Below are 56,854 nucleotides of genomic sequence, written 5' to 3'. Positions count from 1 at the left end.
GGTAACAAAAAAACCTACGCCCGCACCGCGAGCGAGTTTGGCTATCTGCCGCTGGAGCATACGCTGGCGGTGGCGGAAGCCGTCGTGACGACTCAGCGTGACTGGGGTAATCGAACCGATCGTAAAAATGCCAAAACCAAATACACGCTGGAACGTGTGGGGGTCGAGACGTTTAAAGCGGAAGTGGAACGTCGTGCGGGGATCAAGTTTGAACCGATCCGTCCGTATGAGTTCACCGGACGCGGCGATCGCATCGGCTGGATTAAAGGTATTGACGACAAATGGCACCTGACGCTGTTTATCGAAAATGGTCGTATTCTCGATTATCCGGGGCGTCCGCTGAAAACGGGGCTGCTGGAGATCGCGAAGATCCACAAAGGCGATTTCCGCATTACGGCGAACCAGAATCTGATCATCGCCGGTGTACCGGAAAGTGAGAAAGCGAAGATCGAGAAGATCGCCAAAGAGAGCGGGTTGATGAATGCCGTCACGCCGCAGCGTGAAAACTCAATGGCCTGCGTGTCGTTCCCAACGTGTCCGTTGGCGATGGCCGAAGCTGAGCGATTCCTGCCATCGTTTATCGATAACATCGATAATTTAATGGCGAAACATGGCGTCAGCGATGAGCATATCGTGATGCGTGTGACGGGTTGCCCGAACGGCTGTGGCCGCGCGATGCTGGCGGAAGTTGGTCTGGTGGGTAAAGCGCCGGGTCGCTATAACCTGCATCTCGGCGGCAACCGCATTGGGACACGTATCCCTCGGATGTATAAAGAAAACATCACCGAGCCGGAAATCCTGGCGTCGCTTGATGAACTGATAGGGCGCTGGGCGAAAGAGCGCGAAGCGGGTGAAGGCTTCGGCGACTTTACGGTGCGTGCGGGCATCATTCGCCCGGTGCTCGATCCGGCGCGTGATTTGTGGGATTAACGCATCTCCTGACTATTCCCTCTCCTTTTGGGAGAGGGGTAGGGTGAGGGGAAAAGTGCAGAGGTAATTATGTCCAGACTCGATCTAAACGCCCTGAACGAACTACCGAAGGTAGAGCGCATTCTGGCGCTGGCGGAAACTAACGCCCAACTGGAAAAACTGGACGCTGAAGGCCGCGTTGCCTGGGCGCTGGAAAATCTGCCCGGTGAATATGTGCTCTCTTCCAGTTTCGGTATTCAGGCAGCGGTGAGCCTGCATCTGGTGAACCAGATTCGCCCGGATATTCCGGTGATCCTCACCGATACTGGTTATCTGTTCCCGGAAACCTACCGCTTTATTGATGAGTTAACGGACAAACTCAAACTGAACCTGAAGGTCTACAGGGCAAAAGAAAGCGCCGCCTGGCAGGAAGCGCGCTACGGTAAACTGTGGGAACAGGGTGTTGATGGCATTGAAAAATACAATGAGATCAACAAAGTCGAACCCATGAACCGGGCGCTGAAAGAGCTGAATGCGCAAACCTGGTTTGCAGGATTACGCCGTGAACAATCTGGCAGCCGCGCCAATTTACCGGTGCTGGCTATCCAGCGTGGCGTATTTAAAGTGCTGCCGATTATAGACTGGGATAACCGAACTATTTATCAGTATCTGCAAAAACATGGCCTGAAATATCACCCATTATGGGACGAAGGATATTTATCGGTCGGTGATACTCATACAACCCGTAAATGGGAACCCGGCATGGCGGAAGAAGAAACGCGTTTCTTTGGCTTAAAAAGGGAATGTGGATTACACGAAGGGTAAATGTTATCCGGATAAATTAAACGCCTCTGTCAGAAATGATGGGGGCGTTTTTATTTTGCGAGCAGCATTCCGGCATTTAAACGTGAACGTCGCAGGGAGAATCAACAGGTATAGAATGGTGTCGGGTGCTTGAGGCTGTCTGGCGTTAAGCATTCGCGAGGTTCCAGATGGACAAAAGCCCCAGGCGATATTTCTATCAACCTGAGGCCAGCGTTCGAACCTAAGCAATTCGGATGTTAGTCTCTTCTTTGCAGGGAGGCAAGACATGCTGACAAAATATGCCCTTGTGGCAATCATAGTACTGTGTTTTACAGTACTGGGATTCACGCTGATGGTAGGCGACTCGTTGTGTGAGTTGAGTATCAGAGAACGTGGTATGGAGTTTAAGGCAGTTCTCGCTTACGAATCGAAGAAGTAGCCACCACGCGGGGGTAAAACCCCGCGTATTGGATTGTGATGGTTTGGTCTCCTGCACCCTTTTTTTACTCTGTTTCAGGTGGCATTGATTTCCTGCAGGCACAGGAATAATCAGTTAAAACCCATCAGGACGCCTTCGCCAGCTCCTTCACCAGCGGTAGCATTATCCGCATTACATCACGGCAGCGGCGTTCTATTCTTCCAGGAAGTGCCTTATCAATATGCTGTTGATTATCCAGTCTTACATCATGCCAGCTGGTTCCCTCAGGGAATGCGGCTGTTTTTGCGCGTTGCTGATAACCGTCTTTATTTCCCAGATTCCAGTTTGTCGCTTCCACCGAAAGTACGGCAATACCGGCTTTGTCGAAAACTTCGGCGTCATTACAACACCCGGTGCCTTTCGGATAATTTTTATTCAAACCCGGATTGGTCGTAGCGGCAATTCCATGACTGCGGGCAATTGCCAGCGCCCTGTCGCGCGTTAATTTCCTTACTGCTTCAGGGGTTTTTACGCCACTGTTGAAATACAATTTATCGCCGACAATTAAGTTATCGAGATTAATCACCAGCAGCGTATTTTTCCTTTCGGTATCACTCATCCGCTTGAGCAAATTCTCAGCACCTAATTTCCCTTCCTCTTCGCCACTGGTCGCCACAAAACGAATACCATATTCGGTTGGCGTATTTTTCAGGCGTTCTGCCAGCTCCAGCATGACACCTAAACCTGCGGCGTTATCATCCATTCCTTGTAATGTCAGCCCGCCGAGATTGGCATCGGCGTCAGCATCGCTCTGCGGGGCGTAGGTATCCAGATGCGCCATAATAATGATCTGCTGCGGCGCTTTGCCTTCATGGGCGGCAATCACCGTACTTCCCGTCACGTTATGCCAGTTCTTGCGATTATCGCGGGCGGTATAAATATATCGGCTATTAAATGTCCGAATATCACTGCGATAACCCATTTGCTGAAACTGTTGGCGAATATAATCGGCAGATAACATTTCTGCGGGTGTTCCGGTCATGCGTCCCGGAAAGAAAGTGGCAATATGTCGCGCCTGTGTATTGGCAAAATCACCAGGTTTAGGTGACGAGGCGTGTACGGGGAGAATAAAGCATACGCCGAGCGCCAGGGCAGCGGTACGGTGGCGCAATGCGGAAAACATAGTGAGTCCTTAAATACCATGCAAATTTTTTTACCGCCATAGTATGAAACTGCCGCTGCGCTAAAACAATTTCAAATCTTCCTAAATGCCCGAAATCCGGAGCCTTAAGCACTTTTTGATATTAGCTTTGCCAAATCGTTATTCCGTTAAGGAACTACTCATTCTAATTGGTAATTTCATTCGTTCTCTTTCGCTCCCTATAGTCGAAACATCTGATGGCAAGAAAATAGCGGTATTGCAAAGGAACGGTTATGGATCAAAAACGACTTACTCACCTGCGGCAACTGGAGGCGGAAAGTATCCACATTATTCGCGAGGTGGCGGCAGAATTTTCAAATCCGGTGATGCTCTACTCTATCGGTAAAGATTCCAGCGTCATGCTGCATCTGGCGCGCAAGGCGTTTTATCCAGGTACGCTGCCTTTCCCATTGCTGCATGTTGATACTGGCTGGAAATTCCGCGAGATGTATGAGTTCCGCGATCGCACAGCTAAAGCCTATGGCTGCGAACTGTTGGTACATAAAAATCCAGAAGGCGTGGCGATGGGGATTAATCCATTCGTGCACGGCAGCGCCAAACATACCGACATCATGAAAACTGAAGGTCTGAAGCAGGCACTGAACAAATACGGTTTTGATGCCGCCTTCGGTGGTGCACGCCGTGACGAAGAAAAATCCCGCGCTAAAGAGCGTATCTACTCTTTCCGTGACCGCTTTCATCGTTGGGATCCAAAAAATCAGCGCCCGGAGCTGTGGCACAACTACAACGGGCAGATTAACAAAGGCGAAAGTATCCGCGTCTTCCCGCTTTCCAACTGGACCGAACAGGATATCTGGCAGTACATCTGGCTGGAAAATATCGACATTGTTCCGCTGTATCTCGCCGCTGAACGTCCGGTTCTGGAACGCGACGGTATGTTGATGATGATTGATGACAACCGTATCGACCTGCAACCCGGCGAAGTGATTAAAAAACGGATGGTGCGTTTCCGCACGCTGGGCTGCTGGCCGCTGACCGGCGCGGTGGAGTCAAATGCGCAAACACTGCCGGAGATCATCGAAGAGATGCTGGTTTCCACCACCAGTGAACGTCAGGGCCGCGTGATTGACCGCGACCAGGCAGGGTCTATGGAGCTGAAAAAACGTCAGGGGTATTTTTAAGATGAACACCGCACTTGCACAACAAATCGCCAATGAAGGTGGCGTCGAAGCCTGGATGATCGCGCAACAGCATAAAAGCCTGCTGCGTTTTCTGACCTGCGGCAGCGTCGATGACGGCAAAAGTACCCTGATTGGTCGCCTGCTGCACGATACTCGCCAAATCTATGAAGATCAGCTTTCATCACTGCATAACGACAGTAAGCGTCACGGCACCCAGGGCGAAAAACTGGATCTGGCATTGCTGGTGGATGGTCTGCAAGCTGAGCGCGAGCAGGGCATCACCATTGACGTGGCTTACCGCTATTTCTCCACCGAGAAGCGTAAATTTATTATCGCCGACACTCCTGGGCACGAACAGTACACCCGCAATATGGCGACCGGCGCGTCAACATGTGAGCTGGCGATCTTGCTGATCGACGCCCGTAAAGGCGTACTCGATCAAACCCGCCGGCACAGTTTTATCTCTACGCTGTTGGGGATCAAACATCTGGTCGTGGCGATCAACAAAATGGATCTGGTGGATTACCGCGAAGAGACGTTCACCCGCATTCGTGAAGACTACCTGACTTTCGCGGAACAATTACCGGGCAATCTGGATATCCGCTTTGTGCCACTCTCCGCGCTGGAAGGCGATAACGTGGCTTCGCAAAGTGAAAGTATGCCGTGGTACAGCGGTCCGACACTGCTCGAAATGCTGGAAACCGTAGAGATCCAACGAGTGGTGGATGCCCAGCCAATGCGCTTCCCGGTGCAGTACGTTAACCGCCCGAATCTTGATTTTCGTGGCTACGCCGGAACGCTGGCCTCTGGCAGCGTGAAAGTCGGGCAACGTGTCAAAGTGCTCCCCTCTGGCGTGGAGTCAAACATTGCGCGGATCGTTACTTTTGATGGCGATCGCGAAGATGCCTTTGCCGGAGAAGCGATCACTCTGGTGCTGACGGATGAGATCGACATCAGCCGTGGCGATCTGCTGCTGGCGGCAGACGAAGCGTTACCGGCAGTGCAGAGCGCGTCGGTGGATGTGGTATGGATGGCGGAACAACCGCTTTCCCCAGGCCAAAGTTACGACATCAAAATTGCCGGGAAGAAGACGCGAGCCCGTGTTGATGGCATTCGCTATCAGGTTGATATTAATAACCTTACCCAACGCGAAGTTGAAAACCTGCCGCTGAACGGCATCGGCCTGGTGGATCTCACCTTCGATGAGCCGTTGGTGTTAGATCGTTATCAGCAAAACCCGGTTACCGGCGGGCTGATTTTTATCGATCGCCTGAGCAACGTGACTGTGGGCGCCGGTATGGTGCATGAGCCGAAAAACGAGGCTGCCGTTGCGCCGTCGGAATTTAGCGCATTTGAGCTGGAACTGAATGCGTTGGTACGTCGCCACTTCCCGCACTGGGGCGCGCGCGATTTGCTGGGAGGTAAATAATGGCGCTGCATGACGAAAACGTCGTCTGGCATAGCCATCCAGTAACTGTGCAACAACGCGAGCAACACCACGGTCATCGTGGTGTTGTGCTGTGGTTCACCGGTCTCTCTGGTTCCGGTAAATCAACGGTTGCGGGGGCGCTGGAGGAGGCGTTACATAAACTTGGTGTCAGTACGTATTTGCTGGACGGCGACAACGTTCGCCACGGTTTATGCAGCGATCTCGGTTTTAGCGATGCCGATCGTAAAGAAAATATCCGCCGCGTCGGTGAAGTAGCAAATTTAATGGTTGAAGCCGGACTGGTGGTGCTGACTGCATTTATTTCCCCACACCGCGCCGAACGCCAGATGGTTCGTGAACGTGTAGGAGAAGGGCGATTTATCGAAGTGTTTGTCGATACGCCGCTGGCGATTTGCGAAGCTCGCGATCCAAAAGGCTTGTATAAAAAAGCGCGCGCCGGTGAACTGCGTAACTTTACCGGAATAGACTCCGTTTACGAAGCGCCTGAATTGGCAGAAATTCATCTCAATGGTGAACAATTAGTAACAAATTTGGTTCAGCAATTATTAGATCTACTGAGACAGAACGATATTATCAGATCCTGAGACACCACCGGGTTTCCATGCCCGGTTCGTCAAAGTAACAGGATCAGATATGCGTAATAGCCATAACATTACACTAACAAATAGTGAAAGCCTTACTGAGGATGAAGAAACCACATGGTCGCTGCCAGGTGCTGTGGTCGGTTTTGTCTCCTGGCTGTGTGCGCTGGCGATACCGATGTTGATTTATGGCTCTAACACGCTGTTCTTCTTTATCTATACCTGGCCTTTCTTTCTGGCGCTGATGCCCGTCGCGGTGGTGGTGGGTATTGCGCTGCATTCATTGATGGACGGAAAGCTACGCTACAGTATTGTTTTCACCCTGGTGACTGTCGGCATTATGTTTGGTGCTCTGTTTATGTGGTTGCTGGGCTAATTTGTTCTTTCCCGTCTACTCTGTTCATAATTCAAACCGTAACCAATAATGAGATTATGTTCTGCACGCCCTGGGTATACGTAACAATGGACAAATGTGGTACATTTGCCCGCGTTGTCGCGGTATCCCCAACAGAGGATGTAGAGTCGTCTTCGGATGCATGGGATGAAGATGCCGTTTTTCAGGGGGCAGGATGGGTAAACTAACGCTGCTGTTGCTGGCTATTCTGGTCTGGCTACAGTATTCGCTGTGGTTCGGTAAGAACGGTATACATGACTATACCCGCGTCAATAATGATGTGGCGGCACAGCAAGCTACAAACGCAAAACTTAAAGCGCGAAACGATCAGCTTTTTGCCGAAATTGACGATCTCAATGGCGGTCAGGAGGCGCTCGAAGAGCGAGCGCGTAATGAACTCAGCATGACCAGGCCGGGCGAAACTTTTTATCGTCTGGTGCCTGACGCGTCGAAACGCGCACAGTCTGCGGGGCAAAACAATCGATAAATCAGCCCAGGAATTAACATGGCAACCACTCATTTGGATGTTTGCGCCGTGGTTCCGGCGGCCGGATTTGGCCGCCGAATGCAAACGGAATGTCCTAAGCAATATCTCTCAATCGGTAATCAAACCATTCTTGAACACTCGGTACATGCGCTGCTGGCGCATCCCCGGGTGTCGCGTGTCGTCATTGCTATAAGCCCTGGCGATAGTCGTTTTGCACAACTTCCTCTGGCAAATCATCCGCAAATCACCGTTGTTGACGGTGGTGAAGAGCGTGCTAATTCCGTGCTGGCGGGTCTGAAAGCCGCAGGTGACGCGCAGTGGGTGTTGGTGCATGACGCCGCACGCCCTTGTCTGCATCAGGATGACCTTGCGCGTCTGTTAACTCTGAGCGAAACCAGCCGCACGGGGGGGATTCTCGCTGCGCCGGTGCGCGATACCATGAAACGCGCCGAACCGGGCAAACATGCGATTGCTCATACCGTTGATCGCAACGGTTTATGGCACGCGCTGACGCCGCAATTTTTCCCTCGTGAGCTGTTACATGACTGCCTGACGCGTGCTTTAAATGAAGGCGCTACCATTACCGATGAAGCCTCGGCGCTGGAATACTGCGGTTTTCATCCACAGCTGGTCGAAGGCCGTGCGGATAACATTAAAGTCACGCGCCCGGAAGATTTGGCGCTTGCCGAATTTTACCTCACCCGAACCATCCATCAGGAGAATACATAATGCGAATTGGACACGGTTTTGACGTACATGCCTTTGGCGGCGAAGGCCCAATTATCATTGGTGGTGTGCGCATCCCTTACGAAAAAGGGCTGCTGGCGCATTCTGATGGCGACGTGGCGCTCCATGCGCTTACCGATGCATTGCTTGGTGCAGCGGCGCTGGGGGATATCGGCAAACTGTTCCCGGATACCGATCCGGCATTTAAAGGAGCAGACAGCCGCGAGCTGCTGCGTGAAGCCTGGCGACGCATTCAGGCGAAGGGGTATACCCTCGGAAACGTCGATGTCACTATCATCGCTCAGGCACCGAAAATGCTGCCGCACATTCCACAAATGCGCGTGTTTATTGCTGAAGATCTCGGCTGCCATATGGATGATGTTAACGTGAAAGCCACTACTACGGAAAAACTCGGATTTACCGGCCGTGGGGAAGGGATTGCCTGTGAAGCGGTGGCGCTACTCATTAAGGCAACAAAATGATTGAGTTTGATAATCTCACTTACCTCCACGGTAAACCGCAAGGCACCGGGCTGCTGAAAGCCAACCCGGAAGATTTTGTGGTGGTGGAAGATTTAGGCTTTGAGCCTGATGGTGAAGGTGAGCATATTCTGGTGCGCATTCTTAAAAACGGCTGCAATACCCGTTTTGTGGCTGACGCGCTGGCGAAATTCCTGAAAATCCATGCGCGTGAAGTCAGCTTCGCCGGGCAGAAAGACAAACATGCAGTGACGGAACAGTGGTTATGCGCTCGCGTTCCGGGCAAAGAGATGCCCGATCTGAGCGCCTTTCAACTGGAAGGTTGCCAGGTGCTGGAGTATGCGCGCCACAAGCGTAAACTGCGTTTAGGCGCGCTGAAAGGCAACGCCTTTACCCTGGTGCTGCGAGAAGTGAGCAATCGCGATGACGTTGAACAGCGACTGATCGATATTTGCGTGAAAGGTGTACCGAACTACTTTGGCGCGCAGCGTTTCGGTATTGGCGGTAGTAACCTGCAGGGCGCGCTGCGCTGGGCGCAAACCAATACTCCGGTACGCGATCGCAATAAACGCAGTTTTTGGTTGTCGGCAGCACGTAGCGCGATGTTTAATCAGATTGTTGCTGAGCGCCTCAAAAAAGCAGAAGTTAATCAAGTTGTTGACGGCGATGCGCTACAATTAGCCGGGCGCGGCAGTTGGTTTGTTGCAACTAACGAAGAACTGGCGGAATTACAGCGTCGCGTCAACGATAAAGAGCTGATGATTACCGCAGCTTTGCCCGGTAGCGGCGAGTGGGGAACCCAACGTGAGGCGCTGGCATTCGAACAAGCGGCGATAGCCGACGAAACTGAATTGCAAGCATTACTGGTGCGCGAAAAAGTTGAAGCCGCGCGCAGAGCGATGCTGTTATATCCGCAACAATTAAGCTGGAACTGGTGGGATGACGTCACCGTAGAAATCCGTTTCTGGCTTCCGGCGGGAAGTTTTGCGACCAGCGTTGTCAGGGAACTTATCAACACAACAGGTGATTATGCGCATATTGCTGAGTAATGATGACGGGGTACATGCACCCGGTATACAAACGCTGGCGAAAGCCTTGCGTGAGTTTGCTGATGTTCAGGTGGTCGCCCCGGATCGTAACCGCAGCGGCGCTTCAAATTCCCTGACGCTGGAATCCTCCCTGCGTACGTTTACCTTTGAAAATGGTGATATCGCTGTGCAAATGGGAACCCCGACTGACTGCGTCTATCTTGGCGTGAACGCACTGATGCGTCCACGTCCGGATATTGTAGTTTCGGGCATTAACGCCGGGCCCAATCTGGGGGATGATGTTATCTATTCCGGTACGGTAGCCGCTGCGATGGAAGGCCGTCATTTAGGTTTTCCGGCGCTGGCTGTTTCGCTTGACGGTCATAAACATTATGACACTGCTGCGGCGGTAACTTGTTCCATTTTGCGCGCACTGTGTAAAGAGCCGCTGCGCACCGGGCGCATTCTCAATATTAATGTTCCAGATTTACCACTGGATCAAATCAAAGGTATTTGCGTGACGCGCTGCGGTACGCGACATCCGGCAGATCAGGTGATCCCGCAGCAAGATCCACGCGGCAATACGCTGTACTGGATTGGCCCACCGGGCGGTAAGTGCGATGCTGGTCCGGGAACCGATTTTGCTGCGGTAGATGAGGGATATGTCTCCATCACGCCGCTGCATGTGGATTTAACGGCGCATAGCGCGCAAGATGTGGTTTCAGACTGGTTAAACAGCGTGGGAGTTGGCACGCAATGGTAAGCAGACGCGTACAAGCACTTCTGGATCAGTTACGTGCGCAAGGTATTCAGGATGAGCAGGTGCTGAATGCACTCGCCGCCGTGCCGCGTGAAAAATTCATTGATGAAGCGTTTGAACAAAAGGCCTGGGACAATATCGCGTTGCCGATAGGTCAGGGGCAGACAATTTCGCAGCCGTATATGGTGGCGCGAATGACCGAATTACTTGAACTGACGCCGCAGTCGCGGGTGCTGGAAATCGGCACCGGTTCGGGATATCAAACGGCAATCCTGGCGCATCTTGTCCAGCATGTATGTTCGGTCGAACGGATTAAAAGCTTGCAGTGGCAGGCGCGTCGTCGCCTGAAAAATCTTGATTTACATAATGTTTCAACCCGTCACGGCGATGGATGGCAAGGTTGGCAAGCACGTGCGCCGTTTGACGCTATCATTGTAACGGCAGCACCGCCTGAAATTCCTACTGCGCTAATGACGCAACTGGATGAAGGCGGGATTCTCGTCTTGCCGGTCGGGGAAGAGCACCAGTATTTGAAACGGGTGCGTCGCCGTGGGGGCGAATTTATTATCGATACCGTAGAGGCCGTGCGCTTTGTCCCTTTAGTGAAGGGGGAGCTGGCTTAAAGTGCGAGAGAATACCTGGAATTTTCCTGGTTATTTTGCAGCAAGTCAGCGTATCGTGAACATCTTTTCCAGTGTTCAGTAGGGTGCCTTGCACGGTAATTATGTCACTGGTTATTAATCAATTTTTCCTGGGGGATAAATGAGCGCGGGAAGCCCAAAATTCACCGTTCGCCGTATTGCGGCTTTGTCACTGGTTTCGCTATGGCTGGCTGGCTGTTCTGACACATCGAATCCACCGGCACCAGTTAGTTCCGTTAATGGCAATGCGCCGGCAAATACCAATTCAGGTATGCTGATTACGCCGCCGCCGAAAATGGGAACGACATCTACAGCGCAGCAACCGCAAATTCAGCCGGTACAGCAGCCACAAATTCAATCTACGCAACAACCACAAATCCAGCCGGTACAGCCTGTCGCTCAGCAACCGGTGCAAATGGAAAATGGGCGTATCGTCTACAACCGTCAGTACGGGAATATTCCGAAAGGCAGTTATAGCGGTAGTACCTATACCGTGAAAAAAGGCGACACACTTTTCTATATTGCCTGGATCACTGGCAACGATTTCCGCGATCTCGCCCAACGCAATAATATTCAGGCACCATACGCGTTGAACGTCGGTCAGACCTTACAGGTTGGCAACGCCTCCGGTACGCCAATTACTGGCGGAAATGCTATTACCCAGGCGGATGCAGCAGAGCAAGGAGTTGTGATCAAGCCTGCACAAAATTCCACCGTTGCTGTTGCGTCGAAACCGACAATTACGTATTCTGAGTCTTCGGGTGAACAGAGTGCTAACAAAATGTTGCCGAACAACAAGCCAACTGCGACCACGGTCACAGCGCCTGTAACGGTGCCAACAGCAAGCACAACCGAGCCGACTGTCAGCAGTACATCGACCAGTACGCCTATCTCCACCTGGCGCTGGCCAACTGAGGGCAAAGTGATTGAAACCTTTGGCGCTTCTGAGGGGGGCAACAAGGGGATTGATATCGCAGGTAGCAAAGGACAGGCAATTACCGCGACCGCAGATGGCCGCGTTGTTTATGCCGGTAATGCGCTGCGCGGTTACGGTAATCTGATTATCATCAAACATAATGATGATTACCTGAGTGCCTACGCCCATAACGACACAATGCTGGTCCGGGAACAACAAGAAGTGAAGGCGGGGCAAAAAATAGCAACCATGGGTAGCACCGGAACCAGTTCAACACGATTGCATTTTGAAATTCGTTACAAGGGGAAATCCGTAAACCCGCTGCGTTATTTACCGCAGCGATAATTCGGCGGAACCAGGCTGTTGCTTGAGCGTTCCGTCAAGGGATCACGGGTAGGAGCCACCTTCTGAGTCAGAATACGCTGAAAGTTCATGATTTAAATGAAGATGCGGAATTTGATGAGAACGGAGTTGAGGTTTTTGACGAAAAGGCCTTAGTAGAAGAGGAACCCAGTGATAACGATTTGGCCGAAGAGGAACTGTTATCGCAGGGTGCCACACAGCGTGTGTTGGACGCGACTCAGCTTTACCTTGGTGAGATTGGTTATTCGCCACTGTTAACGGCCGAAGAAGAAGTTTATTTTGCGCGTCGCGCACTGCGTGGAGATGTTGCCTCCCGCCGCCGGATGATTGAGAGTAACTTACGTCTGGTGGTAAAAATTGCCCGCCGTTATGGCAATCGTGGTCTGGCTTTGCTGGATCTTATCGAAGAGGGCAACCTGGGGCTGATCCGCGCGGTTGAGAAGTTTGACCCGGAACGTGGTTTCCGCTTCTCAACATACGCAACATGGTGGATTCGTCAGACGATCGAACGGGCGATTATGAACCAAACCCGTACTATTCGTTTGCCGATTCACATCGTAAAGGAGCTGAACGTTTACCTGCGAACCGCACGTGAGTTGTCCCATAAGCTGGACCATGAACCAAGTGCGGAAGAGATCGCAGAGCAACTGGATAAGCCAGTTGATGACGTCAGCCGTATGCTTCGTCTTAACGAGCGCATTACCTCGGTAGACACCCCGCTGGGTGGTGATTCCGAAAAAGCGTTGCTGGACATCCTGGCCGATGAAAAAGAGAACGGTCCGGAAGATACCACGCAAGATGACGATATGAAGCAGAGCATCGTCAAATGGCTGTTCGAGCTGAACGCCAAACAGCGTGAAGTGCTGGCACGTCGATTCGGTTTGCTGGGGTACGAAGCGGCAACACTGGAAGATGTAGGTCGTGAAATTGGCCTCACTCGTGAACGTGTTCGCCAGATTCAGGTTGAAGGCCTGCGCCGTCTGCGTGAGATTTTGCAGACTCAGGGGCTGAATATCGAGGCGCTGTTCCGCGAATAAGCAAGCATCTGTCAGAAAGGCCAGTCTCAAGTGAGGCTGGCCTTTTTCTTTTGTATGATCCGTCCTGAATAGCGTTGATGGTGACGCCGACTTCTGACAGTAAACTGGTGTGCGAAACCCGATGTCTTTATGAAGAAATTCATGACCGATATTGGTAATAGCGGATCTGAACCAGAGCTGATCCTTATCCTGACGGGATTAATTATTTAATTTTATAAAAAGATAACCGTCCGCTTTTCGGCGATCCGGTATCAATATAAATCTGGTTAGCGAATGTCTGAATGTTATCAAACATCATATGTCCAAATATAAAATAATCAGCACCGTTTATTTTTTGTAACTCGCCATTAAGAGACTTCTGCACGCGATCAACAGGCCAGAGTAATTCGCTTTCCGCGATTTCTTTGCCAAAGTGATATTCATTACCCGGATAATCTGCATGTGCGATGACATATTTTATAATATCGTTACTCAATTCGATAATATGCGGGAGATGATGAAATCTCAGCAACAGATCTATTGCTTCTTTTTGCTCTGAATCATTTAAATCAAAAAAACAGTCGCCGCCGCTGGCTAACCACATATTGCCATCACCGGTTGCGAATGCATCAAGCGCCATCGCTTCGTGGTTGCCTTTCACGGAGGTAAACCAGGGCTGGTTTAACAGGCGTAGCACGTTAAGACTTTCCGACCCACGATCAATATTATCGCCTGTGGAAATAAGTAAGTCTGTTTCGTGACAAAAAGATAATTCATGCAAACGGGATTTTAATAATTGATAGTCACCATGAATATCACCAACAGCCCATATATGGCGGTAGTGATGAGCATCAATTTTTTGATAGCGTGTTGATGGCATGATTTTACCCTGTAAAATAATCTCTACTATTATACAGGGTATTTTTATTAGATTCGCCAGTTGTCATTAATATTCCCGATAGTAAAAGACTATCGGGAATTATTTTTACACCAGACTCTTCAACCGATAAATCCACTCCAGCGCCTGACGCGGAGTCAGAGAATCTGGATCAAGATTTTCCAGTGCTTCGACCGCTGGCGAGGTTTCTTCCGGCACAGAAAGTAGCGACATTTGCGTACCATCTACCTGTGTAGCGGCAGCATTCGGCGAAATGCTTTCCAGCTCACGCAGTTTCTGTCGCGCACGTTTGATCACCTCTTTCGGTACACCTGCCAGCGCAGCAACCGCCAGACCGTAACTCTTACTCGCCGCGCCGTCCTGTACGCTGTGCATAAAGGCGATAGTGTCTCCGTGCTCCAGCGCATCGAGATGCACGTTGGCGACGCCTTCCATTTTCTCCGGCAGTTGAGTCAGCTCGAAGTAATGGGTAGCAAACAGCGTCAACGCTTTAATTTTATTCGCCAGATTTTCCGCACATGCCCACGCCAGCGATAGGCCATCGTAAGTGGACGTCCCGCGCCCAATCTCATCCATCAACACCAGACTGTACTCGGTGGCGTTATGCAGAATATTAGCGGTTTCGGTCATCTCCACCATAAAGGTTGAACGTCCGGAAGCCAGATCATCCGCTGCGCCAACACGGGTGAAGATGCGATCGATCGGTCCAATCTCGACTTTTTGTGCCGGTACGTAACTGCCAATATACGCCATCAGCGCAATCAACGCGGTCTGGCGCATATAGGTACTTTTACCACCCATGTTCGGACCGGTGATGATCAACATGCGACGCTGAGGCGACAGATTTAGCGGGTTAGCGATAAACGGCTCATTCAGCACCTGTTCAACCACCGGATGGCGACCTTCGGTAATGCGAATGCCGGGTTTATCGATAAAGGTCGGGCAGGTGTAGTTCAGGGTATATGCGCGTTCCGCCAGATTTACCAGTACGTCCAGTTCTGCCAGCGCGCTCGCACTCTGTTGTAACGCTTCCAGATGCGGCAACAGCAGGTCGAACAGCTCTTCATAAAGCTGTTTTTCCAGCGTCAGTGCTTTACCTTTTGAAGTCAGTACTTTGTCTTCGTACTCTTTCAGCTCCGGAATAATGTAACGTTCGGCGTTTTTCAGCGTCTGGCGGCGCATATAGTTGATTGGCGCCAGATGGCTTTGCCCACGGCTGATTTGAATGTAGTAGCCGTGCACCGCATTAAAGCCGACTTTCAGCGTGTCCAGACCGGTACGTTCACGCTCGCGGATTTCCAGACGCTCCAGATAATCGGTCGCACCGTCAGCCAGCGCACGCCACTCATCCAGTTCTTCGTTATAGCCTGGAGCGATGACGCCACCGTCGCGTACCAGCACTGGCGGTGTCTCGATAATTGCCCGCTCCAGCAGGTCACGCAGCTCGGCAAACTCGCCCATTTTCTCACGCAGTGCCTGTACTGGTGCACTATCGATATTTTCTAACTGTGCGCGCAGTTCCGGCAGTTGCTGGAAGGCATGGCGCATACGAGCCAGATCGCGCGGGCGAGCAGTGCGTAACGCCAGGCGTGCCAGAATACGTTCCAGATCGCCGACCTGCCGTAGTACCGGCTGTAACTCGGCGGTGAAATCCTGCAATGCGCCAATAGTTTGCTGACGCTCAAGCAACACACGGGTGTCGCGCACCGGCATATGCAGCCAGCGTTTCAGCATACGGCTACCCATCGGTGTGACGGTGCAATCGAGCACGGAAGCCAATGTATTTTCCGCACCGCCCGCCAGATTCTGGGTAATTTCCAGGTTACGACGTGTCGCAGCATCCATAATGATGCTGTCCTGCTCACGTTCCATAGTGATAGAACGAATATGCGGCAGGGTCGTGCGTTGGGTATCTTTCGCATACTGTAACAGGCAACCGGCAGCACAAAGCCCGCGAGGCGCGTTCTCGACGCCAAAACCGACAAGATCGCGGGTGCCGAATTGCAGGTTCAACTGCTGGCGCGCGGTGTCGATTTCAAACTCCCACAGCGGACGACGGCGCAGGCCGCGACGACCTTCAATTAACGACATCTCGGCGAAATCTTCTGCATAAAGCAGTTCCGCCGGATTGGTGCGTTGCAGTTCTGCCGCCATCGTTTCGCGGTCAGCCGGTTCGCTCAGACGAAAACGACCGGAACTGATATCCAGCGTCGCGTAACCGAAACCTTTACTATCCTGCCAGATAGCCGCCAGCAGATTGTCCTGACGCTCCTGTAGCAGAGCTTCATCGCTGATCGTGCCCGGCGTGACGATACGGACAACTTTGCGCTCAACCGGCCCTTTGCTGGTAGCCGGATCGCCGATTTGTTCACAAATCGCAACCGACTCACCTTGATTCACTAGTTTGGCGAGATAGTTTTCCACTGCATGGTAGGGAATACCCGCCATCGGGATCGGCTCGCCCGCAGATGCGCCGCGTTTAGTCAGTGAAATATCCAGCAGCTGCGACGCTCGTTTTGCGTCGTCATAAAACAGCTCGTAAAAGTCACCCATCCGGTAGAACAGCAGGATCTCAGGATGCTGGGCTTTCAGCTTGAGATACTGCTGCATCATTGGAGTATGGGCGTCGAAATTTTCTATTACACTCATGGAGTTAGATCCGGTTCCCTGATGTTAAATGTAGTGTGATGGTTTTTATTTTCGTTGTAATCACATAAGGCGCACATGATACCGGAGTTAATCATTTCAGGGGAAGACGCGAAAGGTGAGTTCTTGATGTCGGTTCCGGTAAAAATGCTGTTTTGCAGCGTTTGCTTGTTGACTGTGAAGAAGGGGCGCAACATTGCCTGGTTGAAGAAATCTCCTCCTTCAGAGCCATAGTCCCCTTTAAATTTAAGTTGTAATATAAATGCACCTTAAGAGTATGGAGGCAGCATGTCCGGCAAGCGTATCTCTCGTGAAAAACTGACGATTAAAAGAATGATCGATCTTTATCAAGCGCAATGCCCGCAGGCGTCAGCGGAGCCGGGGCATTACGATGCGCTGTTTGCTTACGCGCAAAAGCGGCTGGATAAATGTGTGTTTGGCGAAGAGAAACCGGCCTGTAAGCAGTGCCCGGTGCACTGTTATCAGCCTGCGAAGCGTGAGGAGATGAAGCAGATTATGCGTTGGGCAGGGCCGCGAATGCTGTGGCGTCATCCGATCTTAACCGTGCGTCATCTGATTGATGATAAGCGTCCGGTGCCGGAATTGCCGGAAAAATATCGTCCGAAGAAACCACGTGAATAGCGTGCCGGATAGATCTTCCTGTCCGGCACTCCAGACAATTAAACCAACGCTGCTTTATCAATTCCCAGCCGTTTCATCCGTGACAGCAGGGTCGTGCGTTTTAGCCCCAGACGTTGCGCAGCGCCTTTCGGACCCGCGACTACGCCGTTCGTCTCTTTTAATACGCGAACAATCAGTTGATATTCATCTTCGCCTTCCTGAGCGACGACCGTTGCAGCAGGCGGCGTTTCAGGTTCTGGCAGTGAGATATCGGGTAAAGAGAGTTGTAGAACATTACCGCGAGTCAGCAGTACCGCGCGCTCAATAACATTTTCCAGTTCGCGCACGTTACCCGGCCATTCCATGTTGCTCAATATGCGCAGTGTCTCGGCAGGAATGCTGTCGATATTGCGCCCCAGTCGGCGGGCAATTTTGAAGGTAAAGGCTTTCGCCAGCAGCGGAATATCTTCCGGGCGCTCGCGTAACGGCGGCAGGTGGATCGGGAAGACGTTCAGGCGGTAATAGAGATCGCTACGGAACTCGCGGTCGGCGACCATTTTTTTCAGATCGCGATTAGTTGCGGCGATTAAACGCACGTCTGTCTGAATGATTTTGTTGCTGCCGAGGCGTTCAAACTCCTGCTCCTGCAATACGCGCAGCAACTTCGGCTGTAACTCCAGTGGCATATCACCCACTTCATCGAGGAACAGCGAGCTTTTATCCGCCAGTTCAAAACGACCGATGCGCTGGGCGCTGGCACCAGTAAAGGCTCCACGTTCATGACCAAACAGGTCGCTTTCCAGTAATCCGGCAGGCATCGCCGCGCAGTTCATTTTCACCATGCGACGATTGTTACGCCCACTCAGATTGTGAATTGCGCGGGCGATTAGCTCTTTTCCTGTGCCAGTTTCACCAAGAATGAGTACGGTACTGTCGCTTTGCGCCACCATCTCAACCTGTTTGAGCACGCTGTACATGCTTTCGCTGCGACCAATAATCTCGCCAAACTCACTATCCACATTGTTGAGTTGTTCAGTCAGGGCGAGGTTTTCATCAACCAGCCGCTCTTTCAGACGGTGGATTTCCTGGTAGGCGAGGGCATTATCGACGGCGATTGCCACTCGTTCGGCAATCTGGCGCAGCAAACTCAGGTTGGTGGTGGTAAACGTTTTCTCTTCGCACTGTGCCAGTTTCAGCACGCCCAGCATGGTATTGCCAGACATCAACGGCAGCAGGCACAGCGTCTGGATCTGGTTGCCCCAGGTATCAAACAACATGCGTTCGTAGGGGGCTAAATCATCCCGCTCGTGGAGATTAATCAGCAGCATCTCTTTGCTTTTAAATACGCGCTCGGTGAGGGTTCCGGCCTCATCAACTTCACTCTGTTCGTGAGTGGGATGCTGTTTATCGAGATAGTGAGTGGAGTAGACGTTGAGTTTGTTTTTGCGGTGACTACGTAAAACGATACTGATATCGTCGATATCGAAGTAGTAGTGGATCTCTTTCGCCACTTCGCTGACCAGTTCGTCCATATCCAGGCGGGAGAGTACCGCATTGGTGATGGCGACCAGAATGCGGAAGTTATCCCGTTCCCGACATAACAGTTCGTAGTCGACATTGTTGATGATGCGGCTCTGAATTTGCTCGGTGACAACAGAAACAATCTGCGTAAAGGTTTGCAGGCGATTGAACTCTTTTTCGCTCCACGGGCGAGCGTCATAACGAATAAATTCACAGCCGCCAAAAATATGTCCTTCCGCTGCCTGTGGCATCAGGCAATAGTGACCAAATTTAGGGTATAGCCCGCTTGTGGCCAGTTGCGGCCAGGTTTCACAAAATTCTTCGTAGCTGCAATGCAGCGTATCAGGACGCGACAAAATGCTACGCACCGGCCCATGCGCCAGAACGGTTTCGTCTTCGTATTTTATGGGGGTATCTTTGTCACGCGACGCGTAATAAGTCGCACGTTGAGTCTGCGCTTGCCACAACACAATCGCCGCGTTGTCGGCGAGCGCAGAACGCTTTACCAGTTGCGAAAGAGCCTCACACAGCGAGGCCAGATCGGGCTGCTGCAATAGTGTCCGAGTGATGTCGAACAACCCTTGTTGCCCGAGATCACTCATCGGTGTATACGACATGTTGTTCTTCCAGGAAAGCACCGCTAAGCGGTGCAAAAGGTAAATGACAAATTATAGGAGCTTTAGATTTTTATTAGCATATACGAGGCAGCGGTTCGGCGTGAGGTAGATCGAGAGTTCGTTTCACGCCATAAAGCCCTGCGAGACGAACACCTTTACGCTCCACCACTTCGCCAATTAACGCTGCATCCTGTCCTAGTGGATGGGAATGCAGCGCCGCCAACACTTGCTCAGCCGCATTACGCTCTACGGCAATCACCAGCTTACCTTCATTGGCAAAGTTGAGGGCGTCCAGCCCCAGCAGCTCACAAACGCCGCGCACAGCAGGTTTAACCGGTAGCGCAGCTTCTGAAAGCTCAATACCGCAACCGCAGGCTGCCGCGAACTCATGAACCACCGCGTTCACCCCACCGCGCGTGGCATCGCGCAGCGCCTTCACGCCGGGAATGTCTCGCAGCGTCTGAATCAGCGGCGTCAGCACCGCGCAGTCGCTGATCAGTTCGCCATCCAGCCCCAGTTGTTCGCGCAAGTTAAGGATAGTCGCACCGTGGTCGCCGAGTGTACCGCTAACCAGCAATACATCGCCTGCGGTCAGGGTTTGTGCGCCCCAGTGAATATTTGTCGGGATCGCGCCCATGCCTGCGGTGTTGATAAACAGTTTATCTGCCGCCCCACGCTGCACCACTTTTGTATCGCCAGTAACGATGGCGATGCCAGCCGCACGGGCAGTTTCAGCCATGCTGGTGACCACTGCTTTCAGCGTCTCCATCGGCAATCCTTCTTCAAGGATAAATCCACAGGAGAGATAGCGTGGAATTGCGCCGCTGACCGCTACGTCGTTCGCCGTGCCGCAAATCGCCAGCTTGCCAATATTGCCACCAGGAAAGAACAGCGGGTCAATGACGTAGCTGTCGGTGGAAAAGGCCAGACGGTCGCCTTCCGCCACCAGTTGCGCCAGATCAAGACGCGCCTGATCTTCCTGCTCAGCCAGCCACGGATTCGCAAAGGCTTCCATAAACAGGCTGTTGATTAATTGCTGCATCGCCTGGCCGCCGCTGCCGTGGGCGAGTTGGATATTATTCACGCTTCACACTCCTGCTGACGATACTGATACCACGCGGCGCACGCTCCTTCAGAGGAGACCATCAGCGCGCCGAATGCGGTTTGAGGATTACAGGTGTTACCAAACAGCGGGCATTGATGCGGCTTACATTTGCCCGTCAATACTTCGCCACAGCGCGCGCGTGGATCATCGCAAACCTGCTGCGGTGCCGGGCGGAAATGCGCTTCAGCGTCAAATCGCTGATAATCCGGCGTCAGATGCACGCCAGATGATTCGATCACCCCAAGGCCACGCCATTCGCTATCGCCGTTAACACAGAACACGTCGGCTATCGCCTGTTGCGCCAGCAGGTTACCTGCGTCAGGCACCACCCTACGGTACTGATTCTCTACTTTGCTGTGGGCCGCTATTTTCTGCTCTACCAGCATCACCACGCCTTGTAGTAGATCAAGTGGTTCGAAACCAGCGACCACCAGCGGACGATTAAAATCGCTGGCGATAAAATTATAGGCGTCGGTGCCGATAACCATACTGACGTGGCCCGGCGCGAGGAACGCATCAATGCCATTGTCCGGTTGTTCCAGCAAACTGCGCAGCGTGGGGATAAGCGTAATGTGCTGGCAGAAGAAGTAAAAGTTCTGCACATCGCGGGCTTTCGCCTGTTGCAGGGTGATGGCGGTGGTCGGCATGGTGGTTTCAAACCCTAAGCCGAAGAACACCACTTTGCGGGTTGGGTTCTCCTGCGCCAGTTTCAACGCATCCATTGGCGAGTAGACGATGCGCACATCGGCACCGCGTGCTTTTGCCTGCAACAGTGACCCCTGTTTTCCTGGTACGCGCATGGCGTCGCCAAAGGTACAGAAAATCACTTCCGGATGGCTGGCAATTTCCACGCAGGTGTCGATTCTGCCCATCGGCAGTACGCACACCGGGCAGCCCGGACCGTGGATAAACTCAACGTTTTCTGGCAGTAACTGATCGAGGCCGAATTTAAAAATGGCGTGGGTATGACCGCCGCACACTTCCATAATACGCAGAGGGCGTTCGGCGGTGTAAGAGAGGTGTGAAGCACGTTCGCGCAGATGCTCAATTAACTGCATCACCTGTTCCGGCGCGCGATATTCATCAACAAAACGCATTATTTTTCCTCGCCATACAACAGCGCACCGACATCCGGCTCAACGTCAAACATATTTTGTAAGGCGTCGAGGGTGTCGCGCGCTTCGGCTTCATTAATTACGCTCATGGCAAAGCCAACGTGAACCAGTACCCACTGACCCACGCGCGGCTGACCGTTTTCATCGCAGCTGCCGACTAACGTTAAATCGACATCGCGCTGAATGCCGCAGACGTCGACTTTCGCCTGGTTGCCGTCAATGGTGCGAATCTGGCCGGGAACGCCTATGCACATCGCTGTGTCTCCAGCCAGTTCAGCCACTGATCCATCCCTTCGCCGCTGGTGGCAGAAATGAGGATGATTTCAATTTCTGGATTGACTTCGCGGGCGCAGGCGATGCATTTCTCAACGTCGAAATTGAGATACGGCAGCAGGTCAACTTTGTTGAGTAGCATCAGCGAGGCGGCGGCAAACATATGCGGATATTTCAGCGGCTTGTCTTCGCCTTCGGTAACGGAAAGCACCGCCACTTTATGTTTCTCACCCAGATCGAAGCTGGCCGGGCACACCAGGTTGCCAACGTTTTCGATAAACAGAATACCGTTATCGTCCAGTGGCAGGCGCGGCGCGGCGTCGGCGATCATCTGTGCATCGAGATGGCAGCCTTTACCGGTGTTCACCTGAATTGCTGGCGTACCGGTAGCGCGAATACGTGCGGCATCGTTTACGGTTTGCTGATCGCCTTCAATTACCGCGCATGGAACGCTGTCTTTCAGGAGCATTAAGGTTTCAGTCAGCAGCGTGGTTTTACCGGAACCGGGGCTGGATACCAGGTTGAGCACCAGTTGATTACGGGCAGCAAAACGCGCGCGGTTACGTTCAGCCAGGCGATTATTTTTGTCCAGTACGTCAATTTCGACTTCCAGCATCCGGCGCTGGCTCATGCCCGGCGCGTGTGTGCCTGCTTCACCATGACCGTAATGCAGGTCGCCTTCTTCGGTCTGGCTGGGGGTAAATTCAGGCGCTTTAATGCCGGTGATTTTCATCTTCGGGCGTGCTGCCGGGGCAAAAGGCGCGCTACGAAACGCGGAATGAGGGTTATGTTCATCACCCTCGATATACAGGTTGCCTTCACCGCAACCGCATGTTGTACACATCGCTCACTCCTGGTCTATTTCTATCCGCCGAATCTGTAAACCGTCGTCTGCCACAATGCGCAGCATGTCGCCATGACACTGTGGGCAGCGGCGGACGCGCTGGGTCAGTAGCGTCACATACTGTTGGCATGTTTCACACCAGCATTCGGCCTCTTGTTCTTCGAGGTGCAGTTTACAACCTTCCGCCACGCTGCCACGGCAAACCAGATCAAAACAAAAGGCAAGAGAGCTGGTTTCGACACAAGAAAATGCGCCAATTTTGAGCCAGACCCCAGTTACGCGTTTTGCGCCGTGCTTTGCGGCCTGTTGTTCGATCAATTCCAGTGCCCGTTGGCAGAGGGTTATTTCGTGCATATCGCCTCCCATTAACTATTGCCAGCTATAAGCAATAATTGTGCCAGTGTTGATTATCCCTGCGGTGAATAATGTCGATGATGTCGAAATGACACGTCGACACGGCGTCGAAATTCAGTGAAATCATAAAAATCACCTAAATAACAATGAATTAAAAATTGGCACAGAAAATGCTTAAGGGCAGGCATCTCTGTTAAACGGGTAACCTGACAATGACTATTTGGGAAATAAGCGAGAAAGCCGATTACATCGCACAGCGGCATCGTCGCCTACAGGACCAGTGGCATATCTATTGCAATTCGCTGGTTCAGGGGATCACGTTATCAAAAGCGCGTTTGCATCACGCGATGAGCTGCGCGCCAGATAAAGAGCTCTGTTTCGTTCTTTTTGAACATTTTCGAATTTACGTCACCCTGGCGGATGGTTTTAACAGCCATACCATCGAGTACTACGTTGAAACGAAAGACGGCGAAGATAAGCAGCGGATTGCACTGGCTCAGTTGAGCAGTGACGGCATGATTGATGGCAAGGTCAACATCCGTAATCGCGAACAAGTGCTGGAACACTATCTCGAAAAAATCGCCGGCGTTTACGACAGCTTATACACCGCCATTGAAAACAATACCCCGGTGAATTTAAGCCAACTGGTAGAGGGACAAAGCTCGGCAGCATGAGCTGAGGCTTTGCCCGTTTTGCAGGCGTCATGCCTGTTTGGGGATGGGCGTGTCGATGAGTGTCGAAAATGACATTTCATCGGCATGTTTTCGTCAAAAATGACAATCACCTGAGGAATGCCTGGTGAATCGTTTTGTAATTGCTGACTCCACGCTCTGTATCGGCTGCCACACCTGTGAGGCCGCCTGTTCAGAGACGCATCGCCAGCACGGCCTGCAATCCATGCCGCGCCTGCGAGTGATGCTAAATGAAAAAGAATCTGCACCGCAGCTCTGTCACCACTGTGAAGATGCGCCCTGTGCGGTGGTCTGTCCGGTTAATGCCATCGAGCGCGTTGATGGTGCCGTGCAGTTGAATGAAAGTCTGTGCGTAAGCTGCAAACTGTGCGGCATCGCTTGCCCGTTTGGCGCTATTGAATTTTCCGGCAGCCGTCCGCTGGATATTCCGGCAAACGCCAATACCCCGAAAGCACCACCGGCACCGCCTGCTCCGGCGCGTGTCAGCACATTGCTTGACTGGGTGCCGGGCATTCGTGCGATCGCCGTCAAATGTGACCTTTGTAGCTTTGATGAACAGGGTCCAGCTTGCGTGCGGATGTGCCCAACTAAAGCCCTGCATCTGGTGGATAACACCGATATCGCCCGCGTCAGCAAACGTAAGCGTGAGCTGACTTTTAACACCGATTTTGGCGATCTCACCTTGTTTCAGCAGGCTCAAAGTGGAGAGGCTAAATGAGCGCAATTTCCCTGATCAATAGCGGCGTTGCGTGGTTTGTCGCCGCCGCTGTTCTGGCATTTCTCTTTTCTTTTCATAAGGCGCTAAGCGGCTGGGTCGCCGGGATTGGCGGCGCGGTTGGTAGCGTGTACACGGCAGCAGCAGGTTTCACCGTGCTGACGGGGGCGGTCGGCGTGAGCGGTACGCTGTCACTGGTGAGTTTTGATATCCAAATCTCCCCGCTTAACGCGATTTGGTTGATTACCCTCGGCCTGTGCGGCCTGTTTGTCAGCCTCTACAACATTGACTGGCATTGCCACGCGCAGGTGAAATGCAACGGCTTGCAGATCAATATGCTGATGGCTGCCGCCGTGTGCGCCGTTATCGCCAGCAATCTGGGCATGTTAGTGGTAATGGCAGAAATCATGGCTCTGTGCGCGGTGTTTCTCACTAGCAACAGCAAAGAGGGCAAACTGTGGTTTGTGCTGGGGCGCCTCGGTACTTTGCTGCTGGCGATAGCCTGCTGGCTGGTCTGGCAGCGTTACGGCACGCTGGATCTGCGCCTGCTGGATATGCGCGTACAACAACTGCCGCTCGGTTCCGATATCTGGCTGCTCGGTGTGATTGGCTTTGGCCTGCTGGCCGGGATTATCCCGCTGCACGGCTGGGTGCCGCAGGCTCATGCTAACGCTTCAGCGCCTGCTGCGGCGCTGTTTTCCACAGTAGTGATGAAAATTGGCCTGCTGGGCATTTTAACCCTGTCGCTGCTGGGCGGTAATGCGCCGCTGTGGTGGGGAATTGCGCTGCTGGTGCTCGGCATGATCACCGCGTTCGTCGGTGGTCTGTATGCGCTGATGGAACACAACATCCAGCGTCTGCTGGCTTACCACACCCTGGAAAATATCGGCATCATCCTGCTGGGGCTGGGCGCTGGCGTAACGGGTATCGCGCTCGAACAACCGGCGCTGATTGCTCTTGGCCTGGTCGGTGGTCTGTACCATCTGCTTAACCATAGCCTGTTCAAAAGCGTACTGTTCCTCGGTGCGGGTAGCGTCTGGTTCCGTACTGGTCATCGCGATATCGAAAAACTCGGCGGCATTGGCAAGAAAATGCCGGTTATCTCCATCGCCATGTTAGTCGGGCTGATGGCAATGGCTGCGCTGCCGCCGCTGAACGGGTTTGCCGGGGAATGGGTTATTTATCAATCCTTCTTCAAACTGAGCAATAGCGGCACCTTCGTTGCCCGTCTGCTGGGACCGCTGCTCGCCGTGGGGCTGGCCATTACCGGTGCGCTGGCGGTGATGTGTATGGCGAAAGTCTATGGCGTTACGTTCCTTGGCGCGCCGCGTACCAAAGAAGCCGAAAACGCCACCTGTGCGCCGCTCCTGATGAGCGTAAGCGTAGTGGCACTGGCGATTTGCTGCGTAATTGGCGGTGTTGCTGCGCCGTGGCTGCTGCCGATGCTGTCTGCTGCGGTGCCTCTGCCGCTGGAGCCTGCTAACACCACCGTTTCTCAACCAATGATCACCCTGCTGCTGATTGCCTGCCCGCTGCTGCCATTCATCATTATGGCGATTTGCAAAGGCGACCGTCTGCCGTCACGTTCCCGTGGCGCAGCCTGGGTGTGCGGCTACGACCACGAAAAATCAATGGTGATTACCGCTCACGGTTTTGCCATGCCGGTTAAACAGGCGTTTGCGCCGGTGCTGAAACTGCGCAAAGTGCTGAATCCGGTGTCGCTGGTGCCGGGCTGGCAGTGCGAGGGGAGTGCGTTGCTGTTCCGCCGGATGGCGCTGGTTGAACTGGCGGTACTGGTGGTGATTATTGTTTCACGAGGAGCCTGAGAATGAGTGTTTTATATCCGTTAATTCAGGCGCTGGTGTTATTTGCCGTTGCGCCGCTGCTCTCCGGTATTACCCGCGTGGCGCGCGCCCGTCTGCATAACCGTCGCGGGCCGGGCGTGTTGCAGGAGTATCGCGACATTATCAAACTGCTGGGTCGCCAGAGCGTTGGCCCGGATGCCTCCGGCTGGGTGTTCCGCCTGACGCCGTATGTGATGGTGGGCGTAATGTTGACTATCGCTACTGCGCTGCCGGTGGTGACCGTCGGTTCTCCGCTGCCGCAGCTGGGTGATTTGATCACCTTACTGTATCTCTTCGCCATCGCGCGTTTCTTCTTTGCCATTTCCGGTCTGGATACCGGTAGCCCGTTTACCGCTATCGGCGCGAGCCGTGAAGCGATGCTCGGTGTGCTGGTCGAGCCGATGTTGTTGCTCGGCCTGTGGGTCGCGGCACAGGTTGCCGGTTCCACCAACATCAGCAACATCACCGACACCGTTTACCACTGGCCTCTGAGCCAGAGCATCCCGCTGGTACTGGCGCTCTGTGCCTGTGCGTTCGCTACCTTTATCGAAATGGGCAAACTGCCGTTCGACCTGGCGGAAGCCGAGCAGGAGTTGCAGGAAGGTCCGCTCTCTGAATACAGCGGTAGCGGCTTTGGCGTCATGAAATGGGGTATCAGTCTGAAACAGCTGGTGGTGTTGCAGATGTTCGTCGGGGTGTTTATTCCGTGGGGGCAAATGGAAACCTTCACCGCTGGTGGGCTGCTGCTGGCGCTGGTGATTGCCATCGTCAAGCTGGTGGTCGGCGTACTGGTTATCGCGCTGTTCGAAAACAGCATGGCCCGTCTGCGTCTTGATATTACTCCGCGCATTACCTGGGCTGGGTTTGGCTTTGCATTTTTAGCGTTCGTCTCCTTGCTGGCGGCGTGATTAAAGAGAGTATGAGCATGTCTGAAGAAAAATTAGGTCAACATTATCTCGCCGCGCTGAATGAGGCATTTCCGGGCGTCGTGCTGGACCACGCCTGGCAGACCAAAGATCAGCTGACCGTGACCGTAAAGGTGAACTATCTGCCGGAAGTGGTGGAGTTTCTCTACTACAAGCAGGGTGGCTGGCTGTCGGTGCTGTTTGGTAACGACGAACGCAAACTGAATGGTCATTACGCCGTTTATTACGTGCTGTCGATGGAGAAGGGGACTAAGTGCTGGATCACGGTTCGCGTCGAAGTTGACGCCAACAAACCGGAATATCCGTCCGTGACGCCGCGCGTTCCGGCGGCGGTGTGGGGCGAGCGTGAAGTGCGCGATATGTACGGTTTGATTCCGGTTGGTCTGCCGGATGAACGTCGTCTGGTGCTGCCGGATGACTGGCCGGATGAACTTTATCCGCTGCGTAAAGACAGCATGGATTATCGTCAGCGTCCGGCACCGACCACCGATGCTGAAACCTACGAGTTCATCAACGAACTGGGCGACAAGAAAAACAACGTTGTGCCGATTGGTCCGCTGCATGTCACTTCCGACGAACCGGGGCACTTCCGTCTGTTCGTCGATGGCGAAAACATTATCGACGCCGACTACCGCCTGTTCTATGTCCATCGCGGCATGGAAAAACTGGCGGAAACCCGTATGGGTTACAACGAAGTGACCTTCCTCTCTGACCGTGTGTGCGGCATCTGCGGCTTTGCCCACAGCACCGCCTACACCACGTCGGTGGAAAACGCGATGGGTATTCAGGTGCCAGAACGTGCGCAGATGATCCGCGCCATTCTGCTGGAGGTGGAACGCCTGCATTCGCATCTGCTCAACCTCGGCCTCGCCTGTCACTTTACCGGCTTTGACTCCGGCTTTATGCAGTTCTTCCGCGTGCGCGAATCCTCCATGAAAATGGCGGAGATCCTCACCGGCGCGCGTAAAACTTACGGTCTGAACTTGATCGGCGGGATTCGTCGCGATCTGCTGAAAGATGACATGATCCAGACCCGTCAACTGGCGCAGCAAATGCGTCGTGAAGTACAGGAGCTGGTGGATGTGCTGCTGAGTACACCGAACATGGAACAGCGCACCGTCGGCATTGGTCGCCTCGACACGGAAATCGCCCGCGATTTCAGTAACGTTGGCCCGATGGTTCGCGCCAGCGGCCACGCTCGTGATACCCGTGCCGATCACCCGTTTGTTGGTTATGGCCTGCTGCCGATGGAAGTTCACAGCGAGCAGGGCTGCGACGTTATTTCCCGCCTGAAAGTGCGTATCAACGAAGTCTTTACCTCGCTCAATATGATTGACTACGGCCTGGACAACCTGCCAGGCGGTCCGCTGGCGGTGGAAGGATTCACCTACATTCCACACCGTTTTGCGCTGGGCTTTGCTGAAGCGCCGCGTGGCGATGATATCCACTGGAGCATGACCGGCGACAACCAGAAGCTGTACCGCTGGCGCTGCCGTGCCGCGACCTACGCGAACTGGCCGACCCTGCGCTACATGCTGCGCGGCAACACCGTTTCTGATGCGCCGCTGATTATCGGTAGCCTCGACCCTTGCTACTCCTGTACCGACCGCATGACCGTGGTCGATGTGCGTAAGAAGAAGAGCAAAGTGGTGCCGTACAAAGAACTCGAGCGTTACAGCATTGAGCGTAAAAACTCGCCGCTGAAATAAGGAATCGCCATGTTTACCTTTATCAAAAAAGTCATCAAAACCGGCACGGCGACCTCGTCTTATCCGCTGGAGCCGATTGCGGTTGATAAAAACTTCCGTGGTAAGCCAGAACAGAACCCGCAGCAGTGCATCGGCTGCGCGGCCTGCGTCAATGCCTGCCCGTCAAACGCCTTAACGGTTGAAACCGACCTCGCCACAGGAGAGCTGGCCTGGGAGTTTAATCTCGGGCGCTGCATCTTCTGTGGACGTTGCGAAGAAGTTTGCCCGACGGCGGCGATCAAACTGTCGCAAGAGTACGAACTGGCGGTGTGGAAGAAAGAAGACTTCCTGCAACAGTCTCGCTTCGCGCTGTGCAACTGCCGCGTCTGCAATCGTCCTTTCGCCGTCCAGAAAGAGATCGACTACGCCATTGCGCTGCTTAAGCACAATGGTGACAGCCGCGCGGAAAACCACCGCGAAAGCTTTGAGACTTGCCCGGAATGTAAGCGCCAGAAATGCCTGGTGCCGTCCGACCGTATTGAACTGACTCGCCATATGAAAGAGGCCATCTGATGAGCAATTTATTAGGCCCCCGTGACGCCAACGGCATTCCGGTCCCGATGACGGTGGATGAATCCATCGCCAGCATGAAGGCGTCGTTACTGAAAAAAATCAAACGTTCTGCCTACGTTTACCGCGTGGACTGCGGCGGCTGCAACGGCTGCGAAATCGAAATTTTCGCCACGCTTTCGCCGCTGTTCGATGCAGAACGCTTCGGTATTAAAGTCGTTCCGTCCCCGCGTCATGCGGATATTTTACTGTTTACCGGCGCGGTCACCCGTGCAATGCGATCCCCTGCGCTGCGTGCGTGGCAGTCCGCGCCGGACCCTAAAATCTGTATCTCCTACGGTGCCTGCGGTAACAGCGGCGGCATTTTCCACGATCTCTACTGCGTGTGGGGCGGTACGGATAAAATCGTCCCGGTGGACGTTTACATCCCAGGTTGCCCGCCAACGCCTGCCGCCACGCTGTACGGCTTTGCAATGGCGCTCGGCCTGCTGGAGCAGAAAATCCACGCCCGTGAGCCAGGCGAACTGGATGAGCAACCGGCAGAGATTCTGCATCCGGATATGGTTCAGCCGCTGCGTGTGAAAGTGGATCGCGAAGCGCGCCGCCTGGCGGGTTACCGTTACGGTCGCCAGATTGCCGATGATTTCCTGACGCAATTAGGGCAGGGTGAAGAGCAGGTTGCACGCTGGCTGGAAGCGGAAAACGATCCGCGTCTGAACGAGATTGTCAGCCATCTGAATCATGTTGTTGAAGAGGCGCGTATCCGATGAGTGAAAAGGTGGTGTTCAGTCAACTGAGCCGTAAATTTATTGATGAGAACGATGCCACGCCCGCCGAGGCGCAGCAGGTGGTCTATTACAGCCTGGCGATTGGTCACCACCTTGGGGTTATCGATTGCCTGGAAGCGGCGCTCACCTGCCCGTGGGATGACTATCTGGCATGGATTGCCACTCTGGAGGCGGGCAGCGAAGCCCGTCGCAAAATGGAGGGCGTGCCGAAATATGGTGAGATCGTCATCGACATTAACCATGTGCCGATGCTGGCCAACGCATTCGATAAAGCCCGGGCTGTGCAAACTTCGCAGCAGAAGGAATGGAGTACAATGCTGTTAAGTATGCTGCATGATATTCATCAGGAAAACGCCATCTATTTGATGGTGAGGAGACTGCGTGACTGACGTTTTACTCTGTGTTGGCAATAGCATGATGGGCGATGATGGCGCAGGCCCGCTGCTGGCGGAAAAGTGCGCCGCCGCGCCGAAAGGTAATTGGGTGGTGATTGACGGCGGTAGCGCACCGGAAAACGACATCGTCGCTATCCGTGAACTGCGCCCAACACGACTGCTGATTGTCGACGCCACTGATATGGGGCTAAACCCCGGCGAAATCCGCATCATCGACCCGGATGATATCGCCGAGATGTTTATGATGACTACCCATAACATGCCGCTGAACTACCTTATCGACCAGTTGAAAGAAGACATTGGCGAAGTGATTTTCCTCGGTATCCAGCCGGACATCGTTGGCTTTTACTACCCGATGACCCAGCCGATTAAAGATGCTGTGGAAACCGTTTATCAACGGCTGGAAGGTTGGGAAGGGAACGGCGGATTCGCGCAGTTAGCGGTGGAAGAAGAGTAGTTCTTCATTAAGGAATTCAGGGAATTGAAAACCAGGACAGGGATGTGCGCTTTTTTATTGAGCGTAGTGCTTCCTGCGCAGGCCACCAGCTTTACCGAGTATCTGCCGATGAGTGACAGCGAATACGCACAAAAGCGGGCGCTGAAACCTCTCCTGACCATGCCTTATTATACCGAGCAAAACTGGCATTTTAGAAAAGTGGGCGTTGCTGGCGTAACGCTTGAGAAGATGCCAAATGAAGAGGATGACTGGCAATTAACCGCAAAAGACCGCGCCGGTAAATCCTGGACAGTGCCTGTGGGTATGCTGGCAAACATAGCGGGCAAAGGGCAACTCTATCGCGCCGATCTTGATCGTAACGGCATTCAGGATCTGGTTATCTGGTTACCCAGTGCCGGTAATGGTCTGGCTCCTTATGCACATTTAATCCTGTTGACGTTCACACGCGACGGTCGTCCCTGTGTCTTTGAACCCTGGGGATTCTACACCGTAAGCAAAACTGGCGTTGACGATTTGCTGGATTTGCAAGGCAATGGTCACACGCAGCTGCTGGATATGCAGTTTGATTCCGGTTACTGGCTAACCAGTTTGTATCAGGTAAAAGAGGCCAAATGGCAGCGTGTTCATGGCTGGTTTGGCAAGTTAAGCTATCCTGCACTCACGCGTTTTACTTATACTCCCAACCGTAAACTCGTTCTCAAACCCATCGCTGGACGCGACCCGCAAACGGAAGATTTGGCGCTGACGCAGCGTTGTTGATAACGGGGGATGTGCTTGATGGGGTGAATCAGAACTGATGGCAAACGCTAAATTGCCCGATGCGCTGCGCTTATCGAGCCTACAAAGTTCGTGCGACGAGTAGGCCGGATAAGGCGTTCACGCCGCATCCGGCACGGTTGCTTACTCTAAATCTTCGCCGTTACTGGCAATCACTTTTTTATACCACCAGAACGATTTCTTACGCGTGCGCGCCAGTGTGCCGTTACCTGCATCGTCACGGTCTACATAGACAAAACCGTAGCGTTTGCTCATTTCACCCGTTGAGGCGGAAACCAAATCAATACAGCCCCAGGTGGTGTAGCCCATCAGCGGAATGCCGTCTGCAATCGCTTCGCCCATTGCGCGGATGTGCTCGCGTAGATAGCTGATGCGATAGTCATCGTTAATCTCACCATTGGCAGCAAATTCATCTTTTGCGCCGAGGCCGTTTTCCACCAGAAACAGCGGCTTCTGATAACGGTCGTACATCATGTTCATGGTGATGCGCAGACCGAGTGGATCAATACCCCAGCCCCAGTCGCTCACTTGCAGATACGGGTTACGCAGCGATTTCACCACGTTCGCCGCACTGCTGTTGTTGGTGTTCATCTCCGCCGAGGCGCAGCGCGAGGCGTAATAGCTGAAGGAGACAAAATCGACGGTATTTTTCAGGATCTCATCATCGCCAGGCGCTTTGTCGATGGTTACCCCTTTTTCGCGGAATACGCGGGCAGAGTAAGCCGGATACGCGCCCCGCGCCTGCACATCGATAAAAAACAGGTTTTCGCGATCTTTCTCCAGCGCCGCCCAGACATCTTCCGGCTTGCAGCTATAAGGGTAGAAGTTACCGCCCGCCAGCATACAGCCCACCTGATTTTGCGGGTTAACCTCATGGGCGATTTTGGTGGCTAATGCACTGGCAACCAGTTGGTGATGTGCGGCCTGATATTTCACCTGATCCTGATTTTCCCCTTCTTCAAACACCAGACCCGCGCCGGAGAACGGGCTATGCAACATAATGTTGATTTCATTGAAGGTTAGCCAGTATTTCACCAGGCCATCAAATGCTTCAAAGCAGGTCCGGGCGTAGCGGCTGAAAAACTCCACCAGCTTGCGGTTACGCCAGGAGCCATATTCCGTCACCAGATGCATCGGCACATCGAAGTGACACAACGTGACCAGCGGTTCGATTCCGTACTTTTTACACTCTTCAAAGACAGAACGATAAAAAGCAATGCCTTGCTGGTTGGGCGTCAGCTCATCGCCCTGCGGAAAGAGGCGGCTCCAGGCAATCGAGGTGCGGAAAACCCTGAATCCCATCTCTGCCATCAGGGCGATATCTTCTTTATACCGATGATAAAAATCCGTCGCCTCATGGCTGGGATAAAACTCGTCATCGCGCAACTGAAAACGTTTTTCCAGCCCCAGTTTCACCGTCATTCGATGCTCGCCGTGCGGGATCATATCGACCGTGGTCAGCCCTTTGCCGCCTTCACGGTACGCGCCTTCAGACTGGTTGGCGGCAAGCGCGCCGCCCCATAAAAAACCTTGCGGAAATACTGACATTTTCATCCTCAATTAAGACTTATTTCTTTGGCGACGATCGGTTGTGCGCCCTGATGCTTTCGCGCTTCGGCAGCCGCTTCCTCAACAGGGATATCCTCAAAGCCGAGCAACAGTGTGAGGATAAACGACAGCACGACCGCCAGTGCCATGACGGCGAACACCCAGACGATGCTCATTGGATTTGCCGGATCGAAGAACTGTACGCTGGTAAATAACCCCGGCGCTGCCATTGAGTGGCTGGCAAGCCCCGCCATACCGGCAACCGCGCCGCAAATAAAACCGCTGATAAGACTGGCGATAAGCGGACGTTTCAGACGGATCGCCACGCCGTATAACGCCGGTTCGGAAATCCCCGCCATAATGGCTGATGCCGCCGCAGCCAGCGCCGTCTGGCGTAGTTCCGGGTTTTTCGTTTTCCACGCCACCGCCAGCGATGAACCGCCCAGCGACAGGTTAGCGCCGATTTCTGACGGCATGACCATCCCTTCTTTTCCGGTTTCGGCAATGGTCTGAATGATGGTTGGTGTAAAGACGCGGTGCATCCCGGTCATTACCAGCAGTGGCCACAGCGCGCCCATAATGGCGACAGAAAGCCAGCCCAGATAACCATGAATGGTGTAAACCAGCGCCGAAATGGCGCTACCGATCCAGATACCAATCGGGCCAATCAGCAGGATTGCCAGCGGTGCGGCAATCAACACAATCAGCATCGGCTTGAGGAAGTTTTTCGTCACCGCCGGCGTAATGCTGTCCACCCAGCGTTCGATATATGACAGGCACCAGGTCATCACCAGCGCCGGGATCACCGTGTAGGTGTATTTCACCGCTGTGACCGGAATCAGGGCAAATTCGACATGTTCACCCTGGGCCGCTTTTGCCATCAATTCAATAAAACTCGGATGTACCAGCACACCCGCGATGGCAATCGCCAGCGACATATTGGTTTTAAATTTGATGGCGGCAGATGCCGCGACCATTAGCGGCAGGAAGAAGAAAGCACCGTCACCAATCACATTCAGAATGGTTAAGGTCGGCGATCCTTTTGTCAGCACACCGCTCATCTCGAGGATCATCGCCAGCAGTTTGACCATCGATCCGCCGATAATCGCCGGGATCAGCGGTGACATAGTGCCGATCAGCGCATCAAGGATCCCTGCACCAATGCGACGTAGCGTGAGTTTGGGTTTATCCACGGGCAGGGCGGGTTGCATATCTCCCGGCAGCAGGCTGACGACTTCCTGAAAGGCCTGCGAAACGGTATTGCCGATAATCACCTGGCACTGGTTGTCGCTACGTACCACGCCGAGCACGCCGGAGATGGTTTTTAACGTGGGGCTGTCGATAAGCTGGTCGTCTTTGATAACAAAGCGCAAACGCGTCATACAGTGCGTGACCGCCGAGATGTTATCAACGCCGCCCAGTGCCGCTATCACCGAGCGCGCCAGCGCCGCATAATTTTTGGCCATCGGATTTTATCCTGTTATCAGTAGGGTAGAGGTAGTTGTTATCAGTCGACGTGACGGGAAAATGCCGATGCTGAAACGGAAATAAGAAACCGGTTTCACAAAATCATGAATAGTTGTCATTTAATAAGCAAGAGAGTTGATTGTTCATTTTTTATATTTGTGAAACCGGTCACCTGAATATTTTTCCCGCTGATTGCGCAAGGACAACCAGCCAACGGTGCAGTAAACTGCGATGACTGCGTGTAAAGGGATGAAAACAATGACGACAATGCTGGAAGTGGCGAAGCGCGCCGGGGTTTCAAAAGCGACCGTTTCCCGCGTGCTTTCAGGTAATGGCTACGTCAGCCAGGAGACGAAAGATCGCGTGTTTCAGGCGGTGGAAGAGAGCGGTTACCGCCCTAACTTGCTGGCGCGCAATCTGTCGGCGAAGAGTACTCAGACGCTGGGGCTGGTAGTGACCAACACGCTTTACCACGGCATTTATTTTAGTGAATTACTGTTTCATGCCGCGCGGATGGCGGAAGAGAAAGGGCGGCAACTGTTGTTGGCTGATGGTAAACACAGCGCCGAAGAAGAGCGCCAGGCGATTCAGTATCTGCTGGATCTGCGCTGCGACGCTATTATGATTTACCCGCGTTTTTTAAGCGTGGATGAGATTGATGACATCATTGACGCCCACAGTCAGCCGATAATGGTGCTCAATCGCCGCCTGCGCAAAAACAGCAGCCATAGCGTCTGGTGCGATCATAAACAGACCAGCTTTAACGCCGTGGCAGAGTTGATAAACGCCGGACATCAGGAGATTGCTTTCCTTACCGGCTCGATGGATTCCCCCACCAGCATTGAGCGTCTTGCCGGATATAAAGACGCGCTGGCGCAGCATGGTATTGCGCTCAATGAAAAACTTATCGCTAACGGTAAATGGACGCCCGCCAGCGGAGCCGAAGGGGTAGAAACGTTGCTCGAACGTGGGGCTAAATTTAGCGCGTTAGTCGCCAGTAATGATGATATGGCGATAGGTGCGATGAAAGCGTTACACGAGCGCGGCGTAGCGGTGCCAGAGCAGGTGTCAGTTATCGGATTCGATGATATCGCTATTGCCCCCTACACCGTTCCGGCGCTCTCCAGCGTAAAAATTCCGGTAACTGAGATGATTCAGGAAATTATTGGACGGCTGATTTTTATGCTCGATGGCGGGGATTTCTCACCGCCGAAAACTTTCAGTGGAAAACTGATCCGCCGCGACTCCCTCATTGCTCTTTTGCGATAAACATTGTCATCACATGTCATCGTCACTTGTGTCGATGACATCGTTTTCTCTGCATTACAGAATTTAATTTCCTTAAATAACAGCAAATTAAAAACTGGCATGATTTGTGAATGTATCGGCGCATTAACTGTCATTGCTGGAGAATTTGATGAACCGTTTCATCATTGCTGACGCGAGTAAATGTATTGGTTGCCGTACCTGTGAAGTGGCGTGCGTGGTTTCTCATCAGGAGAATCAGGACTGTGCATCGCTGACCCCGGAAACTTTTTTACCGCGAATCCATGTCATTAAAGGTGTGAACATTTCCACTGCTACGGTTTGCCGTCAGTGTGAAGATGCACCGTGCGCTAACGTCTGCCCGAATGGTGCTATCAGCCGTGATAAAGGGTTTGTTCATGTGATGCAGGAACGTTGCATTGGTTGCAAAACCTGCGTTGTGGCTTGCCCGTATGGCGCGATGGAAGTGGTGGTACGTCCGGTGATTCGCAACAGCGGTGCGGGGCTGAATGTACGTGCAGACAAAGCCGAAGCCAATAAATGCGACCTGTGCAACCATCGTGAAGACGGCCCGGCGTGTATGGCGGCTTGCCCGACCCATGCGCTGATTTGTGTCGATCGTAATAAACTTGAACAACTGAGCGCAGAAAAACGTCGCCGCACGGCGCTGATGTTCTAAAAATCTTACAGAACTGTTCTGGCATCAAAGGAATTCCCGAAAATATTCGTAGAATACGGGGCGGGCGATATCGCCGACCTGTGACTGCCGGATGCGACGCGCTCGTGTCCGGCAGGGCGGGTTACGCAATTCATGATGGCGGGAATAACTCAATGGCAAAAAACACATCTTGCGGTGTCCAACTGCGTATTCGTGGCAAAGTGCAGGGCGTCGGTTTTCGTCCGTTTGTCTGGCAGCTGGCGCAGCAATTAAATCTTCACGGCGATGTCTGTAATGACGGCGATGGCGTAGAAGTCCGACTGCTGGAAGACCCGGAAACGTTTCTTGCGCAATTGCATCTGCATTGTCCGCCGCTGGCGCGTATTGATAGCGTCGAGTGTGAACCTTTTACCTGGTCACAACTGCCCACTGAGTTCACTATCCGCCAGAGCGCAGGTGGCGCCATGAATACGCAAATTGTTCCCGATGCCGCCACTTGTCCTGCTTGCCTTGCCGAAATGAATACCCCAGGCGAGCGGCGTTATCGTTATCCGTTTATCAACTGTACTCACTGTGGCCCGCGTTTCACCATTATTCGCGCGATGCCTTACGACCGCCCGTTTACCGTGATGGCGGCGTTTCCGTTGTGTCTGGCCTGTGATAAAGAATATCGCGACCCGCTCGATCGTCGCTTCCACGCCCAGCCGGTGGCCTGCCCGGAGTGTGGCCCGCATCTTGAATGGGTAAGTCATGGCGAACGTGCCGAGCAAGAGGCGGCATTACAGGCAGCTATCGCACAGCTAAAAGCGGGTAACATTGTCGCCATCAAAGGGATTGGCGGATTTCATCTCGCCTGCGATGCGCGTAACAGTAACGCGGTGGCGACACTACGGGCACGCAAACATCGCCCGGCGAAACCGCTGGCGGTTATGTTGCTAGTGGCAGAAGATTTACCAGACGCTGCCCGTCAGTTGCTTACCACGCCCGCCGCGCCGATTGTGCTGGTGGATAAAAAATACGTACCTGAGCTTTGTGATGATATCGCCCCAGGCCTTAACGAAGTCGGGGTAATGTTGCCTGCGAACCCGCTCCAGCATTTGCTGTTACAGGAACTGCAATGCCCGCTGGTGATGACCTCCGGCAACCTGAGCGGTAAACCACCGGCTATCAGCAATGAACAGGCGCTGGCGGATTTGCAGGGCATTGCCGACGGATTCTTGATACATAACCGCGATATCGTGCAGCGGATGGATGATTCGGTGGTGCGCGAAAGCGGCGAAATGCTGCGCCGGTCGCGGGGGTATGTGCCGGACGCGTTGGCTTTGCCTCCGGGCTTTAAAAATGTTCCGCCTGTGCTGTGTCTCGGCGCGGATCTGAAAAATACCTTCTGCCTGGTGCGCGGTGAGCAAGCGGTGTTGAGTCAGCATCTGGGCGATTTAAGTGACGATGGCATCCAGATGCAGTGGCGCGAAGCGTTACGCCTGATGCAAAACATCTACGATTTCACCCCGCAATACGTTGTGCATGACGCGCATCCGGGTTATGTCTCCAGCCAGTGGGCGCGTGAGATGAATCTGCCGACGCAAACGGTACTGCATCACCATGCCCACGCGGCGGCGTGCCTGGCAGAACACCACTGGCCGTTGGATGGCGGTGATGTCATTGCTTTGACGCTCGACGGTATTGGTATGGGGGAGAACGGCGCTTTGTGGGGCGGCGAGTGCCTGCGGGTGAACTATCGCGAATGCGAGCACCTTGGAGGTTTGCCTGCGGTGGCGCTTGCTGGTGGCGATTTGGCTGCAAAGCAGCCGTGGCGAAACCTGCTGGCGCAGTGCCTGCGCTTTGTGCCGCAGTGGCAGAGTTATCCCGAAACGGCAAGTGTGCAACAGCAAAACTGGAGCGTGCTGGCACGAGCCATTGAGCGTGGAATCAATGCGCCGCTGGCGTCATCGTGTGGGCGTTTGTTCGATGCCGTAGCGGCGGCGCTGGGCTGTGCGCCAGTCACGTTAAGTTATGAAGGTGAAGCGGCTTGTGCTCTGGAGGCGCTCGCAGCCTCATGCGACGGAGTGACGCATCCGGTGATGATGCCGCTGGTGGACAATCAACTGGATCTCGCCACTTTCTGGCAGCAGTGGCTGAACTGGCAGGCACCGGTTAATCAACGCGCGTGGGCGTTTCATGATGCGCTGGCGCAGGGTTTTGCCGCGTTGATGCGTGAGCAGGCTACGATGCGTGGTATCACTACGCTGGTATTTAGCGGCGGGGTTATTCATAACCGTTTGCTTCGTGCACGTCTGGCGCATTATCTCGCTGATTGCACATTGCTTTTTCCACAGAGTTTACCGGCGGGTGATGGCGGTTTGTCTCTGGGGCAGGGGGTTATTGCTGCGGCGCGTTGGTTGGCAGGGGAAGTCCAGAACGGATAAAACGTGCTGCATTTGGACACCATTGCCGGATGCGGCGTAAACGCCTTATCCGGCCTACACATGCGTCCCCGTAGGTCGGATAAGACGCGCCAGCGTCGCATCCGACATTTTAGGCACAGTAGCCCACCTACACCGGCAACGTTTTCAACAATCCAAATGCCTCTTTCATCCGATCCTCACTGACCACAAAGGCGCGAAGCTGGTCAGCATCGTCAACGCCGCGCGCCACCATTCCCTGGCGTTCGGTATTAATCTGCCAGCGTAAATCCTGACGCTGGGTTTCGCCTGCCAGATGCAGCGGTAATTCCGGCGTTTTGATTTTCACCAACATCGCCGGTAGTTTCAGTGGCGTGTTATTGCCGAGAAGATTTTTTGCCAGCACCATCGCGCTAAGTTGAATCGGCTGGAGGAACGGCAGTACCTGACCGTTAATTTCTGCGCAATCGCCCAGCGCGTAAATATCGGCATTACTGGTTTGCAGATAACTATCGACGCAAACGCCGCGATTAATCGTCAGCCCGGCGCGTCGTGCCAGTGCCGTTTCCGGGCGCAGTCCGGTGGCGGCAATTACCGCATCCACTTCGATGCTGCGCTGGCGGTCCAGCGTTGCCCGAATGCCAGAATCCGTTTTTTCCAGCCCCTGCAACTGAGATTTCAACAGCAGATGAACGCCTATCTCCGTCAACCGATGCTGCAAGCGGCTGCTTACTTCCGGTGGCATTAACGATGCCAGAATACTGGCAGCGTTGTCGATTAGCGTGACCGCTTTGCCTGCACGACAAAAATCCATCGCCAGTTCGCTACCAATCAAGCCACCGCCAACAATCAACACGCGTCGGGCATCCCGCAGTTGTGTTTCACAGGCGCGATACTCTTGCTGACTATTTAACGTCAGCATTAACTCACGCCCGGGCACCGGCGGGACAAAGGCGCTGGCACCGGTTGCCAGCACTAACTTGTCGTATTGCCACTGATTATTCTGGCTTTTCACCACATGGGCTTCGGCATCGATATCCGTCACCCAGGTTTGCGGAAACAGGCGCAGATTAAACTGCTCGGCAAATTCACCCGCTGTCTGGCGGGTAAGGTCGTCGGCACGTTGCCCCTGACTGATAACATGGCTGAGGTCAGGTTTGTTGTACTCATCCATGCTGTCGGCGGCAATCAGGGTTAATGGAATAGTGGCGTCCTGTTTGCGAATATTTTTCACCAGTTGGCGGGCGGCGAAGCCCGAACCAATGATCACAATGCCGTTGCTCATTTTGCCTCCGATGCCAGTTCGTCAAAGACGTCTTTGCCGAGAGAGCATTCCGGGCAGAGGAAGTTATCCGGAACTTCACTCCACGGCGTTCCTGGCGCAACGTCCTGCATTGGCTCGCCTTTTGCCGGATCGTAAATCCACTGGCAGACGCTGCATTGCATCCGTGAGCCGAGGTCAGCCGTCGTGGTGGCACAGGTTTCTTCTTTAACCACCGTATTCACCGTGTTCTGCGGCAGCGGCGAAAGCGCCCATTGACGGGCAATTTCACGACCGTGTTCACGGCATAACTCCAGAGCGTCCTGATCCGGTCGCCATTTGGCTTTCAGGCTAAGCGACATTTCGAAACCTGCATCCTGCAGGCGAGTGGAAAGACGATCCACCGCACCGCCGCTCCAGCCGTGAGAGCCGAAAGCACTGGCGCGTTTATTACGAAAGCGCAATCCGGTCATCTCCTCCACCAGACCGGCGATTTTCGGCATCATCACGTTATTCATCGTCGAAGTGCCGACCAGCACGCCTTTTGAGCGGAAGACATTGGTCAGGATTTCGTTTTTATCGCTTCGGGCGACGTTGAAAATTTTCACCGCTACGCGCGGGTCGGTTTCCGCGATCCCCTGGGCGATAGCGTCAGCCATCATGCGGGTATTATTCGACATGGTGTCGTAGAAAATGGTGATTCTGTCTTCCTGATAATCCGCCGCCCATTTCAGGTACAGCTCGACAATCTGCGTTGGGTTATCGCGCCATACCACGCCGTGAGAGGTCGCTATCATATCGACTGGCAAGTTAAAGCCCAGGATCTCGGTAATTTTCGGCGTTACCAGGCGGCTGAACGGCGTCAGGATATTGGCGTAGTAACGCTGGCACTGCTCGAAAAGCTCGGTCTGATCCACTTCATCGTTGAACAGATGCTCGTCGCAGTAGTGCTGACCAAAAGCATCGTTACTGAACAGCACCGCGTCGCCTGTCAGGTAAGTCATCATGCTGTCCGGCCAGTGCAGCATTGGCGTTTCGACAAAAATGAGCTGTTTGCCGTTGCCGATATCCAGCGTGTCGCCAGTTTTCACCACATTAAAATTCCACTCCGGATGATGGTGATGACCATTTATCGAGTCGATAGCGTTGGCTGTACAGTAGATCGGCGTATCGGGAATTTGCGCCATTAGTTCGGTCAGCGCCCCGGCGTGATCCTCTTCAGCATGGTTAATCACGATGTAATCAATATCCGCCAGATCGATTTCATTACGCAGGTTCTGCACAAATTCGCGGCTGAATTTATGGTCAACGGTGTCGATCAGCACGTTTTTTTCTTCGCGGATGAGGTAGCTGTTGTAACTGCTGCCGCGCAGCGTTTTATATTCCGTGCCGTGAAAATCACGCACTTCCCAGTCACGTTGACCCACCCAATGAATGTTATTTTTCACCACAATAGACATAGCAACCTCAATTTATTCAGCGTGTTCTAAAAAGATGTTTTGTTAATTGCAGATTGCGTGCCAGTTTTTTATCTTATTGTTTTTACTATATAAATTTATTTGTGCTCATTAGTGAGTAGTCAAAATGACTATCAATAAAATGGTCGATATGACAATATCTATAGTCAAATTGACAGTGAGGCAAAGATGAGTTTTTCCGTTGATGTGCTGGCGAATATCGCCATCGAATTGCAGCGTGGGATTGGTCATCAGGATCGTTTTCAGCGCCTGATCACCACGCTGCGTCAGGTGCTGGAGTGCGATGCGTCTGCGTTGCTACGTTACGACTCGCGGCAGTTTATTCCGCTTGCCATCGACGGGCTGGCGAAGGATGTACTCGGCAGGCGTTTTGCGCTGGAAGGGCATCCACGGCTGGAAGCGATTGCCCGCGCGGGTGATGTGGTGCGTTTTCCCGCAGACAGCGAATTGCCCGATCCCTATGACGGTTTGATTCCTGGTCAGGAGAGTCTGAAGGTTCACGCCTGCGTTGGCCTGCCGTTGTTTGCCGGACAAAACCTGATCGGCGCACTGACGCTCGACGGGATGCAGCCCGATCAGTTCGATGTTTTCAGCGATGAAGAGTTACGGCTGATTGCCGCGCTGGCGGCGGGGGCGTTAAGCAATGCGTTACTGATTGAACAACTGGAAAGCCAGAATATGCTGCCGGGCGATGCCGCGCCGTTTGAAGCGGTGAAACAGATGCAGATGATTGGCTTGTCCCCAGGCATGACGCAACTGAAAAAAGAGATTGAGATTGTGGCGGCCTCCGATCTCAACGTCCTGATCAGCGGTGAGACGGGAACCGGTAAGGAGCTGGTGGCGAAAGCGATTCATGAAGCCTCGCCACGTGCGGTGAATCCGCTGGTCTATCTCAACTGTGCCGCACTGCCGGAAAGTGTGGCGGAAAGTGAATTGTTCGGGCATGTGAAAGGAGCGTTTACTGGCGCTATCAGTAACCGCAGCGGGAAGTTTGAAATGGCGGATAACGGCACGCTGTTTCTCGATGAGATCGGCGAGTTGTCGTTGGCATTGCAGGCCAAGCTGCTGCGGGTGTTGCAGTATGGCGATATTCAGCGCGTTGGCGATGACCGCAGTTTGCGGGTCGATGTGCGCGTACTGGCGGCGACTAACCGCGACTTACGCGAAGAGGTGCTGGCAGGGCGATTCCGCGCCGATTTGTTCCATCGCCTGAGCGTGTTTCCGCTTTCGGTGCCGCCGCTGCGTGAGCGGGGCGATGACGTCACTCTTCTGGCGGGGTATTTCTGTGAGCAGTGCCGTTTGCGGCTGGGGCTCTCCCGCGTAGTGTTAAGTTCCGGAGCGCGAAATTTACTGCAACACTACAGTTTTCCGGGAAACGTGCGCGAACTGGAACATGCTATTCATCGGGCGGTAGTACTGTCGAGAGCCACCCGCAGCGGCGATGAAGTGATTCTTGAGGCGCAACATTTTGCTTTTCCTGAGGTGACGTTGCCGACGCCAGAAGCGGCGGCGGTGCCCGTTGTTAAGCAAAATCTGCGTGAAGCGACAGAAGCGTTCCAGCATGAAACCATTCGCCAGGCGCTGGCACAAAATCATCACAACTGGGCCGCCAGCGCACGGATGCTGGAAACCGACGTCGCCAACCTGCATCGGCTGGCGAAACGTCTGGGGTTGAAGGATTAAATAATCCCGGCCTGATAGAAATCCTGCAGGTTAATCGCGCCGGTGAGTTTGCCGTTTTCATCCACCACCGGTGCGGCGGTGATTTTGCGCTTCATCAGGATTTCTTTGGCGTCGATGGCGCGACTTTGTGCCTGTAATGTGGTGCCGCCGACCGTCATCGCTTCATTCACCGGCGTGGTGAGTGCGCCGCCGCCAACCAGCCAGCGACGTAAATCGCCGTCAGTAAAGACGCCTTGTACCTGTTGTTGAGCGTCACATACTGCCACCAGCCCCAGACCGGTGCGGCTGAGTTCCAGCATCGCGTCCATCACGCTGGCGGTTAACGCTACCTGCGGGATGGCATCATCACGGCGCATCAGATGATGCACTTTATTCAGCAAGCGAGCGCCCAGTGCCCCAGCTGGGTGGGAGCGGGCAAAATCTTCTTCATTAAATCCGCGCGCCTGCATGACCGCCATCGCCAGCGCATCGCCCATCATCAGGGTATTGACGGTGCTGGAGGTCGGCGCAAGGTGCATCGGGCAGGCTTCGCGTTCTACGGAAATATCCAGCACCGCTTTCGCCGCCAGACCCAGCGGTGATGTCGGTTTGCCAGTCATCGCCAGCAGGGCGATAGATTTGTCTTCCAGACGCGGAATAATCAGATCCAGTTCCTTCGCGCCACCGGAGTAAGAGATAAACAGCATCACATCGCGGCTTTCAATCATCCCCAGATCGCCGTGCAGTGCTTCTGCGGGATGGACAAAAAAAGCCGGTGTGCCGGTACTGGCAAGCGTTGCGGCGATTTTCTTACCAATGTGGCCCGATTTGCCAATTCCCGAAACCACCACTTTGCCTTCGCAGTGCAGGATGATATTGGCGGCGCGAACAAAATCATCGCCCAGACGTTCCGGTAAACGGCTTGCTTCCTGCAACTCCAGCGTTAATGTCTGACGTCCCGCGTTCAGTAGTGCTTCACTCATTGCTCTCTCCGGTTATGATCACGTCGATCCCTTTCTCTTCCAGCGCCTGACGAAACGCCGGATCGATACCTGCGTCGGTAATCAGTTTATCGACGCTTTCAAGACTGCAAACCACGTTGGGGCTTTTACGGCCAAACTTTGATGAGTCAGCCATCAAAATCACTTCGCGCGCGGCATTACACATCGCCTTACTGACGGTATAGACCTCGTTGAACGTGGTCACGCCCGCATTCAGATCGATGCCATCGGTGCCCATAAATAATTTATCGAAGGTGAAATGCTCGAAGGCATTCTCTGCCAGTTGCCCGTGAAATGAGGCCGATTTTTTGCGAAATGTTCCGCCTGGCATCAGGATGGTTTGTTCGTTATCCAGTTCGGATAGCGCATTGACGATATGCAGGCTGTTGGTCATCACTGTGATGTTATTAAAGCGCGAGAGCAGGGGGACCATCTGCAAAACGGTACTGCCAGCATCAAGAATTATTGAGTCGCCATCATGAATAAAACTAACGGCAGCTTCTGCAATCAGCTCTTTCTTGTGGGTGTTGATGAGCGTTTTATGATCGATAGGCGGATCGGATTCCTCTTTATTCAACACCACTCCGCCATAAGTACGAATGACGGTTCCGGCATGTTCCAGAATGACCAGATCTTTGCGAATGGTGGTGCCTGTGGTGTCAAAGTATTGCGCCAATTCTTCAACCGAGCATTTCCCCTGCTTTTGCAGATACTCCAGAATGGCGGCCTGACGCTGACGAGGTTTCATGGGCGTGATTACCTGATTTAGGTTTCAAAATGATAACTTCGCAAGCTAGTAACATTCACAACGAAATTATCTACGTTTCAGTTTAAGCGCCAATGATAGAGCATTCTGTGATAGTGGATCATGGGGAAAGATCACATCGGGCTTTAAATCACCAGAATACATACCCTTAATTGCGGGAATTTTTTGTGGTCGGGCGAAAACGGTCAGTCCTTTCATAAACAAGGTGTCGGTGACGCGCTGCTGATCGTCCAGGGCGATGGCGACCACGACCCGTGGCTTAAAGCGCCCACTGGAACGGCCTACACCGACGCGCCCTTGCTGGCAGAGCGCGTCGAAGGCTCGATTAAAACGAGAAATTTGCCAGCTGCCTAAGGCCAGTTGCGCACACCAGGCGATAACGGCGACGGTGATGAGAGCTGATACCATAACTTTTCCTTAATGTGGGTACGGTTTTCCCCCTCACCCCAAAGAGGCGAGGGGATCGTCCGAACCCTTTTTGAACATTGTCATCAGTCTGAAATCCTAAAAGGATCTCCGCTGTTGATCAGAACATCACCTGACCACCGGTGACATTGATTGACTGTCCGGTGCAGTACGACGCTTTGGGACTGGCGTAGAACAGCAGCATATTCAGCACATCCTGATAATCGCAGCCGCGTTTGAGCGGTACTTTATCGATGTAATAGTGCTCGACTTCGTCCGGTTTGATACCCAGCTTGGTGGCGTATTGCGGCAACAGTGACTGGAACATCGGCGATTTCAGCAGGTTACCGAGCATCAGCGAATGCACCGTAATGCCGTACTCTGCCAGATCCAGCGCCAGTGATTGAGTCAGCCCTACGCCACCAAATTTCGCGGCGCTGTAGCCAGAGTTATGTTTACTGCCCACCTTGCCGGATTTCGAGTTGATCTGAATAATGCGTCCCTGAATGCCGTCGCGGATCATCAAACGCGAAAATTCACGCGCGCACAGGAAATAGCCCACCAGATTCACCTGTAGCGAACGGTCAAAATCGCCGAGCTGGAAATCGCTGATAAACGCTGCTTTTGCAATTCCGGCGCTGTAGACCAGTAAATCGACGCGACCAAAGATTTCATCTATCCCACGAGAGAGCGCCAGAACGCTCTGCTCGCTGGTGGCGTCAGCACCAAAACCGTACGCCGTTCCCTCACCATATTCGGCGTTAATTTCTTGCGCCACATTTGCGGCTTTGTCGCTCTGAATATCGACAACTGCCACACGATACCCCTCGGCAGCCAGACCATGGCACAGGAACGCGCCCAGAGTTTGCCCACCACCGATGACAACGGCAACCTGATTCATTTTTTACTCCTTAACAGATTCAAACTTCAAAACCGATCCCGGCGCGATATCGTCGGGTACAGGGCCTGCCACATGGACAGTGCCCGGAAATTCCGCTTCGCTTAAACCATCGAAGCGCAGGGTGACATGACCCAGTTCGCGAAGATTGTTCTCCGCCACGCTGCCAACGGCGGTCACCGGATAGCGATGCTGCCCGAGAGAAAATTGCAAACCGGGATGGAGTTCTCCTTTCAATTCGCCGTGGCAATGGATGAAGCAATACTCTTCGAGATCCGCAGGTGCGCCTTCACGAAAGGTGATGAGCATCTGGTCGCTGAAGGCGTCAGTGGCGCTCGCGCCGATACGGGTGATGGTGGTCTGATAAATAACGGTCATGTTTCAGCCTCTATTGATAGATAAAACCGGAGACAAACCAGGCGATCAGTACAGTTGGTGCGCCGGTCAAAAAGCGGCTCACCAGTACAGAAGGAACCCCGACGCGAACCGTGTCCTGACGGGCTTCCGCCAGCGATAAACCGACCGGGATAAAGTCGCAGGCCGCCTGCGCGTTGATGGCAAACAGCGCCGGTAAAGCCAGATGCGGCGGAATATTGCCGAGACCAATCTGCACACCAATCAATACGCCGATAACCTGCGCAATAACGGCGCCTGGGCCGAGGAAAGGTGAAAGCAGCGGGAAGGAGCAGATGAGCGCCAGCATTACCAGCCCCAGTGGATGGCTCGCCAGCGGAGCAAGACCGTGGGCAATCCAGTCTCCAAGGCCGGAGGCCATAATGATGCCGATGAGCGCCGAGACGAACGCCATAAACGGCAGAATGGTTTTTAATACGGTGTCGATAGTGTCGCGCCCGGACTGAAACAGCACGGCAACGGCAGACCCCATGCCCATTCCCACCTTCGCCAGTAAACCATCGCTTTGTTCGGTGATTTTCTTGCTGGCATCGTAGTCACGGCCTACGGAAGAGGGTTGCGGAGTTTCAGCGCCGACCACAGTAATATTTTCTTCTTTCACGCCAGAGACATAAATATCTTCCACGATGTACTGCGCCAGCGGACCGGACTTGCCCGTCGAGTGGATATTAATGGTGGGAATACGCCGTTTTGGATAGATGCCGCAGCGCAGTGTGCCGCCGCAGTCGATTACTGCAACGCCGATTTCCGCTTCCGCTGGTTCACCTTCTTTAAAGCCGTCGATAGCCTGCCAGCCAGTAAGCTGTGCCAGTTTGTCGACAATTGCTGGCCGGGTTCCGGCGGTGATATAGACGATTTTTTTACCTGGCGTGGCTTCCAGTTCAAGCGGGCCACCCCAGCCACCAGTGCCTTTTTCGATCTGAATACGCGTCATGATGTTGCTCCAGCCAGGTGAACTTTCTGTTCAAGTTGAATGCCCATCTTTCTCTCGAAAATGGCGGTGGTCAGGTCGGTCACCCAGCCACGGAAGAAGTTCGTAACCAGACCAACCAGCAGGTAGCTCACTGCCAGTGGGCCAAGTGGCAGATTCAGCGTCGTCAGACCGCTGGCAATTCCCAGATAAACAAACAGTTCGCCGGGGTTGATATGAGGGAAGAGACCGTTCATTGAGTGGCAGCTATAAGAAGCCGCCGCGTAATAGCTGGGTTTGAACTTTTCCGGCATAAAACGGCCCAGGCTTAAGGTCATTGGGTTACAAAAAACAAACGTGCCAATACACGGTAATAGCAGGTAACGGGAAACAGGATTGCCGGCGCAACGTTGAGCAAATCGTTCAATGCGGTGCTGCCCGATAAAATTAATCAGCGCGTTCATGATTACCAGCAGGCTTATCAACAGCGGAAGAATGCCGGTCACCATCCCGGTAAACACCTCTCCACCTTTCTGGAACAGCCCGATGAACCACTCTGCGCCATGAGTAATGGTTTCTATCATTGTTCTCTCCTTTGAAATTTATTGTTTTATTACCAAACGGCAACACAATCTAATCAGATTGAAAGATTTAAAAGTGTTATTTTGATCGCAAAATGAAAGATAAATATTTTAATTTGAAAGTTTGGTTGAAAGGATGGTGAGGAAGGTGATTTGTGTTATGTAAAGTCCGTATTGGGCAGTGACTACCGCTTCCTTGTGCGGGGCGGGATGCTTTACCATACTTGCCCCTGGTTGAATCTGTTAAATGGACTCCTCATGTTCAAGCGTCGTTATGTAACATTGCTTCCCCTTTTTGTGTTGCTTGCCGCCTGTAGCAGCAAGCCAAAACCTACTGAGACTGAAACGACCACCGGAACGCCGTCCGGCGGCTTCCTGCTTGAGCCGCAGCACAATGTGATGCAGATGGGCGGTGACTTCGCTAACAATCCGAATGCGCAGCAGTTCATCGACAAAATGGTGAACAAACACGGCTTCAATCGTCAGCAGTTGCAGGAAATCCTCTCCCAGGCGAAACGTCTGGATTCGGTACTGCGGCTGATGGATAACCAGGCACCAACCACATCGGTGAAGCCGCCATCTGGCCCGAACGGCGCATGGCTGCGTTATCGCAAAAAATTTATTACTCCGGATAACGTGCAGAACGGCGTGGTTTTCTGGAACCAGTATGAAGATGCGCTGAATCGCGCGTGGCAGGTGTATGGCGTACCGCCGGAAATTATCGTCGGGATTATCGGCGTTGAAACCCGCTGGGGACGCGTGATGGGTAAAACTCGCATCCTCGATGCGTTGGCGACGCTGTCATTTAACTACCCGCGCCGCGCGGAGTATTTCTCTGGTGAACTGGAAACCTTCCTGCTAATGGCGCGCGATGAGCAGGACGATCCGCTCAATCTGAAAGGTTCCTTTGCCGGTGCAATGGGCTACGGTCAGTTTATGCCGTCGTCTTACAAACAATACGCAGTGGATTTCAGCGGCGACGGGCATATCAACCTGTGGGATCCGGTTGATGCCATTGGCAGCGTGGCGAACTATTTCAAAGCGCATGGCTGGGTGAAAGGCGATCAGGTCGCTGTAATGGCAAATGGTCAGGCTCCGGGGTTGCCAAATGGCTTCAAAACCAAGTACAGCATTTCACAACTTGCAGCGGCAGGGCTGACGCCACAGCAGCCACTGGGCAATCATCAGCAGGCCAGCTTGCTGCGTCTGGATGTCGGGACGGGGTATCAGTACTGGTACGGTTTGCCGAACTTCTACACTATTACCCGTTACAACCACAGCACTCACTACGCAATGGCGGTCTGGCAGTTAGGACAAGCCGTGGCGCTGGCGCGCGTACAGTAATTATTTGCAAGAGGGAGGTTAAACCTCCCTCTGCTATCTTACTGTTTATTCGAAAGAGATTGCTGACGTAATTGTTTGATTTTCTTAGACAGCGACACTGTATATCCCAGGCAGACAACGCCTAACGCAGCCTGACCAAAATCGAAAGGTTCAAGATAGCCGGAAGATAAAATCTTACATACCACTGCAACCAGGGCGCTGACGCCGCCAATGGTGACCCACATACGCATTTGCGTGGTCTGTTTGAGTACGTTTTGTGGGGGGTTATCCGTTTTCTTTGTTGCCATTACTTTTCTCTCCCTGTGAATACATATCAATGCGAACGCGGCATGGTAGTCTTTTTTCTTTACTGGTTGGTCGTAACAGTCTTATTTCGGAATGCGACTCGTAAAATGAATCGCTCGTCCCCATCTTTTACGGGAAAGTGCTATCTTGTCCGGCATAAATATTTGACTGACAGAGGTTGTGATGACTGACAGTGAACTGATGCAATTAAGCGAGCAGGTAGGGCAGGCGCTGAAAGCCCGTGGCGCAATCGTAACAACCGCTGAGTCTTGTACCGGCGGCTGGGTAGCGAAAGTGATTACCGATATTGCCGGTAGTTCCGCCTGGTTTGAACGCGGATTTGTCACCTACAGTAACGAAGCCAAAGCGCAGATGATCGGCGTGCGAGAAGAGACGCTGGCGCTGCATGGCGCGGTGAGTGAACCCGTCGTGGTGGAAATGGCGATTGGCGCCCTGAAAGCGGCTCGTGCCGATTATGCCGTTTCTATCAGCGGTATCGCCGGGCCGGATGGCGGCAGCGAAGAGAAGCCAGTTGGCACCGTCTGGTTTGCTTTTGCCTCAGCCAGCGGCGAAGGTATTACCCGCCGGGAATGCTTCAGTGGCGACCGCGAAGCCGTGCGTCGTCAGGCGACGGCGTATGCATTGCAGACGCTGTGGCAACAATTTCTACAAAATACTTGATACTGTATGAGCATACAGTATAATTGCTTCAACAGAATATATTGACTATCCGGTAATACCCGGCATGACAGGAGTAAAAATGGCTATCGACGAAAACAAACAGAAAGCGTTGGCGGCAGCACTGGGCCAGATTGAGAAACAATTTGGTAAAGGCTCCATCATGCGCCTGGGTGAAGACCGTTCTATGGATGTGGAAACCATCTCTACCGGTTCGCTTTCACTGGATATCGCGCTCGGGGCAGGCGGTCTGCCGATGGGGCGTATCGTCGAAATCTACGGACCGGAATCTTCCGGTAAAACGACACTGACGCTGCAGGTTATTGCCGCTGCGCAGCGCGAAGGTAAAACCTGTGCGTTTATCGATGCTGAACACGCGCTGGACCCGGTCTACGCACGTAAACTGGGTGTCGATATCGATAACCTGTTGTGCTCTCAGCCGGACACCGGCGAGCAGGCACTGGAAATCTGTGACGCCCTGGCGCGTTCTGGCGCCGTAGACGTTATCGTCGTTGACTCCGTGGCGGCACTGACGCCGAAAGCGGAAATCGAAGGCGAAATCGGCGACTCTCATATGGGCCTTGCGGCACGTATGATGAGCCAGGCGATGCGTAAGCTGGCGGGTAACCTGAAACAGTCCAACACGCTGCTGATCTTCATCAACCAGATCCGTATGAAAATTGGTGTGATGTTCGGTAACCCGGAAACCACAACCGGTGGTAACGCGCTGAAATTCTACGCCTCTGTTCGTCTTGATATCCGTCGTATCGGCGCGGTGAAAGAGGGCGAAAACGTGGTGGGTAGCGAAACCCGCGTGAAAGTGGTGAAGAACAAAATCGCTGCGCCATTTAAACAGGCTGAATTCCAGATCCTCTACGGCGAAGGTATTAACTTCTACGGCGAGCTGGTTGATCTGGGCGTGAAAGAGAAGCTGATCGAGAAAGCGGGTGCATGGTACAGCTACAAAGGCGAGAAAATCGGCCAGGGTAAAGCGAATGCAACTGCATGGCTGAAAGACAACCCGGAAACCGCGAAAGAGATCGAGAAGAAAGTGCGTGAGCTGCTGCTGAGCAACCCGAACTCAACGCCGGATTTCTCTGTAGATGACAGCGAAGGCGTAGCAGAAACTAACGAAGATTTTTAATCGTTATTTATTGATGATAATAGATAATGTTTGCACGGACGGGCCCCTCGCCCCTTTGGGGAGAGGGTTAGGGGGAGGGGAACAGGCCAGCACTGGCATGAAAAATTACTCTCACCTCGATCCTCTGAGTGGCAGGGCCTGCGGGGAAATCCTGCCACTCATTGACTATTAAACCTGTTTGTCAGCAAAACCTGGGTCGCATTTGCGACCCTTTTGCTTTTTAAGTTTTAAGGATATGCCATGACAGAATCAACATCCCGTCGTCCGGCATATGCTCGCCTGTTGGATCGTGCGGTACGCATTCTGGCGGTACGCGATCACAGCGAGCAAGAATTGCGACGTAAACTCGCAGCACCGATTATGGGCAAAAATGGCCCGGAAGAGATTGATGCCACGGCAGAGGATTATGAACGTGTTATTGCCTGGTGCCATGAACATGGCTATCTCGATGACAGCCGATTTGTTGGGCGCTTTATCGCCAGCCGTAGCCGTAAAGGTTATGGACCAGCGCGTATTCGTCAGGAACTGAACCAGAAAGGTATCTCCCGAGAGGCCACAGAAAAAGCGATGCGTGAATGTGACATCGACTGGTGCGAACTGGCGCGCGATCAGGCTACGCGAAAATATGGCGAACCACTGCCAACAGTCTTTTCAGAAAAAGTTAAGATCCAGCGTTTTCTGCTCTATCGTGGCTATCTGATGGAAGATATCCAGGAGATTTGGCGAAATTTTGCCGACTGAACGCATACGGTATTTTACTTCCCAGTCAAGAAAACTTATCTTATTCCCACTTTTCAGTTACCAGCCCAGCGGTTATTAACTTGCTGCTGCTGGTGGCGATATTTCGTTAGCTTGATTTCAGGATAATTATGAGCAAGAGCACCGCTGAGATCCGTCAGGCGTTTCTCGACTTTTTCCATAGTAAGGGACATCAGGTAGTTGCCAGCAGCTCCCTGGTTCCCCATAACGACCCAACTTTGTTGTTTACCAACGCCGGGATGAACCAGTTCAAGGATGTGTTCCTTGGGCTCGACAAGCGTAATTATTCCCGCGCTACCACCTCCCAACGCTGCGTGCGTGCGGGGGGTAAACACAACGACCTGGAAAACGTCGGTTACACCGCGCGTCACCATACCTTCTTCGAGATGCTGGGCAACTTCAGCTTCGGCGACTATTTCAAACACGATGCCATTCAGTTTGCATGGGAATTACTGACCAGCGAAAAATGGTTTGCTCTGCCGAAAGAGCGTCTGTGGGTTACCGTCTATGAAAGCGACGACGAAGCCTACGAAATCTGGGAAAAAGAAGTTGGTATCCCGCGCGAACGTATTATTCGCATCGGTGATAACAAAGGTGCGCCATACGCGTCTGACAACTTTTGGCAGATGGGTGACACTGGTCCGTGCGGCCCGTGTACTGAAATTTTCTACGATCATGGTGACCACATCTGGGGTGGCCCTCCGGGAAGCCCGGAAGAAGACGGCGACCGCTATATTGAGATCTGGAACATCGTCTTCATGCAGTTCAACCGTCAGGCTGATGGCACGATGGAACCGCTGCCGAAGCCGTCTGTAGATACCGGTATGGGTCTGGAGCGTATTGCTGCGGTGCTGCAACACGTTAACTCTAACTATGACATCGACCTGTTCCGCACGCTGATCCAGGCGGTAGCAAAAGTCACTGGCGCGACCGATCTAAGCAATAAATCGCTGCGCGTAATCGCTGACCACATTCGTTCTTGTGCGTTCCTGATAGCGGATGGCGTAATGCCGTCCAACGAAAACCGTGGTTATGTACTGCGTCGTATCATTCGTCGCGCGGTGCGTCACGGCAATATGCTGGGCGCGAAAGAAACCTTCTTCTACAAGCTGGTGGGGCCACTGATCGAGGTCATGGGCTCTGCGGGTGAAGACCTGAAACGCCAACAGGCTCAGGTTGAGCAGGTGCTGAAAACTGAAGAAGAGCAGTTTGCGCGTACTCTGGAGCGCGGTCTGGCGCTGCTGGATGAAGAGCTGGCGAAACTTTCTGGCGATACGCTGGATGGCGAAACTGCTTTCCGTTTGTACGACACTTACGGCTTCCCGGTTGACCTGACGGCTGACGTTTGTCGTGAGCGCAACATCAAAGTTGACGAAGCTGGCTTTGAAGCAGCAATGGAAGAGCAGCGTCGTCGTGCGCGCGAAGCCAGCGGCTTTGGTGCCGATTATAACGCAATGATCCGTGTTGACAGTGCATCTGAATTTAAAGGCTATGACCATCTGGAACTGAACGGCAAAGTGACCGCGCTGTTTGTTGATGGTAAAGCGGTTGATGCCATCAATGCAGGCCAGGAAGCGGTAGTCGTGCTGGATCAAACGCCATTCTATGCAGAATCTGGCGGTCAGGTTGGCGATAAAGGCGAACTGAAAGGCGCAAACTTCTCCTTTGCGGTAGAAGATACGCAGAAATACGGCCAGGCGATTGGCCACATCGGTAAACTTGCTGCGGGTTCTCTGAAAGTGGGCGACGCGGTGCAGGCCGATGTTGATGAAGCGCGCCGTGCTCGTATTCGTCTGAATCACTCCGCAACGCACTTGATGCATGCTGCGCTGCGCCAGATTCTGGGTACTCATGTATCGCAGAAAGGTTCTCTGGTTAACGACAAAGTGCTGCGTTTCGACTTCTCACATAATGAAGCGATGAAACCAGAGGAAATTCGTGCCGTTGAGGATCTGGTGAACGCACAAATTCGTCGTAACTTGCCGATTGAAACCAACATCATGGATCTCGAGGCTGCGAAAGCGAAAGGCGCGATGGCGCTATTTGGCGAGAAGTATGATGAACGTGTACGTGTACTGAGCATGGGCGATTTCTCCACAGAGCTGTGTGGCGGTACTCACGCCAGCCGCACCGGTGATATCGGTCTGTTCCGTATTATCTCTGAATCGGGTACTGCTGCGGGCGTTCGTCGTATCGAAGCTGTAACCGGAGAAGGTGCTATTGCCACCGTTCATGCAGACAGCGATCGCTTAAGCGAAGTTGCGCATCTGCTGAAAGGCGATAGCAATAATCTGGCTGATAAAGTTCGTTCAGTACTGGAACGTACGCGTCAGTTGGAAAAAGAGCTACAACAGCTTAAAGAACAGGCTGCCGCGCAGGAGAGTGCAAATCTTTCCAGTAAGGCAATTGATGTTAATGGTGTTAAGCTGTTGGTTAGCGAGCTTAACGGTGTTGAGCCGAAGATGTTGCGTACCATGGTTGACGATTTAAAAAATCAGCTGGGGTCGACAATTATCGTGCTGGCAACGGTAGCCGAAGGTAAGGTTTCTCTGATTGCAGGCGTATCTAAGGACGTCACAGATCGTGTGAAAGCAGGGGAACTGATTGGTATGGTCGCTCAGCAGGTGGGCGGCAAGGGTGGTGGACGTCCTGACATGGCGCAAGCCGGTGGTACGGATGCTGCGGCCTTACCTGCAGCGTTAGCCAGTGTGAAAGGCTGGGTCAGCGCGAAATTGCAATAATATTAGCGTCAGGCAATGCCGTGGACTTGCTCCACGGCATTCGCATCAACGCTATCGACAACGATAAAGTCAGGTTGAAGTTGTGTATATCGGCTAAACTTAGGTTTAACAGAATGTAATGCCATGACTGCTTACATGTAATGTGTTTGTCATTGCTTACTTTTTGGCGTTATATGATGGATAATGCCGGGATACAGAGAGACCCGACTCTTTTAATCTTTCAAGGAGCAAAGAATGCTGATTCTGACTCGTCGAGTTGGTGAGACCCTCATGATTGGGGATGAGGTCACCGTGACAGTTTTAGGGGTAAAGGGCAACCAGGTACGTATTGGCGTAAATGCCCCGAAGGAAGTTTCTGTTCACCGTGAAGAGATCTACCAGCGTATCCAGGCTGAAAAATCCCAGCAGTCCAGTTACTAATCTTTCCGCGTCTCATCTTTAACGGTGAGACGCACCCTCAAAATCTCTCCTTCACTTCATTTTCTTTTCGCGTTACTCCCGTTCATTCAACGTTAACATCAATTTTTCTGCATCACGCCTACCTGTCATAGGCCATTTTTCTGTTGATAAAATACTCTCTTTGACGTTTTTACAGTCTAATTGAGCGTGAAGTGTGCAAACGATAAAAGTGTGGGAAAAATTGTTTGACTTATAAGTCTCAGAAAGTAATATGTGCGCCACGCAGCGACGATGAGCGATAAACAAGTTCTTCGAAGCACTCGTAAGAGGCGTGTGGTGAGGTGGCCGAGAGGCTGAAGGCGCTCCCCTGCTAAGGGAGTATGCGGTCAAAAGCTGCATCCGGGGTTCGAATCCCCGCCTCACCGCCATTTGCATCCGTAGCTCAGCTGGATAGAGTACTCGGCTACGAACCGAGCGGTCGGAGGTTCGAATCCTCCCGGATGCACCATCTCTTACTTGATATAGCTTTAGTAGCGATATCAAAAAATCTGCAGTAAAGTAAGTTTCCCGATGCATCCGTAGCTCAGCTGGATAGAGTACTCGGCTACGAACCGAGCGGTCGGAGG

56 protein-coding genes, 2 tRNA genes and 1 pseudogene (1 of these 59 cut by a window edge) are annotated in these 56,854 nt (G+C 53.1%); 38 read left to right on the top strand and 21 right to left on the bottom strand.

What is annotated here, in order from left to right; translation table 11 throughout:
* The 3 genes from cysI to HEN21_RS14500 all read left to right on the top strand — a co-directional run.
* A protein-coding gene (gene cysI, locus HEN21_RS14510) for an assimilatory sulfite reductase (NADPH) hemoprotein subunit (RefSeq protein ID WP_001290644.1) crosses the window boundary here: on the top strand, positions 1 to 930 show its 3' portion. Its footprint begins 783 nt before the window's first position; only the last 930 of its 1,713 coding nucleotides appear in the window; its start codon lies beyond the left edge, outside the window; it ends in the stop codon at positions 928 to 930.
* Between the two features lie 69 nt (positions 931 to 999).
* Positions 1,000 to 1,734 carry a phosphoadenosine phosphosulfate reductase gene (gene cysH / locus HEN21_RS14505; protein WP_176252437.1) on the top strand — a complete coding sequence of 245 codons (735 nt, stop codon included), beginning with the start codon at positions 1,000 to 1,002 and terminating at the stop codon, positions 1,732 to 1,734.
* Positions 1,735 to 1,999: 265 nt separating this feature from the next.
* Complete coding sequence (locus HEN21_RS14500; RefSeq protein WP_000956460.1) at positions 2,000 to 2,152, top strand: Hok/Gef family protein; 153 nt, start codon at positions 2,000 to 2,002, stop codon at positions 2,150 to 2,152.
* A gap of 124 nt (positions 2,153 to 2,276) precedes the next feature.
* On the opposite strand, the gene iap is transcribed toward HEN21_RS14500, so the two are convergent.
* Positions 2,277 to 3,314, bottom strand: a complete 1,038-nt coding sequence (gene iap / locus HEN21_RS14495; protein ID WP_000490415.1) for an alkaline phosphatase isozyme conversion aminopeptidase — start codon at positions 3,312 to 3,314, stop codon at positions 2,277 to 2,279.
* A gap of 251 nt (positions 3,315 to 3,565) precedes the next feature.
* Here iap and cysD point away from each other — a divergent pair, with 251 nt between their 5' ends.
* From cysD to rpoS, 12 genes are all read left to right on the top strand, one after another.
* The gene (gene cysD / locus HEN21_RS14490) at positions 3,566 to 4,474 is read left to right on the top strand and encodes a sulfate adenylyltransferase subunit CysD (RefSeq protein WP_000372392.1); all 909 of its coding nucleotides are present in this window, start codon (positions 3,566 to 3,568) and stop codon (positions 4,472 to 4,474) included.
* A 1-nt stretch (position 4,475) separates the two neighbouring features.
* Entirely contained in the window at positions 4,476 to 5,903 is a 1,428-nt protein-coding gene (gene cysN, locus HEN21_RS14485; RefSeq protein ID WP_176252436.1) for a sulfate adenylyltransferase subunit CysN, read from the top strand.
* Positions 5,903 to 6,508: an adenylyl-sulfate kinase gene (cysC, locus tag HEN21_RS14480; RefSeq protein ID WP_176252435.1), complete on the top strand. Its 606-nt coding sequence runs from the start codon at positions 5,903 to 5,905 to the stop codon at positions 6,506 to 6,508. Before cysN ends, cysC begins: the two co-directional genes overlap by 1 nt.
* 49 nt (positions 6,509 to 6,557) lie before the next feature.
* A complete protein-coding gene (locus HEN21_RS14475; protein WP_001246115.1) occupies positions 6,558 to 6,881 on the top strand; it encodes a DUF3561 family protein in 324 nt (107 codons plus the stop codon).
* A 193-nt stretch (positions 6,882 to 7,074) separates the two neighbouring features.
* Positions 7,075 to 7,386 carry a cell division protein FtsB gene (ftsB, locus tag HEN21_RS14470; RefSeq protein ID WP_000517479.1) on the top strand — a complete coding sequence of 104 codons (312 nt, stop codon included), beginning with the start codon at positions 7,075 to 7,077 and terminating at the stop codon, positions 7,384 to 7,386.
* 18 nt (positions 7,387 to 7,404) lie between these two features.
* A complete protein-coding gene (gene ispD, locus HEN21_RS14465; protein ID WP_000246150.1) occupies positions 7,405 to 8,115 on the top strand; it encodes a 2-C-methyl-D-erythritol 4-phosphate cytidylyltransferase in 711 nt (236 codons plus the stop codon).
* Positions 8,115 to 8,594, top strand: coding sequence for a 2-C-methyl-D-erythritol 2,4-cyclodiphosphate synthase (ispF, locus tag HEN21_RS14460; protein WP_001219242.1), 480 nt, complete (start codon positions 8,115 to 8,117; stop codon positions 8,592 to 8,594). Before ispD ends, ispF begins: the two co-directional genes overlap by 1 nt.
* Positions 8,591 to 9,640, top strand: coding sequence for a tRNA pseudouridine(13) synthase TruD (gene truD / locus HEN21_RS14455; protein WP_176252434.1), 1,050 nt, complete (start codon positions 8,591 to 8,593; stop codon positions 9,638 to 9,640). The genes ispF and truD overlap by 4 nt, the downstream gene beginning before the upstream one ends.
* Entirely contained in the window at positions 9,621 to 10,382 is a 762-nt protein-coding gene (gene surE / locus HEN21_RS14450) for a 5'/3'-nucleotidase SurE (protein ID WP_176252433.1), read from the top strand. Before truD ends, surE begins: the two co-directional genes overlap by 20 nt.
* Positions 10,376 to 11,002 carry a protein-L-isoaspartate O-methyltransferase gene (gene pcm / locus HEN21_RS14445; RefSeq protein ID WP_000254704.1) on the top strand — a complete coding sequence of 209 codons (627 nt, stop codon included), beginning with the start codon at positions 10,376 to 10,378 and terminating at the stop codon, positions 11,000 to 11,002. The genes surE and pcm overlap by 7 nt, the downstream gene beginning before the upstream one ends.
* A gap of 139 nt (positions 11,003 to 11,141) precedes the next feature.
* The gene (gene nlpD, locus HEN21_RS14440; RefSeq protein ID WP_001272603.1) at positions 11,142 to 12,281 is read left to right on the top strand and encodes a murein hydrolase activator NlpD; all 1,140 of its coding nucleotides are present in this window, start codon (positions 11,142 to 11,144) and stop codon (positions 12,279 to 12,281) included.
* A gap of 62 nt (positions 12,282 to 12,343) precedes the next feature.
* Positions 12,344 to 13,336, top strand: a complete 993-nt coding sequence (gene rpoS, locus HEN21_RS14435) for an RNA polymerase sigma factor RpoS (protein ID WP_000081550.1) — start codon at positions 12,344 to 12,346, stop codon at positions 13,334 to 13,336.
* Between the two features lie 202 nt (positions 13,337 to 13,538).
* Here rpoS and pphB read toward each other — a convergent pair whose 3' ends face one another.
* The gene (pphB, locus tag HEN21_RS14430) at positions 13,539 to 14,195 is read right to left on the bottom strand and encodes a protein-serine/threonine phosphatase (RefSeq protein WP_176252432.1); all 657 of its coding nucleotides are present in this window, start codon (positions 14,193 to 14,195) and stop codon (positions 13,539 to 13,541) included.
* Between the two features lie 105 nt (positions 14,196 to 14,300).
* Complete coding sequence (gene mutS, locus HEN21_RS14425) at positions 14,301 to 16,862, bottom strand: DNA mismatch repair protein MutS (protein WP_000110912.1); 2,562 nt, start codon at positions 16,860 to 16,862, stop codon at positions 14,301 to 14,303.
* A 285-nt stretch (positions 16,863 to 17,147) separates the two neighbouring features.
* Between mutS and HEN21_RS14420 the strand changes: the two genes are divergently transcribed.
* Positions 17,148 to 17,501 (top strand): nitrous oxide-stimulated promoter family protein, encoded by a 354-nt coding sequence (locus tag HEN21_RS14420; RefSeq protein WP_000015504.1) that lies wholly within the window; start codon positions 17,148 to 17,150, stop codon positions 17,499 to 17,501.
* A gap of 38 nt (positions 17,502 to 17,539) precedes the next feature.
* Here HEN21_RS14420 and flhA read toward each other — a convergent pair whose 3' ends face one another.
* The 6 genes from flhA to hypA all read right to left on the bottom strand — a co-directional run bounded on the left by flhA (position 17,540) and on the right by hypA (position 23,309).
* Positions 17,540 to 19,618, bottom strand: coding sequence for a formate hydrogenlyase transcriptional activator FlhA (flhA, locus tag HEN21_RS14415; protein ID WP_176252431.1), 2,079 nt, complete (start codon positions 19,616 to 19,618; stop codon positions 17,540 to 17,542).
* A gap of 73 nt (positions 19,619 to 19,691) precedes the next feature.
* Positions 19,692 to 20,702 carry a hydrogenase maturation carbamoyl dehydratase HypE gene (gene hypE, locus HEN21_RS14410; RefSeq protein WP_001059920.1) on the bottom strand — a complete coding sequence of 337 codons (1,011 nt, stop codon included), beginning with the start codon at positions 20,700 to 20,702 and terminating at the stop codon, positions 19,692 to 19,694.
* On the bottom strand, positions 20,699 to 21,820 hold the full coding sequence (gene hypD / locus HEN21_RS14405) for a hydrogenase formation protein HypD (RefSeq protein WP_176252430.1): 1,122 nt from the start codon (positions 21,818 to 21,820) through the stop codon (positions 20,699 to 20,701). Before hypD ends, hypE begins: the two co-directional genes overlap by 4 nt.
* Positions 21,820 to 22,092, bottom strand: coding sequence for a hydrogenase 3 maturation protein HypC (hypC, locus tag HEN21_RS14400; RefSeq protein ID WP_000334881.1), 273 nt, complete (start codon positions 22,090 to 22,092; stop codon positions 21,820 to 21,822). Before hypC ends, hypD begins: the two co-directional genes overlap by 1 nt.
* On the bottom strand, positions 22,083 to 22,955 hold the full coding sequence (gene hypB, locus HEN21_RS14395) for a hydrogenase nickel incorporation protein HypB (protein WP_176252429.1): 873 nt from the start codon (positions 22,953 to 22,955) through the stop codon (positions 22,083 to 22,085). The genes hypC and hypB overlap by 10 nt, the downstream gene beginning before the upstream one ends.
* 3 nt (positions 22,956 to 22,958) lie before the next feature.
* Positions 22,959 to 23,309, bottom strand: a complete 351-nt coding sequence (gene hypA / locus HEN21_RS14390) for a hydrogenase maturation nickel metallochaperone HypA (protein ID WP_001516945.1) — start codon at positions 23,307 to 23,309, stop codon at positions 22,959 to 22,961.
* A gap of 212 nt (positions 23,310 to 23,521) precedes the next feature.
* On the opposite strand from hypA, the gene hycA reads away from it, so the two are divergent.
* The 10 genes and pseudogenes from hycA (at position 23,522) to HEN21_RS14340 (ending at position 32,181) form a co-directional block, all read left to right on the top strand.
* Positions 23,522 to 23,983 carry a formate hydrogenlyase regulator HycA gene (gene hycA / locus HEN21_RS14385; protein ID WP_000158052.1) on the top strand — a complete coding sequence of 154 codons (462 nt, stop codon included), beginning with the start codon at positions 23,522 to 23,524 and terminating at the stop codon, positions 23,981 to 23,983.
* Between the two features lie 124 nt (positions 23,984 to 24,107).
* A complete protein-coding gene (hycB, locus tag HEN21_RS14380; protein ID WP_001079176.1) occupies positions 24,108 to 24,719 on the top strand; it encodes a formate hydrogenlyase subunit HycB in 612 nt (203 codons plus the stop codon).
* Complete coding sequence (gene hycC, locus HEN21_RS14375; RefSeq protein ID WP_176252428.1) at positions 24,716 to 26,542, top strand: formate hydrogenlyase subunit 3; 1,827 nt, start codon at positions 24,716 to 24,718, stop codon at positions 26,540 to 26,542. The genes hycB and hycC overlap by 4 nt, the downstream gene beginning before the upstream one ends.
* Before the next feature lie 2 nt (positions 26,543 to 26,544).
* Positions 26,545 to 27,468 carry a formate hydrogenlyase subunit HycD gene (hycD, locus tag HEN21_RS14370; protein WP_000115224.1) on the top strand — a complete coding sequence of 308 codons (924 nt, stop codon included), beginning with the start codon at positions 26,545 to 26,547 and terminating at the stop codon, positions 27,466 to 27,468.
* Between the two features lie 17 nt (positions 27,469 to 27,485).
* A complete protein-coding gene (gene hycE / locus HEN21_RS14365) occupies positions 27,486 to 29,195 on the top strand; it encodes a formate hydrogenlyase subunit HycE (RefSeq protein WP_176252427.1) in 1,710 nt (569 codons plus the stop codon).
* A 9-nt stretch (positions 29,196 to 29,204) separates the two neighbouring features.
* The gene (gene hycF, locus HEN21_RS14360; RefSeq protein WP_000493785.1) at positions 29,205 to 29,747 is read left to right on the top strand and encodes a formate hydrogenlyase subunit HycF; all 543 of its coding nucleotides are present in this window, start codon (positions 29,205 to 29,207) and stop codon (positions 29,745 to 29,747) included.
* Positions 29,747 to 30,514, top strand: coding sequence for a formate hydrogenlyase subunit HycG (gene hycG, locus HEN21_RS14355; protein WP_000067387.1), 768 nt, complete (start codon positions 29,747 to 29,749; stop codon positions 30,512 to 30,514). The genes hycF and hycG overlap by 1 nt, the downstream gene beginning before the upstream one ends.
* On the top strand, positions 30,511 to 30,921 hold the full coding sequence (gene hycH / locus HEN21_RS14350; protein WP_021551280.1) for a formate hydrogenlyase assembly protein HycH: 411 nt from the start codon (positions 30,511 to 30,513) through the stop codon (positions 30,919 to 30,921). Before hycG ends, hycH begins: the two co-directional genes overlap by 4 nt.
* Positions 30,914 to 31,384 carry a hydrogenase maturation peptidase HycI gene (hycI, locus tag HEN21_RS14345; RefSeq protein WP_000132961.1) on the top strand — a complete coding sequence of 157 codons (471 nt, stop codon included), beginning with the start codon at positions 30,914 to 30,916 and terminating at the stop codon, positions 31,382 to 31,384. Before hycH ends, hycI begins: the two co-directional genes overlap by 8 nt.
* A 42-nt stretch (positions 31,385 to 31,426) precedes the next feature.
* Positions 31,427 to 32,181, top strand: a pseudogene (locus HEN21_RS14340) (hypothetical protein).
* 103 nt (positions 32,182 to 32,284) lie between these two features.
* On the opposite strand, the gene ascB reads toward HEN21_RS14340, so the two are convergent.
* Both ascB and ascF read right to left on the bottom strand, forming a co-directional pair.
* Complete coding sequence (gene ascB, locus HEN21_RS14335; RefSeq protein WP_176252426.1) at positions 32,285 to 33,709, bottom strand: 6-phospho-beta-glucosidase AscB; 1,425 nt, start codon at positions 33,707 to 33,709, stop codon at positions 32,285 to 32,287.
* A gap of 8 nt (positions 33,710 to 33,717) precedes the next feature.
* Positions 33,718 to 35,175 carry a PTS cellobiose/arbutin/salicin transporter subunit IIBC gene (gene ascF / locus HEN21_RS14330; RefSeq protein ID WP_176252425.1) on the bottom strand — a complete coding sequence of 486 codons (1,458 nt, stop codon included), beginning with the start codon at positions 35,173 to 35,175 and terminating at the stop codon, positions 33,718 to 33,720.
* A 259-nt stretch (positions 35,176 to 35,434) separates the two neighbouring features.
* Between ascF and ascG the strand changes: the two genes are divergently transcribed.
* From ascG to hypF, 3 genes are all read left to right on the top strand, one after another.
* A complete protein-coding gene (ascG, locus tag HEN21_RS14325) occupies positions 35,435 to 36,445 on the top strand; it encodes a DNA-binding transcriptional regulator AscG (protein WP_105286500.1) in 1,011 nt (336 codons plus the stop codon).
* A 148-nt stretch (positions 36,446 to 36,593) separates the two neighbouring features.
* Positions 36,594 to 37,121, top strand: coding sequence for an electron transport protein HydN (gene hydN, locus HEN21_RS14320; protein ID WP_001078777.1), 528 nt, complete (start codon positions 36,594 to 36,596; stop codon positions 37,119 to 37,121).
* A gap of 152 nt (positions 37,122 to 37,273) precedes the next feature.
* Positions 37,274 to 39,526 carry a carbamoyltransferase HypF gene (hypF, locus tag HEN21_RS14315; RefSeq protein ID WP_176252424.1) on the top strand — a complete coding sequence of 751 codons (2,253 nt, stop codon included), beginning with the start codon at positions 37,274 to 37,276 and terminating at the stop codon, positions 39,524 to 39,526.
* Positions 39,527 to 39,653: 127 nt separating this feature from the next.
* Here the strand turns inward: hypF and norW are convergent, their stop codons facing one another.
* Both norW and norV read right to left on the bottom strand, forming a co-directional pair.
* On the bottom strand, positions 39,654 to 40,787 hold the full coding sequence (gene norW / locus HEN21_RS14310) for an NADH:flavorubredoxin reductase NorW (RefSeq protein WP_176252423.1): 1,134 nt from the start codon (positions 40,785 to 40,787) through the stop codon (positions 39,654 to 39,656).
* Complete coding sequence (gene norV / locus HEN21_RS14305) at positions 40,784 to 42,223, bottom strand: anaerobic nitric oxide reductase flavorubredoxin (RefSeq protein WP_176252422.1); 1,440 nt, start codon at positions 42,221 to 42,223, stop codon at positions 40,784 to 40,786. Before norV ends, norW begins: the two co-directional genes overlap by 4 nt.
* 186 nt (positions 42,224 to 42,409) lie before the next feature.
* Between norV and norR the strand changes: the two genes are divergently transcribed.
* Positions 42,410 to 43,924 (top strand): nitric oxide reductase transcriptional regulator NorR, encoded by a 1,515-nt coding sequence (norR, locus tag HEN21_RS14300; RefSeq protein ID WP_176252421.1) that lies wholly within the window; start codon positions 42,410 to 42,412, stop codon positions 43,922 to 43,924.
* On the opposite strand, the gene gutQ is transcribed toward norR, so the two are convergent.
* From gutQ to srlA, 7 genes are all read right to left on the bottom strand, one after another.
* Entirely contained in the window at positions 43,921 to 44,886 is a 966-nt protein-coding gene (gene gutQ, locus HEN21_RS14295) for an arabinose-5-phosphate isomerase GutQ (protein ID WP_176252420.1), read from the bottom strand. The genes norR and gutQ overlap by 4 nt on opposite strands.
* Positions 44,879 to 45,652, bottom strand: coding sequence for a glucitol operon DNA-binding transcriptional repressor SrlR (gene srlR, locus HEN21_RS14290; protein ID WP_000804550.1), 774 nt, complete (start codon positions 45,650 to 45,652; stop codon positions 44,879 to 44,881). The genes gutQ and srlR overlap by 8 nt, the downstream gene beginning before the upstream one ends.
* A gap of 66 nt (positions 45,653 to 45,718) precedes the next feature.
* Positions 45,719 to 46,078 carry a transcriptional regulator GutM gene (gene gutM, locus HEN21_RS14285; RefSeq protein ID WP_176252419.1) on the bottom strand — a complete coding sequence of 120 codons (360 nt, stop codon included), beginning with the start codon at positions 46,076 to 46,078 and terminating at the stop codon, positions 45,719 to 45,721.
* Positions 46,079 to 46,196: 118 nt separating this feature from the next.
* Complete coding sequence (gene srlD / locus HEN21_RS14280) at positions 46,197 to 46,976, bottom strand: sorbitol-6-phosphate dehydrogenase (protein ID WP_001077345.1); 780 nt, start codon at positions 46,974 to 46,976, stop codon at positions 46,197 to 46,199.
* Between the two features lie 3 nt (positions 46,977 to 46,979).
* Entirely contained in the window at positions 46,980 to 47,351 is a 372-nt protein-coding gene (gene srlB / locus HEN21_RS14275; RefSeq protein WP_000216197.1) for a PTS glucitol/sorbitol transporter subunit IIA, read from the bottom strand.
* A 10-nt stretch (positions 47,352 to 47,361) separates the two neighbouring features.
* The gene (gene srlE / locus HEN21_RS14270; RefSeq protein WP_000196923.1) at positions 47,362 to 48,321 is read right to left on the bottom strand and encodes a PTS glucitol/sorbitol transporter subunit IIB; all 960 of its coding nucleotides are present in this window, start codon (positions 48,319 to 48,321) and stop codon (positions 47,362 to 47,364) included.
* A complete protein-coding gene (gene srlA, locus HEN21_RS14265; RefSeq protein WP_000573315.1) occupies positions 48,318 to 48,881 on the bottom strand; it encodes a PTS glucitol/sorbitol transporter subunit IIC in 564 nt (187 codons plus the stop codon). The genes srlE and srlA overlap by 4 nt, the downstream gene beginning before the upstream one ends.
* Before the next feature lie 255 nt (positions 48,882 to 49,136).
* Here srlA and mltB point away from each other — a divergent pair, with 255 nt between their 5' ends.
* Positions 49,137 to 50,222 (top strand): lytic murein transglycosylase B, encoded by a 1,086-nt coding sequence (gene mltB, locus HEN21_RS14260; protein ID WP_012311623.1) that lies wholly within the window; start codon positions 49,137 to 49,139, stop codon positions 50,220 to 50,222.
* 38 nt (positions 50,223 to 50,260) lie between these two features.
* Here mltB and HEN21_RS14255 read toward each other — a convergent pair whose 3' ends face one another.
* Positions 50,261 to 50,509: a hypothetical protein gene (locus tag HEN21_RS14255; RefSeq protein ID WP_176252418.1), complete on the bottom strand. Its 249-nt coding sequence runs from the start codon at positions 50,507 to 50,509 to the stop codon at positions 50,261 to 50,263.
* A gap of 181 nt (positions 50,510 to 50,690) precedes the next feature.
* Between HEN21_RS14255 and pncC the strand changes: the two genes are divergently transcribed.
* From pncC to HEN21_RS14220, 7 genes are all read left to right on the top strand, one after another.
* The gene (gene pncC / locus HEN21_RS14250) at positions 50,691 to 51,188 is read left to right on the top strand and encodes a nicotinamide-nucleotide amidase (RefSeq protein ID WP_032226044.1); all 498 of its coding nucleotides are present in this window, start codon (positions 50,691 to 50,693) and stop codon (positions 51,186 to 51,188) included.
* A 79-nt stretch (positions 51,189 to 51,267) separates the two neighbouring features.
* Positions 51,268 to 52,329, top strand: a complete 1,062-nt coding sequence (gene recA, locus HEN21_RS14245; RefSeq protein WP_000963153.1) for a recombinase RecA — start codon at positions 51,268 to 51,270, stop codon at positions 52,327 to 52,329.
* Between the two features lie 240 nt (positions 52,330 to 52,569).
* A complete protein-coding gene (gene recX / locus HEN21_RS14240) occupies positions 52,570 to 53,070 on the top strand; it encodes a recombination regulator RecX (protein WP_176252417.1) in 501 nt (166 codons plus the stop codon).
* Positions 53,071 to 53,198: 128 nt separating this feature from the next.
* Positions 53,199 to 55,829 (top strand): alanine--tRNA ligase, encoded by a 2,631-nt coding sequence (gene alaS, locus HEN21_RS14235; RefSeq protein ID WP_000047207.1) that lies wholly within the window; start codon positions 53,199 to 53,201, stop codon positions 55,827 to 55,829.
* 234 nt (positions 55,830 to 56,063) lie between these two features.
* On the top strand, positions 56,064 to 56,249 hold the full coding sequence (gene csrA, locus HEN21_RS14230; protein WP_000906486.1) for a carbon storage regulator CsrA: 186 nt from the start codon (positions 56,064 to 56,066) through the stop codon (positions 56,247 to 56,249).
* A gap of 314 nt (positions 56,250 to 56,563) precedes the next feature.
* Positions 56,564 to 56,656 (top strand) — tRNA-Ser (locus HEN21_RS14225).
* Between the two features lie 3 nt (positions 56,657 to 56,659).
* Positions 56,660 to 56,736 (top strand) — tRNA-Arg (locus HEN21_RS14220).
* The last annotated feature ends 118 nt before the right edge of the window (positions 56,737 to 56,854 follow it).

Source organism: Escherichia sp. 93.1518 (assembly GCF_013368915.2).
In the GTDB taxonomy this organism is placed as follows: domain Bacteria; phylum Pseudomonadota; class Gammaproteobacteria; order Enterobacterales; family Enterobacteriaceae; genus Escherichia; species Escherichia ruysiae.
This window is presented reverse-complemented; position numbering and strand designations above follow the sequence as displayed.

Bases quoted from the DNA above. Each gene is read 5' to 3' on its own strand.
- cysH (WP_176252437.1), top strand. From the start codon at position 1,000: ATGTCCAGACTCGATCTAAACGCCCTGAACGAACTACCGAAGGTAGAG.
- HEN21_RS14500 (WP_000956460.1), top strand. From the start codon at position 2,000: ATGCTGACAAAATATGCCCTTGTGGCAATCATAGTACTGTGTTTTACA.
- iap (WP_000490415.1), bottom strand. From the start codon at position 3,314: ATGTTTTCCGCATTGCGCCACCGTACCGCTGCCCTGGCGCTCGGCGTA.
- cysD (WP_000372392.1), top strand. From the start codon at position 3,566: ATGGATCAAAAACGACTTACTCACCTGCGGCAACTGGAGGCGGAAAGT.
- cysN (WP_176252436.1), top strand. From the start codon at position 4,476: ATGAACACCGCACTTGCACAACAAATCGCCAATGAAGGTGGCGTCGAA.
- cysC (WP_176252435.1), top strand. From the start codon at position 5,903: ATGGCGCTGCATGACGAAAACGTCGTCTGGCATAGCCATCCAGTAACT.
- HEN21_RS14475 (WP_001246115.1), top strand. From the start codon at position 6,558: ATGCGTAATAGCCATAACATTACACTAACAAATAGTGAAAGCCTTACT.
- ftsB (WP_000517479.1), top strand. From the start codon at position 7,075: ATGGGTAAACTAACGCTGCTGTTGCTGGCTATTCTGGTCTGGCTACAG.
- ispD (WP_000246150.1), top strand. From the start codon at position 7,405: ATGGCAACCACTCATTTGGATGTTTGCGCCGTGGTTCCGGCGGCCGGA.
- ispF (WP_001219242.1), top strand. From the start codon at position 8,115: ATGCGAATTGGACACGGTTTTGACGTACATGCCTTTGGCGGCGAAGGC.
- truD (WP_176252434.1), top strand. From the start codon at position 8,591: ATGATTGAGTTTGATAATCTCACTTACCTCCACGGTAAACCGCAAGGC.
- surE (WP_176252433.1), top strand. From the start codon at position 9,621: ATGCGCATATTGCTGAGTAATGATGACGGGGTACATGCACCCGGTATA.
- pcm (WP_000254704.1), top strand. From the start codon at position 10,376: ATGGTAAGCAGACGCGTACAAGCACTTCTGGATCAGTTACGTGCGCAA.
- nlpD (WP_001272603.1), top strand. From the start codon at position 11,142: ATGAGCGCGGGAAGCCCAAAATTCACCGTTCGCCGTATTGCGGCTTTG.
- pphB (WP_176252432.1), bottom strand. From the start codon at position 14,195: ATGCCATCAACACGCTATCAAAAAATTGATGCTCATCACTACCGCCAT.
- mutS (WP_000110912.1), bottom strand. From the start codon at position 16,862: ATGAGTGTAATAGAAAATTTCGACGCCCATACTCCAATGATGCAGCAG.
- HEN21_RS14420 (WP_000015504.1), top strand. From the start codon at position 17,148: ATGTCCGGCAAGCGTATCTCTCGTGAAAAACTGACGATTAAAAGAATG.
- flhA (WP_176252431.1), bottom strand. From the start codon at position 19,618: ATGTCGTATACACCGATGAGTGATCTCGGGCAACAAGGGTTGTTCGAC.
- hypD (WP_176252430.1), bottom strand. From the start codon at position 21,820: ATGCGTTTTGTTGATGAATATCGCGCGCCGGAACAGGTGATGCAGTTA.
- hypC (WP_000334881.1), bottom strand. From the start codon at position 22,092: ATGTGCATAGGCGTTCCCGGCCAGATTCGCACCATTGACGGCAACCAG.
- hypB (WP_176252429.1), bottom strand. From the start codon at position 22,955: ATGTGTACAACATGCGGTTGCGGTGAAGGCAACCTGTATATCGAGGGT.
- hypA (WP_001516945.1), bottom strand. From the start codon at position 23,309: ATGCACGAAATAACCCTCTGCCAACGGGCACTGGAATTGATCGAACAA.
- hycA (WP_000158052.1), top strand. From the start codon at position 23,522: ATGACTATTTGGGAAATAAGCGAGAAAGCCGATTACATCGCACAGCGG.
- hycC (WP_176252428.1), top strand. From the start codon at position 24,716: ATGAGCGCAATTTCCCTGATCAATAGCGGCGTTGCGTGGTTTGTCGCC.
- hycD (WP_000115224.1), top strand. From the start codon at position 26,545: ATGAGTGTTTTATATCCGTTAATTCAGGCGCTGGTGTTATTTGCCGTT.
- hycE (WP_176252427.1), top strand. From the start codon at position 27,486: ATGTCTGAAGAAAAATTAGGTCAACATTATCTCGCCGCGCTGAATGAG.
- hycF (WP_000493785.1), top strand. From the start codon at position 29,205: ATGTTTACCTTTATCAAAAAAGTCATCAAAACCGGCACGGCGACCTCG.
- hycG (WP_000067387.1), top strand. From the start codon at position 29,747: ATGAGCAATTTATTAGGCCCCCGTGACGCCAACGGCATTCCGGTCCCG.
- hycH (WP_021551280.1), top strand. From the start codon at position 30,511: ATGAGTGAAAAGGTGGTGTTCAGTCAACTGAGCCGTAAATTTATTGAT.
- ascB (WP_176252426.1), bottom strand. From the start codon at position 33,709: ATGTCAGTATTTCCGCAAGGTTTTTTATGGGGCGGCGCGCTTGCCGCC.
- ascF (WP_176252425.1), bottom strand. From the start codon at position 35,175: ATGGCCAAAAATTATGCGGCGCTGGCGCGCTCGGTGATAGCGGCACTG.
- ascG (WP_105286500.1), top strand. From the start codon at position 35,435: ATGACGACAATGCTGGAAGTGGCGAAGCGCGCCGGGGTTTCAAAAGCG.
- hydN (WP_001078777.1), top strand. From the start codon at position 36,594: ATGAACCGTTTCATCATTGCTGACGCGAGTAAATGTATTGGTTGCCGT.
- hypF (WP_176252424.1), top strand. From the start codon at position 37,274: ATGGCAAAAAACACATCTTGCGGTGTCCAACTGCGTATTCGTGGCAAA.
- norW (WP_176252423.1), bottom strand. From the start codon at position 40,787: ATGAGCAACGGCATTGTGATCATTGGTTCGGGCTTCGCCGCCCGCCAA.
- norV (WP_176252422.1), bottom strand. From the start codon at position 42,223: ATGTCTATTGTGGTGAAAAATAACATTCATTGGGTGGGTCAACGTGAC.
- norR (WP_176252421.1), top strand. From the start codon at position 42,410: ATGAGTTTTTCCGTTGATGTGCTGGCGAATATCGCCATCGAATTGCAG.
- gutQ (WP_176252420.1), bottom strand. From the start codon at position 44,886: ATGAGTGAAGCACTACTGAACGCGGGACGTCAGACATTAACGCTGGAG.
- srlR (WP_000804550.1), bottom strand. From the start codon at position 45,652: ATGAAACCTCGTCAGCGTCAGGCCGCCATTCTGGAGTATCTGCAAAAG.
- gutM (WP_176252419.1), bottom strand. From the start codon at position 46,078: ATGGTATCAGCTCTCATCACCGTCGCCGTTATCGCCTGGTGTGCGCAA.
- srlD (WP_001077345.1), bottom strand. From the start codon at position 46,976: ATGAATCAGGTTGCCGTTGTCATCGGTGGTGGGCAAACTCTGGGCGCG.
- srlB (WP_000216197.1), bottom strand. From the start codon at position 47,351: ATGACCGTTATTTATCAGACCACCATCACCCGTATCGGCGCGAGCGCC.
- srlE (WP_000196923.1), bottom strand. From the start codon at position 48,321: ATGACGCGTATTCAGATCGAAAAAGGCACTGGTGGCTGGGGTGGCCCG.
- srlA (WP_000573315.1), bottom strand. From the start codon at position 48,881: ATGATAGAAACCATTACTCATGGCGCAGAGTGGTTCATCGGGCTGTTC.
- mltB (WP_012311623.1), top strand. From the start codon at position 49,137: ATGTTCAAGCGTCGTTATGTAACATTGCTTCCCCTTTTTGTGTTGCTT.
- HEN21_RS14255 (WP_176252418.1), bottom strand. From the start codon at position 50,509: ATGGCAACAAAGAAAACGGATAACCCCCCACAAAACGTACTCAAACAG.
- pncC (WP_032226044.1), top strand. From the start codon at position 50,691: ATGACTGACAGTGAACTGATGCAATTAAGCGAGCAGGTAGGGCAGGCG.
- recA (WP_000963153.1), top strand. From the start codon at position 51,268: ATGGCTATCGACGAAAACAAACAGAAAGCGTTGGCGGCAGCACTGGGC.
- recX (WP_176252417.1), top strand. From the start codon at position 52,570: ATGACAGAATCAACATCCCGTCGTCCGGCATATGCTCGCCTGTTGGAT.
- alaS (WP_000047207.1), top strand. From the start codon at position 53,199: ATGAGCAAGAGCACCGCTGAGATCCGTCAGGCGTTTCTCGACTTTTTC.
- csrA (WP_000906486.1), top strand. From the start codon at position 56,064: ATGCTGATTCTGACTCGTCGAGTTGGTGAGACCCTCATGATTGGGGAT.